The following is a 57,671-nucleotide window of genomic DNA, read 5'->3' on the forward strand; positions in this document are numbered from 1 at the left end:
TTTCATGCAGCTATTTGATCACAACCACATAATTTTTGAAATGTTTTTTTATATGACTGTATCCGAGATACACCGCAGGAGATCCCTCACCCTCGAGGCGCTCGGGTTCGGGATGACGCGGGGAGTTACAGAAAATGTCTTTATGATGTTTTGATTATCTAAAAGAGGAATGCGTAAAATATATTTTAGACTAGATAAGCGGTTATCTAATATTCATTTTTTAATGTATCTCTACAGGCAATTACATCCTCCCATAAATCACGAATAAAGTCTGAATCTTGTAACTCATGTATTGTCACAGCAGGGGGTAATAGGGAGTTCACCTCTGCAAAATGATTTTTTACAACCTCTCCTTTTTGAAAATCCTTTAAATCTGTTATGTAAGCAATAATACGTTCCTCAGGCAAACGCTCGATAATTGCTTCTTGTCTTTTTACAATACTAGAAACTTTCTTTGGTGATATAGCTGGATTTAAATCTATAAAATGATCTACTAGAGGCTCGTATAGAGAAGATAACTCTATTACTCTCTCTGCTACTCCGACGATGAGTCCACTCATGCCATTTTCAATTTCTTTATCTTTTAAAAAGCCTGTGAATAAAACATCGAGAGCAACAGTTCCGCCATAGGTAATAAGTGGTTTCTTTCCTGAAATGTAATTGGCTAGTGCCTCAATAGTTACTCTGTCGAAATTACCTCTTATTGGTAAACCATTATCAGGAAAAGTACCATGAATTCTATAGTAGGGTACATCATGGTCTATTGTTGATGCTAATTTACTAATAACCGGTGGTTTTGTTTTAAAAAAACCGAGGAACTGTTTCCCAATACTCATACCTACACTCCGGATAAATAAAAAATACTTCAAACAGCACAATTGATTAAAATAGAGTGTGTATTTTTTATGTCACCATGTACTAAGTATAGACATTATTTGGATTTGACAAAATAAATAGAAACAGAAGGATTATTTGCCAATAAAGAAATAACCCGCTTATTCCATTTGATCTCTAGACTGTAATAAATCCTGTAACGGTTTGGGTAATATCGAGCGAATTTTATGTGTTATTTGTGCTTCATTCTTTTGCCAAATGATGCCTAAATAAATAATAGTAAAGCCAATAGCCGTCAAAGCGACAGGGAATAAGTAACTGAGGTTAAATACACGGAATGCTAAATATCCCAAGTAACAACAAGAACCTAAAGCACCAAATAGAACAAATACTTTTCTATTTAAAATGACTCCAATCAAGATCATTAATAAATTGATGCATAAGTATATAAATTTAGAAAGCTCACTATCTGAATGTTGTGTGCTCAATCCCCCCCAAAAAGCAATAACTCCGAATATATAGAGCCAGAAGCTATAGTCTGCAGAATGACTTGATCGAATATCTACCCAAAAAGCAATTAATACGGTAATTATTCCAAAATACATAGAAACCATAGCACTTAGTTCATACGTATATGTATCAGGAGCAATCATAGAGGTAAGATCCATAGACATGTACCAAAGAGTAACTGCAATGGGCATAATCATAAACGGATAGCGATAGATCCAGGCCATTATTATTCCCACGATAAGCGTCCCTAGTTCCATGAAGATCCAGTTCCATTTAACATAGACATGATAGTCATGATACACCGTATTATCAGGTGGCCACCAACCCATTCCTTGTTGAAGTCCGTAGATAGCCAGCGGAGTAAGACAGATTACAAATGTGGCACATATTCCAGCGGGTATTTTATAACCCATATCATGTAGCTTGTGAGTAAGTGCAATACCGAGAATCGAATAGGACACCGAGAGAAACAAGATCCCCCAGCCTCCATACAGTTCCCATCCTAAATTCATGAATAATGTCATTGCACCTATAGCTATGAGCCCACCAAAATAATAAAGAACATTCGTTAGATTAAACCCTGGGCTTTGTTCGGGTAGGTTTTTTATGAATTCAATTAAATCATTGGCTTGTTTTTCTGTGATAATTTTAGCCTCAATGGCCTTATTCATCATATTCCTGGAAATTTTCATCATATCTCCATTAGATGAGAAATGCTTCTCCAATATTAAATTATAGTTAGACGAATGGAAACAGAGAGGTTTTATTCTAATTTATTTGTTGTAACGTGGTTAATTTTTTGGGCTCTTTTTTTTCTAACGTGCATCAGTAGTGAGTTATGTTCTAGCATGAACAACCTAGGCAATTCTTTCTCAGATCTGAGAAAATGGCTGTTGAAGAAATAGCCATTTTACTGAAGGAAGGTAACTCCCCACGTCATCCCGAACCCGAGCGCAGCGAGGGTGAGGGATCTCCTGCGGTGTAACTCGGATACAGTCATGTAAAAAAACATTTGAAAAATTATGTGGTTGTGATCAAATAGCTGCATGAAATACTACGAACAAATCATCAGCACACTATTGGCTAGGATTGCGGAACTAGAAAAGAGAGTGACGCAACAGGCGGCCAGGATAGCAGAGCTGGAAAAACGTTTAAACAAGAACAGCAGCAACAGCTCAAAACCACCATCCAGTGAAACCACCACGCACTACTTCATTGCGTGAAAATGGCAAGCATAAAAGCGGCGGTCATAAGGGTCATAAAGGCATGGATTGTGTGCTATCAAAACCAGCACTTGATACCAGAGGATCGGATTCAGCAGATGTTTAGGGATATGTATAACCTGCCGATAACGACGGCTTCCATTGCTCCATTTAACAAAATGGCCTATGAGCAATTGGAACTTTTTGAAACGAAGGTCCTGGCATTTGCTCAAAAAGCACCCGTGAAGAATCTGGATGAAACAGGTTTTCGTGTGGGTGGGAAAACACAATGGATGCATACGCTATCAACACCTGATTGCACTTATTACCATGTGTCACCAAAGCGAAAATCCTTGATTGATGGTGTCAAAGGTATTGCTGTTCATGATTTGATTAATGCATTGAACCCAGAGTGGGATGATTTGTATCAATCGATTCTTTAAAAATTGTTCCACCTGACAGGAGATCCCTCACCCTCGCTGCGCTCGGGTTCGGGATGACGTGGGGAGTTACGAAGGAAGAATAAATCGTTAAATAGTGTTTTCAATTTTATTTTCTGATGAAAGCTTTGCTGTATTTTTAGGATGCTCAGCAGGCGAAGAATAAGAAGAACAGTGACGGTCTTTTCCTCTTGGTAACCATACTCGATATAACAAAGTTAAATCTAGAGCTTCTGTATTTTTAGTCCTCTCGTTTTTAGGTTTAAGAGAGCTCCTTTTTCGATTAGAAGTTTCGCAACACCATAAACTTCCTCTCTGCCGTGTTCCTCTATATATAAACTAGTGGGTGAGGAGGATTAGAGGTATTCCAAAACCGTTTGGCTATAAGCAAAATTAAGTCTATGACTTCTTAGTGGAAGACATAATCGATTTATCAAACCTTAATAAGGCAGGAATAATTTGACTGCTATTTTCACATTGGAGTTTATTTCTAATATGTTCAAAATTCTTGTCAACCGTACGTTTTGAAATTTCCAATATGCTTGCTATGCGAGGCAAGCTAAATCCATAATAATATAGATAAATGATTTCTTTCTCCTTATTAGTAAGATTCTTACATGCTAAAAAACTAAATGGTAACTGAGTGAAATCAAAGGTCTTATCAAAAAATTCAGATATCGTTTGCGATTTATTCGCATAATTTAAGATTTTATTGTGTAAATTTAGCGGCGAGACCTTTCTATTAGCAAACGTTTCATTCGCTTTTATCGTGAAGTCCTTGGGCAAGATTAATAAATTTTCTCTAGTTAAGAGTTTACGACATTTATTCGCTATGTCTTCACAAACCTTATCTAAAATCCCTAAATTATTTAATATAAAATTATTAGATTTAATCGGATCAGAAGTAGAGGCAAGAGTAATTATTTCTGTGGAAAATTGATTAGGGGTATGATTTCTTTTTATAAAATCATAAAAAAAAGTATAACCTCGAGCAGTAACAATTCCCTTCAGTTTATCATCGAGTAAATTATCGCTAACAATGCTTGAGACATAATATTCATGATCTAATATTTCAATATCTCTTAGTATTTGTGCTGCGTAGAGCTCATTATGAAAAAAATCTGTTAATAAATGTTGCTCAGACATGATTTGGAAATAGTTTCCATTTAAATCATAATACATGTAACCCCAATTATAAATTGGAGATTCATCAAAAAAAGGATGATAAGCATTAGCAAACCAACCTGTATACATTTTCATTTTAGAAAACTGAGTCATGGCAAGTCTCTACTATTTGATCAAATTATAGCCCATGCAATTTTGTTTTTATTTGGAATAACTGGAATACTCCTGAACAATTGTACTCAAATTAAACGAGCAATTAATAGGTTTTGATTTCAAAATTTAAATTAAAACGATGAATGATAAGAGCGCAGAAGAATCCACCGTTCTTTCTCAAAATTTAGGTGAGTTAAAATTGGTCTAAAATGAACAGTAAATGGATAAGGAAATCTTATGCGCCTAAATTTATTTATAGCTTGCCTCTTATGCTCTTTTCATTTGTTTGCGCATCCAGTTCTCATTGGCACATCAGACTCTAGTCCGCCTTTTAAAATCCCATTAAAAGATAAAACCCAATTCTATGGTTTTGAAATCGATCTCATGAAGGAAATATGTCAACGTGCGCAACTCGACTGTCATTTCACAAATATTACTTTCAAGGACTTATTTAAAGAAGTAGAAAATGGCCAAATAGACTTAGCCATAGGAGCAATTGCGATTACTCCGGATAGAGAGAAAAATTATCTTTTCAGTTTGCCTTATCTTATCGGTGGTGGACAATATGTAACCAAAATATCGAGTTCAGTTAAAGCAATTAATGATATTCAGGGAAAGACAGTTGGAATAGAAAAGGGAACTATTTTCAAGGCATGGGTCGCATCGCAATTTGGCGATACAACTCAAGTGCAGGAATATAATACGATAGATGAGGTGTTACAGGCACTTAATAACGATGACGTCGATGTAGCCTTGTTCGATAGTGACATAGTTGAATATTGGGTTGCTAATAGCAGCGATCAACTTAGACCAGTTGGTGCTCCAATGGGAACAGGATATGGGATTATGGCCAATACGAATCATCAGGCTCTCATTGGTACAATTAACAAATATCTTCTTGAATTAGAAAATGATGGGACTTACTTAAAGTTGTATCGGCGCTATTTTTAATTAATTTTTTTAAGCGACTGAATGGAAGATTACCAAGTGACCCAGTTAAATGGACAATCTCTGAATAGGGATTTTAAACCCTCGTTCCATGTCGTTGTGGATGGGTGCATACGAAATTTGTAGAAAACTGGTGAGTTTCTCCCAATGCTTCAGCATGTATTTTATGGCTTTACCTAAGGAATCATTAGGCTCGACTTGTTTGGGCAATAAAAAGACACTCCATGTATTCTTTAGCCTCACTCATCGCGGATAAACTGTGTTTATGGTGGTAAACCAGGCGCTGTTGTTCATCATGTCCCCGTTGTTTTGATTGCTCATCCATCTTAAATGGAATTGAACGCGCTGTTTTTTTGATTATTCACGCGTATTATTTTAATCAAATGAGCAAATACTGATCATATAGATATATACTTGTTATATATCCAGTGACTCACGCCAGTAGGGGCTAGACAGATGTATACTCAAGTACAGTTAACAACACCACAATTTAATTTTGATATCTTTGATGAAATGACTCATGAAGAGGCTCAAGCTTTGCTTTCCGTATATTTTGAGCACCTGGAGAAAGATGAGCAGTATAGAATAATGTCTAATAGTAATGATTTATGGCTAATACGCAAGAGTAGAGAAGTAGGCGTCTTAACTGTTGAATCCCGTGCTTACGATTGGAATAAAAAAGATTTTATAGAAAAAGACGCTGTCCGTTTGCGGTTAACTACAGGTGGCTGGAAGTCTTATGATGATACCGATTATAAACCAGAAGACGTACTTGAAATAACAAAAGGTAATATGAACGCTGACCGCATTCGTGATTTACAAAAGGCGTTAGAAACTAAATATCCCCCGCAAAACATGATTTATCCGGAATTGGCACATGACGCATCGCAAAGGAAGATGAGAGAGTTACCTGTTAATCATCCGCACAGATGCATTATTCCCTGTCGGGAAGTAGATAAAGGTATACTAAGTAGGTCTGACACCAATGATTTTCCATCAAGACATCTTGACGTAGCACGGCGTGCCATACAACAGAAGAAAGAGTCACAGGGATATATACCAAGTATGACATGGAGTCCTCCCAGTCCTCCCAGTCCTACCACAGAAAGTTTAAAAGAAAGATTACGTAAGCAAAAAATTGAGTGTACGGACCCAAAAGGGTTTGAGCAAGACTTTCATCGAGAACATCAGAATCTTCGTCAGAACGAGTGGTTCAAAGGTAGAAGAAAGAGCTCTATTATAGGTACGGAACAATTATCTGAAATTCTGGAACATGCGTCACAAAAAAATAATAGAAGTAGAGCTGTTTGTGTCAAATTGGGGTGGTTGAAGAAAGATGGTACTTTAGCCGATAAAGCACCAGATATCATTAAACAATCTTATCACCAAGGTAAAGCTGACCTAGCTGAAGCTGGATCAACTAAGGCTGAACCAACTAAGGCTGAATATAAATGATAAATGTTACTTTAGGTTGTCGAACCTCTTTAAATAATAAGTTATGGGTTCTGTTAATTTAGAGTTTATTAAGCCAGGTAAACCAATGCAAAATTGATTTATTGAGATGTTCTATAGAACGTATCGCGCGGAGATACTGGATATGTATGATTAAGGATTTGCATTATTACGAATACTTGGCTCTGTAACGGTATGCTCCTTTTCCGCTTCCGGGGCAGGGGATGACGATCTAAGCTCTTGCAATTTATCTCTGAAACCTTGTTGAATTTGGCTGGTTTTATCCGCATCGTTTAATTCATCAGATAATTTACCTAAGGCTTTAACTGCATGTTTTAATGTCTTTTTTGTTTTGCTAAAATATGCAATCTCATGATTTTTTTTCATTTCATCAATTACACTAATTATTTGTTGCTGCAACTGATCTATACTTTCTTTATCCCTTGTATCAACAATCTCAAGATTCTTCAAAACAATATCTAGGTGTTCCAGCTTTTCTTTTAATTTTGCTACTTCACGATGCTGAGCCCCATATTTTGCAGGGGCTTTTTCCAGATCATAAGCAACTATCGACCTTCGTATCGCAATTTCTTTTTTTGCTATGGCTAAATCGATCTCTGCTGAAGTTTTTATTAGGGAGCCAAACTTAAACTTTTCAATAAAATCTTTTAATGGCACGGCTTTTGGATCCCCTGGATTAAAAATTTCGTGTCCTTTTTTCCATGAGTCGAAGACACGCTTTGACACTAAAACGGCCCCCTTATCATTGGGATTTGCATCAATCCAGTTATGAGAATCTTCATGTTCTTTTTTAAGCACTAGATCATTAGTAATCAGCATGGTTAAGCTTTCTCGACTATGTTTTTTAAACCATTTCTCCGCTGCTTTTGATCCAAATTGTCCGAAACCAAATCCCTTTTTACCATAGGCTTTCGATTCAGGAATGTTCGTATTATTTAAATCAAGAGGTAGAGGCTGCTCTGGATCGTCATTTTTGGGAAAGTCTGATGTTTTCAACGCTCTTCTTGTTCCCATATAAGTAACAACTTTTGGAAATAAAGTGGAATCTTCACCATCTACACGACAAAATATTGGCTTTGTATTGGGTAATTTTTCAATGTCTTTAAGTAATTTTGGACCTCTTACTGGATTAAGATTAGATGAGAACGTTTCAGGAATGACAACACCAAGTAATGGCAAACCACTATCAGGTGGTGCTGTTACGAAAACAGCTTCCCGCATTCTATCTTTTACATCTTCCAGGATGCTGCTTTTTGAGTGTAAATTAGAAATACCCGTATATCCTTTATTATTTGCAGCCTGAATTACTAATTTTCTCATTTGAGAGACTTCGCGAATGACACCACCGTCAACAGATACTACATCATTTCCAGATTGGTCACCTGCATATTTTGGAAGAAGTTCTGTTGATTTCTCTACAGCTGCTTTAGCAGCAAATGACTTTCCACTACCAGAAGGACCTGCAACAATAACAACTGGGCGTTGCTTCCATCTCTCTCCTTCAAAATGGGTGGTAGAGGCTCGGAAAACTGCATTCATGTATTCATTGCTGTTCATCTCCTCTTCTAAGGCCAGTTTATACAACTCAGAACCTTCTTTACCGAGAAAACTCTCCATTGAAATAGTTGCCTTTTCAGGATTTGTCTCCCGAACTGCAGGGTCTCCGCTAAATTGGCCATCTTTGGATGCATTTTTCTCTGCAACCAATTTTATAAATTGTTTTCTAAAGAACGTACGATCATTGGCTTTTTCTTTATCCTCATCACTTGTAATTCCGTGGTCTCTCTTATATTTCTCAACTTCTTGTGCATACTTGAGTTTATATTTAATAATTCCTTCATAAAGCTTTGCTGCACTTTCTCCTGAGAGACGATCGGCTACAAAATGACTATCTATTTCCCTTTGATTCATATCAGAATCGCTTGAGGATAAAGGTTTATAATCGCCAATCTGAGCGATTAACTGCTCAGACTGTGTGGCTACTTTAATATCTTTTTCATAACCCATAATTTTTCCTATATCAATTTTTACCTTTTTTTACCTCGGATGAAGTTATTAATATCTTTTGAGTAATTATAGTGTACGAACAGTGTATGGTCTAATTTTGACCACGTTGGGTTGCTAGATTAGAGTCTTATTATTCTTTTACAAGGAAATATTATTGATTGATAATTAATCAAAGTGTTCTGTAATCACGGTAATTACATTTAAAATGATTGAGTATGATGCATTATAAATTTTTTAGGATGAAAGATTCCATGACATCTCGAGAAAGTGCATTAAAACATTTTTTTAGTCGTTTTCCTGAAAATGAATTAAATGTTACCAAAGGATTTTGCCTGGTTGTAAAAAATTTATTATCTGATTAAACCTTTACACTGGAGTTCATTAAAGGGTTACATAAAATTTGTACTTTTGGGGTGAGGAACATGCTGGCTCAAACTCCAGGTGAATTTCGCAGTACGGGTGCTTCATGGAAAATGAATACTTAATTTGATTCATTCGAGGGATTAATCCAGACGATCGATTACCTAAAATCAGCAGAGAAAAAAATGGGGCGTCTGGCGTGGATTTATCGATACAAACTAAGGACAGTAATAAATACATTTCAAGTTTTCTTGCTGAGGATACTTATTTGTTAGCTGATCTAATATGGAACAACTTAAAGGATGGCTCTATTATTAATATACTTCTCGAGAAAAATGAAAGTGACTCAGTCAATTTTTAGATGCAGTTTGTAAAGAACATATTGAGCAATTAGAAGAAGCATTAGAACATGCAGAATCAAAACAAGATAAGTTGACTGCAATATTTACTTATTTAAAGCATACTGTACTACATCATCCATTTCAGGATGGGAGAGGCCGTACCTAGTCCGTGCTTTTATCCCAATTTTTATTAATGCGTGAAAATCTTTTACCTCTTTTAATTCTTAATTCAAACATAATTCCAGGTTACTCCATAAGAGAACTTGTAGATGAGTATTTACGAGTAGAAAAGTAAATGGATAAAATCTTGGAATTTACACACAATATTTCAAGTGATGAAATGGTAACACCCAATATTGATACAGAAGAATTTCTATCACGTGAGTGTCGAGGAGGCAGCCATTCAATTTCAGCAAGTAAAAGGGAACTATTTAGAATGGAGTAAAGCACAAGAATATGAGCGTTCCGGGCTTGAGTGAGAGCATTCTTAGATAGGCAAACAATTTTATTGTTTCTCCTCTTTTTCCAACTTGTGACCATCCAGATGGCGTTCATTACGTTCATTTTCCAGCTTTTCTATCTGCTTTTCCTTTTTTGTTCTTCCGAATTTAATACGATTTTCAGAAGCTTTCTTTTCTTTTTCCAAACGAATTTTAGCCTTTCTCTTTTTATTAAGATTAATAATCTCTACCATAGCACTCTCTGCAATTATGTATTGTTTATACTATAGCGCATAAAATACACACAAATCATCTAAATAGAGAGAGACATCAACAGAATTAGCTCGAAATAATCATAAAAAAATGATTAATGGAATAAGTTTTTGCTGCAAATCCGGATAAAATACTGTACAATATGTGACAAATTTTTATCCATTAACTTAATAAGAGCGCTATGACTGATTTAAACCTTTATAGAAATATTGGTATCTTCGCCCACGTAGATGCCGGAAAAACCACCACTACCGAGCGTATTCTTAAGCTCACTGGTAAAATCCACAAAATAGGTGAGGTTCATGATGGTGAATCAACAACCGATTTCATGGAACAGGAAGCCGAGCGCGGTATTACCATCCAATCCGCAGCAGTAAGTTGCTTCTGGAAAGGTCATCGTTTCAACGTAATCGACACCCCAGGACACGTTGACTTCACTGTAGAAGTATATCGTTCACTGAAGGTACTCGACGGCGGTATCGGGGTATTCTGTGGCTCTGGCGGCGTTGAACCTCAGTCAGAAACCAACTGGCGCTATGCGAACAACTCAAAAGTATCTCGTTTGATTTTCGTTAATAAACTTGACCGTATTGGTGCGAACTTCCTGAGAGTAACTGAGCAAATTAAAAAAGTATTGGGTGCCCATCCTTTAATCATGACTTTGCCGATTGGCTTTGAAGATAGCTTCGTAGGCGTGGTCGATTTATTAACACGTCAGGCATATGTTTGGGACGAATCTGGGCAGCCAGAAAATTTCAAAGTTACTGATGTACCAGCCGATATGAAAGACGATGTTGAAGCGTATCGTGCGCAATTAATTGAATCGGCACTTGAAATGGATGATGAGCTGTTGATGGCTTATTTAGAAGGTGAGGAACCTTCAATTGAAGAAATTAAACGTTGTATCCGTAAAGGAACACTTGAATTAGCCTTCTTCCCAACTTATTGCGGTTCTGCTTTTAAAAACAAAGGGATGCAGCTATTATTGGATGCAGTGGTTGACTATTTGCCTGCTCCCCATGAAGTTAATCCACAACCTTTGACTAATGCTGAAGGTGAACCAAATGGCCAATACGCTATCGTTTCTCCTGATGAACCATTCCGCGCTTTGGCATTTAAAATTATGGATGACCGTTTTGGTGCTCTAACATTCGTACGTATTTATTCAGGAAGACTAAATAAAGGGGATACAATTCTCAACTCCTTTACCGGTAAAACTGAGCGGGTTGGACGTATGGTTGAGATGCAAGCGAATGAGCGTCATGAATTACAAAGTGCTGAAGCAGGTGACATTATAGCGATTGTAGGTATGAAAAACGTTCGAACCGGCCATACTCTTTGCGATCCTAATCATGAATGTACACTTGAAGCGATGGTTTTCCCTGAGCCAGTTATCTCTATCGCGGTTACTCCAAAAGATAAAGGCGCTACTGAGAAAATGGCGATTGCTATTGGTAAGATGGTAGCAGAGGATCCAACGTTTAGAGTGGAAACTGATCAAGATTCAGGTGAAACTATTCTTCGTGGTATGGGTGAATTACATCTTGATATTAAAGTGGATATTCTGAAGCGTACCTATGACGTTGAATTGATTGTAGGCCAACCTCAGGTTGCTTACCGTGAAACCATAACCAAATCGATTCAAGACAGCTATACTCACAAGAAGCAATCAGGTGGTGCTGGTCAATACGGTAAAATTGATTACACCATTCAGCCTGGAGAACCAAATACTGGGTTCACTTTCATCACATCTGTTGTCGGTGGAAACGTTCCTAAGGAATTCTTCCCTGCAATCGAGAAAGGGTTCCGTTCAATGATGGACTCTGGTACTTTAGCAGGCTTCCCGGTGTTAGATGTTGTTGTGAACCTGACCGATGGTGCTTACCATGCCGTTGACTCATCAGCAATCGCATTTGAAATCGCGGCGAAGGGTGCTTTTCGTCAATCAATACCAAAAGCTGGTCCACAATTGCTTGAACCCATCATGAAGGTTGACGTTTACAGTACTGAAGAAGATGTTGGTAATGTGATTGGTGACTTGAACCGTCGTCGTGGAATGATCTCAGGCCAAGAACCCAGTGCAGCTGGCGTCCGCATTAAGGCTGATGTTCCTCTTTCAGAGATGTTTGGTTATATCAGCACATTGCGTACTCTTACCTCTGGTCGTGGTCAATTCTCAATGGAATTCTCTCACTATGCTCCTTGTCCAAACAATGTAGCTGAAGCAGTGATTGCCAAAGAGAAAGAAAAGAAAGCTGCAGCAATGGCTTAAGACTGCTAGTAACTTTTAGAAAGCTCTGTCAGTTCGTTCTGATGGAGCTTTTAAAACCTTCAAATTAAGCACCCTTTTTTTGAAGTGACTTTCAATGAAATACACTGATCTAGCTGATCCTAAGTACTTAATTTTTCCTGAATCTGAACTTCATATTAATTTCCGATCTAAGTGTAAACGCACTCTATTGATTCATATTTTACTCCTCTGAGACTTTAAATCACCATTATTTACGATGGTTAATTATCCAATTCGATTTATAATAAACCGACTAATATACTATTTAAAACAAATAAATCGGGTATTATTTATGCAAGAGAAATACTTGAGTTATCCCCCATGTTACTATGATATTGATCGAATGGAAGCTGAAAAACGACTCAGCAACATGCCTTTTAGAACTTTTATATTGCGTCCCAGTAGTCAAAAAGATGCAATTGCTGCATTGAGTATCGTGGTTAGAGGGAGAGATAATCAAATCAAAGTCGCTCATTTTTTAGTGACCCAAAATCCAGCTGATGACAGGACTCTTATATTGCAAAATCACCAGGGCATCTATAAAGATTTGAAGACTATGGTAAATAGTCTTTCAATGCGCTATTGGATTCCTTTTAATCAAATTGAGGCAGTAAAAGGAAAAGACAAACTACCAGGATGTTCTTTATTATCGTTGACATGGAAACAATTGAAGCTTAATGAAGAGCAAATCAAAAATGCTTTGAAAGGTAAAGAGGTTGGCACGTTTATTTTTTCACTTGGCAAAGAAAATGGCCAATATCCTTGGATTATGAGTGTGAAAATCACTAAGTCAACGAATCTTGATTTTGGTATTTATATTAAAAAAAATGGTTTTTGTGAAAAGCCACTTCCACATTTATTGAGCAGCAGACCAGTAATTGAAATTCCAAAATCACTTGGCGAAATTATTGCTTTAAATGCTGGTGAATATTTTGCAGATGAAGTTACTTATAATTATTCTAAAGGTGAACTTATAAGTCTACCCATATTTATTGAACCTTTTAGACTAAAGAGAACAACCGTTGAAGGCTATATTGAATCGATTGAAACCGGTGGTTTAGATCATATTAAGCAACTTTTTGAAACCCTTTCTAAGATACAAAAGAGGGCACTATTAAAATTTCCGTTTTACATTCACTTGAATTCAGTTGAAAGAAATTTTGTTCAAGGTTATACCGCGAAACCGATTGATTTAGCATCAAGTCAGGAAATAAAAGATTTTCTAATTAAAGAAGAAGAAAAAGTAAATAATTTAACCCCAAATGCTCTTATGGGATTGTTTAAGCAATATGCGCTACCCAAAGACTTGGCCCAACACATTGCAGGCTATTTGGATTTTACCGATGGATTGCATTTATCTCAAACAAATAGAGAAGCACATGAGGCTACAAATCCTGAGGCAGAAGAGAATAAACCCAAGCATTAATCAAATTGGCCCGGTAATTTAGAAACAAGTGTCGATTCAGTTAGGGCACGACTTACACTGGTGAGGATTCATTCCAGTTTTTCTAATAAAACAATATCCGAACCACGGATATGAGATATTATTTTTGCTGTTGCTGATGTATCCTTTAGGATTTTTTGTATATCAGAAAATAAATCAAGACCATGATGTTTTAACGAGCGTAATAAAAAATAAGCTTTACCATTGTTCGCAAGTGAATTTTCTAGCGCGCGAATATAACTCTCAAATGAACTATCCAAATAAAATCTACAACGATTTTTAAATTGGGAAGGAGAAAGCACTCCATGGCCTGGTTGGAAATAGGGCGGATTACTGATAGTTAAATCAAATTTTCCTTCCCATTTCCTTTCATGTAATGCATCATAATTTAAAAGATGCCATCGAAGTTGTAATTCAGGTCGATTGACGGTAGCGATGTTTTGATGAAAATATTCAGTATAAATATCCTGGACTTCAATAAAATCAATCTGTCGGATTGCTTGAAGGTGCCATGATAGTTCGATTCCAATGACTCCACAGCCTGCACAGAGATCTAATATTCTCAGTGAGCCAAGATCAGTGTCGGATTTAAACTGTGTTGCAACAAATTTCGCAAGGTGGATTGAATCGAGGCTGAAATGGTATTCTTCAGGTTGTTTATAATTATATGTAAAATGTACGTTTAATTCGCTCTGCATTGTATCAATCATTTTGCAATTATTTTTTGTCAATTATAACCACAAATCATCAAGTGAAATAAGTTAGATCTAGTGTCAAATAATATGTAATACGGTTTTTTTATAAGTATGTGTTCATAGGATAAATTTATAGACAAGAAATTGTCATTAAGTAAATTGTGGCTTGCTGTATTCAACACAGTATTCATATGCTGTATAAGCACCCGCTATACCTATTTTTTTTGAGAATGGACGCTCTTTAGGTTGAGAAAGGATAAAAATAAAGTTCTGCAATTCATTAATAGTTAACTCTTTTCCTTTACCGTATTGTTCACGTAATAAAAGTTGTTCTTCAGAAGCCCTATGAAGTGCTTTATCATTACCTAACCACCAAGCTAAAGTAAATGTACTATACCAAGATTGGTAAATGATAAATTTTACTTCTTCTCCATTGTATATTTTTTCTATAACAAACGTATGGTAGTCTTTTCCTATTTGTAACAGAAATATATTATTATCACATTGAGTGTCTAGTAGTCTCTCTTGCATTACATCTTGAATAAAATATGTGATAGAGAATTGTTCTGGATGTTTTTCGAATTGTTTTTGTTTTCCACATAAACAATTTATCAACTCACGCGCTAAATCTTTACAGTAATGTGTCTTGAGTTTTCCTTCCCTTATTCTTTCTTGTATTCGATCTAATGTGCTTTGTGCACTGAATTGTTTATTGGTATTATCTAAAAAAAACTTATACTGCATATTAGAATTATTAAATTTTGAATCCAAACTCGTATTATTTTATATTAAATTTTAGATTATAGTGATAAAGGGTAGGTAAATTGGTATAAGTTTGACGACTCGGGAATGCTAAGAGGGATGTATTCCCGGGGTAACGCTTTGCATTGCTCTTTCAAGTTTATCTAATATTGACTCTATACCATATTCTGATGCCTCAATAAGTAATCCAGAATAAATCGCTTTTTGTGCCTGAAATATATTGGGCGCGACTTTATCTCGAATCATTTTGTTCTTCTGTGATTCAAGTTCCCCAAGAGCATGAAAATATTCTTGCATCTCCATATTGGGATTAATATATCTTGCTCCTTCATTAATAAGTTTTGTTATCACGTGTTGAAACATTTCATAATTCATTGCCTGCTGATACAGCGGATCGGCAGAAATTTTCTGACAACTTTGTAACAATGCCAAGAGGTTATTAGCTGTTAACTGAATATCTTTACCTATGGATAAGGAGACTAGTGTATCAACATCCTTACAAAAAACAGTGAGCCCTTCTAATATACTAAAATTTTCTGGATTTTCAAAATTAGCCCATTTACTAAATGATGCTACTTGTTGATGAATCCCATTGAGGACATTTTCTATCCATTTTAATTCATAGGCATCAACTTCCTGTTGCGAACCCGCTCTATCAATGGTCAATAACACCTTACTATGTGGGCGCTTATATTCTCTGCCCACGCCTTTGTTTGACGTTTCCCTATGGGTAAGATACACCATTCTTTCTTCCGTAGGCTTTATAAATTGCTCGTGTAATACATTTTTATTGGCTATTACATCAATATATAACCCGTAGTCGTCAAGTAATTTTATTTGTAATTTTTTGGCAAAACCCAATCCTTCACATACACTCATTACCAGTGTCAATCGAGGTATTACATCAGGATTTTTAAAATCTGGATTTGTCAGGAGCTTTCCAAAATAGATAGCAACATCATCTAAACCGTAAATCTTTGGATCCCTATTTTGTCTATCAAGAACCATATCCTCTAATTCTTCTCTTCCATGAGCCGAAAAATATATTTTGGTTTGGTTTGTAATTGCTCCAGGAAAGAAATCAGGGCCCTGCAAAGTTTTAAGATCACTTCCATCGGGTATTTTTACAAGTATGGCGGGTGTTTCATGAATTATGAGTGTATCAATATTTGCCGTTATTTGATCTTGGGTCAAATTGATGTAAATGAGTTTATCATATTTAGAATACATGACAGAACTCCATTCTTGATTTCAGTACTTTCTTAAAGTATAGAACTGATGATTATTAATTGATCAATAAAATGATTAAATAAAATAATGTAAAAGGTGTTTTATTAATTCTTAAAGTGAATGAATGAGGAAATTTTTAGATAAATTGTCTGTTTTAAAGAATTTCTGGTTCAAGGCAGCCGATTTTATATTTTTTGGGGAAATTCTTGTTTTTAGTATGGCTGCCTTTTGAAATGAGAGGGACTAATGAAACTCATATAAAAGCATAAGTTTTTTAGCTCCCCTCGTTTTATCGATGAGTTATTGACTATTGCATTTAAGGAAGTTGCAATCCGAACCAGTGAACATTTGAAAGTCAGTTTTTTGCTCATTAACTGGATCTTGTACAATGGACTCAGTACCAGGCTGTAATGCTCCTGCTTTAGTTATACCCATAGAAATATCATTTGAAGTTCCCGCTGCAGATTTTTTAATAGGTTCGTCGTTGTATTCAAAAAAGACTGCACCTAAATTATGTGCTTCGGCAGAGCGGTTCAAAATGATTTTCAAAACTGCATTAAACCATGTGGGGCCATACTTATCGTTCAAATGCTTACCCACCTCTCCTATCAAGAAAGGCTTATTGTACTTTTCTGTGGTTAATTTTATTTGATTAAAAAATAGCTCATTGTATCCATGAGAGGCATTTGTTGAAGGGTCACCTCGGTAACCAGCATTTACTGTAATAAAATCTACATTTGGAATTTTTTCTACTAATTCACTGGTTTCGCCTTCCTTAGACACAGCCCATTTGGAAGGATCATCGGCCATAGCATAGGTCACTAAGCTTCCCGGGCAATTTTGGTGTATTAGATTCACTACTTCATTTACCCGAGCCAGGGTTGCTTTATCTTCAAATACAGGCAATTCATTTCCTGCAGTAAATGCTAGAATTGCTTTGTTGCCACAAACTTCTTTAATCGAATTGACAATTTTGGTTTTGTCATAATTTGCTTGCTTTGAAAGGTGATCGGTTAAAATTGGATAAATGACATACATGTTCATTTTTGAAACTTCGTTTAAAAATTTAATATGATCTTTTCCTACCGAATTGATATTATACAATCTTAGAGTATTGACTCCTATATCTTGCATTTGCTTTAGTTCACGGGCCCATTTACTCTCTAATTCTCTGTTATATGTTGCATTCGCAGCGCTCTCAATCTTTAGTGTTCCAAAAAAGTCATCATCATCACAAGGTGATTTCCAATCATTGGGGTCATATTGATTCGCTGGCATACATAGCCACGCTCCATTTTTATATTCCCATCCATGCTCCGTTTTTCCAGAAATTTTATTACCAGGAAAGCCCTTGGGTTCAGGTGCATAGGCCATTCCTTTGATTATAAAAGGCTGTCCATTCACTAATAATTTATAATCTTCAATTTTAGGTTTGGCGTTATTCGTTTGAGTATTATTCGGTTCAGAATTGACTGAGCATACAATACAGGACAAGGATAGGGCTAAAGCAGGGGCGATTAATTTCATGATTTCACCAACAATTCAACCTAATAGACTTAGTTTAAATATAATACAAGTTAAAGCGATTTGCACAGATAATCAGTTGAGTACGTCTCTTATTATTCATTGACGATATATTTCATTAAGCAATCGACTCGTTTCAACTTCTTTTAGAAGTTTAACAATTTGTGTTTCGGATTAATACGATTTTTTCATTTTGATCTCATAATGTCCTTTACGAATATATTCGTTCCGTTGGACTATGGGCTATTTAAAGAGTTGTAATGCGTTTTGCTCCATTAAGCCAGTAATGAAATTCCCTATTTGCATTACTGAGCTTAATGTTCCGAACCAGACTCCCTAAAGTTTTTGTCTTTTATTAGCGGGTTCATCTACCTCCGGCTCATCACTCGGTGCAAATGATCTTTTTAAATTTTGCTGATTTGTATCTGTTTCAATAACTATAGCCTCACATATGGATGATCTTCTATGAAACAAAGTACCTGGATATCGATTAACTTGAGGGGTAAATGCACCTCTGGTTGTTAATAAAGAAGGTTGGTTTTGCAGAGAAACTAGATTATCAGGAGTTTCACGCGCAAGATCATAAAGATTTTTTATATGCATTGATATCCTTATGTATTTTCTCAGTCGTTCCTGCGTTTTATAAGAGCTTTTATCCTCTGGCAAGGTTCTAATAATCGCTTCGAAATCATCTACGCTCTTGATGATTGTCCTTAAAAATACTTCATCGCTAGGCCTGGTCGAGGTATTTCGACTCCTCTGAATATCAGGATGATTAAACAGCGCGTAAATAAATGGCAGGCGCACTATTTTGGGATAGAGTTGATTAATAAGCCTAATCAGGCACTCAGTATCAGTAATCGCGGATTTTAACTCTCTAATTGTTAGATTTGAATCTTTAGCAAAGAGAAAATTAATTATCTGAAATTGATTTTTTTTAAAACTGGAACGCTGTAAATTGACTAAAGCTAAGCGCTCCTCAAATTTCTTGATTATCTTATTTTGCTCTTCAATGTGCCCAACTGATGTTGCTGGGATTTCAGTTGGAACAGCTTGAGAAACAGGATGCGCTGCAAAAAATTGATGTTGATTAGCTGCGGCATTCTCTAAAGTAGTTTTAATTAATTGCATAAAATATTTTGCAAGTTGTTTATATGATTCAGGCGATTTTCCATCTACTACTTGCTGAAAACAGAAATTTGCATAAGCGTATGGGCTGAGTCGAATATTACTTTTTTCGAAGATATTTATGAAGTTTGGCAAATCCGAACAAAGGGCATTCTTTTGGATAAATAACTGTCCTAAAGTTAACCAGGCAGTGGTGTTATTCTGCTCTATACGTAAAGCATGGCCAATACAGTATATCGCTCGTTGTAAATTTGACTTTCTTTCATAATTTGGAATGAGAGATTGCCATTGAGCGGGAAGTTGAATTTGATAATCATTAGGAGCAGACATAATGGCGAAGCTTAAATCTTCAAATAGCAGGTCTAGATGTTTTGCACTATCAGGGTTTATTTCATTAACTAAATTCATAATTTTTTCAATATTATGAATTAAGTTATTTCTATGACTAAGGCTTATTTTGCAGTAGATTAATTCAATTGCAATCCGTAGTTCCGGCGAGACCACATGTACCGCAAGATAAGCAGCAATCTCTTTTTTATTGACCTCAATATCCACGCTATCAATTCTCAGAGAAGTGAATAATTTGTAATGAGTAATATAACTAGGTGCAATTATAAAACTGATTAGATCACTAATTACCTTTGATTGTTCAAATTTTGATTTCATACTTGGTTTCCGATTAAATGTTATTGTGTCTATTTAAGAAACAAATCTTGTTTTTGTATGTAGCTTCAAACGGCGAGTAATTTATTGCAGGAAACTTAAGAAATTATTAAGAAAAATACGCAAATTTTACTTGAATTACATCTCCAAGAAAAAAGTGAACAGGGCCTAATAGATGAAGGCAAAAGTAAATTACAGGTTAAGGGTTAAAGTTTTGTGTTCTTGATTAGTACCCCCGGAAATGGGGAAGAGCCCGAAGAGCCCACTTCCGGGCCAAGTACATCTGTGTATTGGCCTCTATTTCGGAGTGATTGTTTTTTTGTTTTATTTGAAAATGGCGCGCCCGGAAGGATTCGAACCTCCGACCCCCTGGTTCGTAGCCAGATACTCTATCCAACTGAGCTACGGGCGCGTTGACTGGCGGAGAGAGAGGGATTCGAACCCTCGATGGGATTTCTCCCATACTCCCTTAGCAGGGGAGCGCCTTCGACCACTCGGCCATCTCTCCAATCAATGGTTGCGCAGTATATCAGGTATTTTGATGACGTCAATATGTCTTCTTTATAAATTAAATTTTTAAAGAATGGCCAAAGCCTTTATATGTTTCATCATGATTCATTATTAATCAATAAACAGTAAATTACTTGCTCATCTAGATAGTACTCAATTTTTCAAGAAGTTAGTTTAATAATTTTTTATATAATGCTTTATAAAATTTCCATATTTTCATGATTACTGCTACTCTTTATCATTCATAAATCATAGCCAATTTCAGTGAGGAGTAATGGCGTGAAGTTAAAAGATTGTGGTCTTTTTTGCTACTTTCAAGAGTAGATGTAGTTTATTTTCAATGAACTACAGAATTCATTGATTTTTGGAATAATTTTTCTTTTAACAAAGCATCATTGCAGGACTGCGACTCAATTTTTAAATAAGGAGGATCGATGAAACAGAAGTCGAATTTACATGGTCGAGACGTGTATATAGTTGATGGAAATCGAACACCATTTCTTAAAGCCAAAGGAATAGGTCCATTTTCTGGATCTGATTTGGCGGTAGCGGCAGGGACGACATTATTAAATCGACAACCTTTTGCTCCAACTGAGTTGGATGAAGTAATTATTGGCTGCGCCATGCCCAGCCCAGATGAGGCAAATATTGCTCGAGTAGTTTCCTTGCGTTTGGGATGCGGGGATAAAGTGCCCGCATTTACTGTAATGAGAAATTGTGCCTCCGGAATGCAGGCTCTAGATAATGCAGCAATGCAAATTGCAAGTGGTCGAAGTGACTTGGTGCTTGCCGGTGGTACCGATTCTATGAGCCATGCTCCTTTATTATTTAATCAAAAAATGGCCTCCTGGTTGGCTAGTTGGTACGGATCTAAGAGTTTTAGCCAAAAATTAGGCCTAATCACTCAATTTAGACCAGCTTATCTTGCTCCAGTAATTGCTTTGCTGCGTGGACTTACTGATCCTATTGTTGGTATGAATATGGGGCAAACAGCCGAAAAGGTCGCTTATCGTTTTAACTTAACTCGCGAGCAAATGGATGAGTTTGCTAACCAAAGTCATTTAAAGCTGGCAAAAGCTTACAGCGAAAATAGAATGACAGAAGTATCACCAATTATTGATTATAAAGGACGAGTTTATTCTCAAGATGATGGACTACGAGCCGATACAACAGTCGAAAAATTAGCAAAATTAAAGCCTTTTTTTGATAAAAAATACGGAATGGTAACGGCTGGTAATAGCTCGCAAATAACGGATGGTGCTTGTTTGTTATTACTAGCTAGTGCAGATGCGGTTAAGAAATATGGTTTAAAGGTCCTAGCTAGAATAGTTGACTCACAATGGTCAGCTCTTGATCCATCACAAATGGGACTTGGCCCGGTGCATGCAGTAACCCCTATTTTACAAAGACAGAAATTAAAATCTGAAGATATCGATTGTTGGGAAATTAACGAAGCATTTGCTGCACAAGTTTTGGGTTGTGTCGCTGCCTGGAATGATGAAAATTATTGCCGCACTCACTTAGGTTTGGAAAAAGCATTAGGTGGCCCTTCATTAGAAAAGCTTAATCGTGATGGGGGAGCAATTGCAGCAGGACATCCTATAGGTGCAAGCGGAGCACGTATTGTATTACACGTTTTAAAATCATTAGAACAAAGAAATGAGTCACGAGGTATGGCTTCTATCTGTATTGGTGGAGGACAGGGCGGGGCTATGTATCTTGAACGAGTGACTGAGGTGAAAGGACATGAATAATTACAAACATTGGGACTTGAAACGCGATAGCGACAATATTCTGTGGTTGGGACTGGATAGAAAAGATACGTCTGTAAATAGCATCAATGAAGAAGTATTAGACGAACTTAATAGTCTATTGCATGAAATATCACAAGATAAAAATGCTTTAGGCTTAATTATTTATTCAGCTAAGGAAAAAGGGTTTATCGCGGGCGCTGATGTGAATGCATTCTCAAAATTTGAAACCCCGGCTCAAGCGGTCGATTTTTTACGAAAAGGGCAAGCGGTATTTGCTCGCTTACAGGATCTAAAAATTCCCAGCGTTGCGATGATAGATGGCTTCTGCATGGGGGGCGGTTATGAATTGGCTCTGGCCTGTACCTATCGAGTCGCCAGTGATGAAAAAGATACTCGTATCGGTTTGCCTGAAGTGATGTTGGGCATACATCCTGGTTGGGGCGGCTCTGTGCGATTACCCCAATTGATTGGCGGTTTTAATGCTTTATCACAAATTATTTTGACTGGAAGTGCAGTTCATGCTGTAAAAGCCAAAAGTATAGGTATGATTGATGATGTGGTACCTATACGCCAGTTAAAGCGTGCTGCGATTTATTTTATAAAAAGCAAGCCACCGAAACATAAACCTTCGTTCATACAAGGATTAACAAATAGCTCTTGGATGAGAAAACCTATTGCCGCTTTAATGCGTCATAATGTTGCTAAACGAGTACGACGGGAACATTACCCTGCGCCTTATGCCATTATTGATCTGTGGGAGAAAGAAGGTGGTATGGGCGATAGGGCTTACTTGAAAGAAATAGACTCAGTGGAGCATTTGGTATCTACTGGAATTACTTCAAAAAATTTGATCCGCGCTTTTTCCTTACGTGAACGTTTGAAAGGTTTTGCAAAAGGTAGTGACTTTAACGCAACCCACGTGCACGTTATAGGCGCAGGCGTAATGGGGGGCGATATTGCTGCTTGGTGTGCTCTACGTGGTTTGCGTGTAACTTTGCAAGATCAAACTTATGCTCAAATTGCTCCAGCAATTGGTCGTGCTCATACTTTGTATAAGAAAAAATTACGTAAGCCACGACTAATACAAGCTGCAATGGATAATTTAATCCCTGATCCAGAAGGCCATGGTATTGCACGTGCCGATGTAATTATTGAAGCCGTTTTTGAAAATCTCGTGGTCAAGCAAGAAATTATGAAAAAAGTTGAAAAACTTGCTAAAAAGGATGCCATCATTGCAACGAATACATCCAGTATTCCATTGGATGAAATGAGTAGTGTTATGAATAATCCGAATCGTCTGGTTGGTATTCATTTCTTTAATCCAGTCGCTAAGATGGATTTGGTTGAAGTAGTCAGTAGCGCAAAAACCTCCAAAACTGTTGAGCTTGATTCCTGTGCTTTTGTCAATCAAATTGGCAAACTACCATTACCTGTTAAATCCAGCCCAGGATTCTTAGTAAATCGAGTGTTAATGCCTTACCTCATGGAGTGTGTCCAGTTACTTGATGAAGGATATAGTGCTGAAACAATTGATGAAGCAGCCTTATCTTTTGGAATGTTTATGGGGCCTGTCGAACTTGCAGATACAGTAGGATTAGATGTTGGTCTTGCTGTTGCTGAAAATTTAACGGGGCATTTTGGTGGAGCTGTGCCACAAAAACTTCGCGATATGGTTAAAGAAGGGAAACTTGGTCGTAAAACAGGTCAAGGATTTTACCAGTATAAAAATGGTAAACCAGTTAAAAAACAAGCCAGTACACCAATTAACCCGCATATTGCTGATCGATTAATTCTGAGAATGGTAAATGAATCGGCTGCCTGTTTGCGTGAGGGCGTTGTAGCGGACGCTGATTTGCTCGATGCAGGAATGATTTTTGCTACAGGGTTTGCTCCATTTCGTGGTGGTCCAATGAACTATGCAAAGGATTTCGGAACAAATAATTTGGAAAATTTATTTAAGACCCTAGAATCTAAGTATGGTGAGCGTTTTAAGGTAGATGAAAGTTTGTAAATTTGATTCTACATTTTATGACAAGTCTGTCATAGCTCAGTATAGTCCACTATTATTAAGCAAATGTGGTTTTTTTCATTCCCGCTAAGGCGGGAATCTATTCATAAAGTAGCACTGTGCCCCGCTATAAATTGGTTCCCGCCTACGCGGGAGCAACATTTTGCCATAATTTCATTGAAGTGCTGCTTCCCTTCACCTAAGCTAAGAGGTTACGTTCTAACTTATGTTTATGGATATTCATTACAAATGATCTTAAACAAGAAAAATTTATTTTTTTTGATGTTCGTACAATTACTTTGTACGTGGATTTCGCATGCGACTACTTTAGTTTTACCAGCGGCAGGTAATGTTGTTGGAGAAATTCAATATGGGCTAGCTGAAGCAAATGAAACAATTGATGAGATAGGAAGACGTTTTGATGTAGGTTATTATGAGCTCGTCAGGGCAAACCCGCGAATCGATGCAAGACAATCTTTAATTGCTAATTCTCGGCTTGTAATTCCTACACAGTATATTTTGCCTAATGTTCCTCGAAAAGGAATTGTAATCAATTTAGCAGAATACAGACTGTATTATTTTCCTGAAAATGAGAATGTAGTAATTTCTTTTCCCGTTGGTATAGGCCGCAAGGGATGGAGTACGCCTTTGGGGGTAACCAAAATTGTAGCCAAAGAAGCAAATCCTAAGTGGCGACCAACAGAACGACTCCGCCTCGAAGCAGAGAAAAATGGTGATTTTCTTCCCGATGAATTTCCTTCAGGGCCATATAATCCCTTAGGTCAGCACGCTTTACGCTTGGGATGGCCAACATTTCTTATACATGGTACCAATAGAATCAATGGAATTGGCTCGCGTGTTAGTGCGGGATGTCTTCGTATGTTTCCAGATGATATTGAATATTTATTTCGAATGGTTCCAATAGGAACTCCGGTAAGGGTAATTAATGAACCAGTAAAAATTGGAAAACAGGATGGTGCATGGATGGTTCAAGTACATCCACTATTAAGTGAGCAACTGGGCGTTTCACTGAAATCAGAAGTAGAAAGGCAATTAAAAGGCCATGATATTCCCAACTTAATCCACAGTAAAGTAATTCAAAATGAGCTTAAATATCCAACTGGTATAGTACGAAAAATTTAAATTAATGATATAGCCCGGTAACTTGAGTACAGCCAAGAGAAGTCCGAATTTTAAACAATTTCTCATTCTATACCAGGGCATCGTTTTGCTGCACCAATGCTACAATATTTCAAAAGACAGTAGCTTAAAAGTAAAACAATAAAACCACCGATGATATCGACTAAATAATGCCATCCTAATAAAACGCAAGATGCAATAAGAAAAAGATTAATTATAAATAATAGAATGCAAGCAATTGGCCATTCTCTAAGAAGATTCACACATAATATTGCCCAAATCGCGTGAAAAGAGGGAAATGCGATTAAGCCCCCTTCATTTGTAGTTGGATTAATATAATGATGAATTTGTCTAAACTTAAGGCCTGTATCGATTTGCTCAGGAGAAAAAAAAGGGCTATTGATAATACTCGCAGGAGCAGTTGTAGGGAAAAAGTAATAAAATGTAAAACCAATTAAGACAGTACTTAACATATAAAAATAATATTCTCTGATTAAATGAAAGCGACAGGTGATTATGATCAGCAAGGGCAAAATACTCATTTGATATGTGAGACTATCATAAATTACGCCAAGTAAGTATTTAAACTTTGGATGATTGTGAGTCCAGGCTAATATCGCTTCCATACGGATATCCATACATTCTTCAAGCGTGTTAATTATGGGATCAATAATTGGAAATGGAGTGAGTTGCACTGCATTTGTAGCGATGGCAATAATACACATCAGTGAAAAGAAATAAATCAGCTCTCGTCCAACTTGCCTGATTTTATTGTCTTTAGGGAAATAGAGGACAAGCCCAAGATTTAAAAGAATTAATACTAGAGCCAGGAAGGGGATACCCTCAGGAAAATAGTTATTACCAGGATATTTATAAAAAAAATGATTTATTGAAAAAACTATAGACGATAAAATCAGGACTAAACTAGAAAGAATCACAATTGAACGTGATGATACTTGATACATTTCGGATGAATTATTCAACTGTTTCTAAAAGCTGTTTTTGTTTAATGGCATGAAAAATCTCTTCTCGATGCACATTAACCGATCTGGGAGCATCTACACCAAATTTAATATTTCCATGTTCCTGTGTTTTAAAAGCTAAAATTTTAACAGCAGTATCACCAATATGAATCATTAAAGGTTCTTCAAATTGAAGAGAAATTATATCCATTAAAAACCTCTGTACTTTTAAATAAGTTGATTATAAATCAATGACATTTATTTTTTATGCACGGTAACCTAATTCATAGATATTTGTCACTAAAAATTAATACAAAATTAGAAAAAATAAATTTAATAGATGGTTATATTTGCCTAATATCATAATTTAATTATTTTTAACTGTTTGAGAATTGTATGATGCGATCAAAATGGTTATAATTAGCAGCTTTTTTTAAACCTTGCCTTACTGTTGTTTCAGATAACAGGAGGCTTTTATCCATAAGGAGAAATCATGAGACATTATGAAATTATGTTTCTTGTGCACCCGGATCAAAGCGAACAAGTACCAGCAATGGTAGAGCGCTATGAAGGGATCATAAGCAAGCACAATGGGGTGATCCACCGTAAAGAGGACCTGGGTCGTCGCCAGTTAGCTTATCCAATTTGTGATGTACATAAAGCACATTACATTCTTATGAACATTGAGTGTAGCCTTGAAGCTCTGGAAGAAATTAAAAACGCTTTTAAATTTAATGATGCAATCATCAGAAATTTAATCACTCGTCAAAAACAAGCGATCACGACTGAATCTGTTTTGATGAAGAAAGAAAAAGAAACCAGATCTGCTTAAGAGGAGTTTTAATATGTCAGCTTATTTTCGTAGAAAAAAAATGTGCCGTTTCAGTGCCGAAGGCGGCAATGAAATTGATTATAAAGATATCAATTTACTGAAAAATTATATTTCTGAAACTGGTAAAATTGTACCAAGTCGGATTACTGGTACTCAAACCCGTTTTCAAAGACAACTAGCTAGAGCAATTATGCAAGCCAGATTCCTTGGCCTGTTGCCATATTGTGATAGCCACAGATAAATAGTAATGATGCGAGCAGGCAATTTTATATTAAAGCAATGTAAGGCAATGCTTGAAAGTAAACAGCAGGCAATAATATTTGCTGCAATTTTTTCAGTATTACCTTTTGCATCTTGGCTTTCAGTCGCTTTAGTGTGTCTAGTGACCTTAAGAAAAGGTGCCCGGTCTGGTTTTGATGTTTTATTGCCTGCGCTTGTTATTCATTCTGTTCCATTGATGATGTTAATACCATTGTCCGGAGCGATAATTAATACTCTTATTGCTTATCTTCCATGTTATTTTGCAGCATTGAGCTTGCGAAATACTGAAAAATGGCAGATGGCATCAGGGGTGTTTTTTGTACTGGCCTTTTTGGGGTGTTTACTTATTCAACTTTTAGCTCCTGGCTTTATTGTCGAACAATTTAGGCTGTTTAAAATAATTTTGACACAATACCAGGAATTAGTTGATCCCGCTCTCAATGGCATAAACTCAGTAATTTTGGCGCAGTTATTCTTCGGAATCCAGATATTAAGTGTTATTGTTTCTGCAACAATTTCCTTGATGTTCGCGCGAGCAATTCAAGCAAAATTATTTTTACCTGGTGGTTTCAGGAATGAGTTAATGTTATTTCGTAGCGGTAAAATTTCATTTTTAGTCTTCACCGGAGCTTCATTGGCAACATTTTATGAGATTCCTTTGGCTATGAATGTGCTTCCAATAGTGCTTTGTTATTTCTTGGCTTCTGGATTTGGATTGGTTTATTTTATCTTTTCTCAAAAAAGACAAGTGAAGATATTTGTTTTATTGATGTTATTAATATTAGTGAAACCAACTTTTGTATTATGTACCTACATCATCCTTGGTTTATTAGATAGTTTAGTTAATTTTAGATCGTATTTCCCTTCAAGGGTCGGCGAATCAATTTAAGGGGTTATTAAGATGGAAGTTATCTTATTAGAAAAAGTGAGAAATTTAGGTAACCTGGGTGATAAAGTAAATGTAAAATCAGGTTATGGCCGTAATTTCTTGATACCACAAAATAAAGCGGTTTTTGCTACACCAAAGAATATTGAGTTATTTGAACAGCGCCGCGTTGAACTTGAGAAAAAAGCCCAACAGTCTTTTGCTGTTGCTGAGCAGCGTGCTGCTAAGTTAAATGATACTACTATAGTTATTAATGCTATGGCGAGTGATGAAGGTAAATTGTACGGTTCTGTTGGTGTTAATGAAATTAAAGATGCTTTAGTAGATAAAGGTATCGAAATAGTTAAACGTGAAATTGTAATGCCAGAAGGTCCTCTTCACTCAATTGGTAATTTCGTTGTTGAAGTACATGTTCACAGTGATGTTATTGCCAAATTGCACGTTGAGATTGTACCTGCCAAGTAAGTTAGTTCTCATGTGACCTGGGTAAAACGTATCGCGTAACCCAGGTTTCTCCTAAAGTTACACCACACGCAATTAGTTTATACGAAAAGTATCCGGTAGATAGCAAGCAATGCAATTGCTGTATTCAAAACAGCCCAAATATAAGAGGGATATAGTCCATTATACGCGTTATAGTAAGCATATATGGCAATAAATGAGCTCCCTGAAAAGAATATCCATTTATCATTGTAGGCAAAACCCATAGAAAGCAAAGCGATACCAAAAACGCCCAATATCAAAAATACACTATTTTCCTTGCCAAACATTAAATAAAACGTGAGGAGCTGACAGCACATTAATATAGGCAAGAAGAACTGAGTATAAGGACCGCTACCTAATAGAATTGCTGCATGTCCAGCAATAAGTATTAATTGTAGGGCTATAAAAAAAACAACCTAAAATGGATGGCGGTTATAAGCAATGCAATACCGCCAACGAAATAATAAAGTTGAGACTGAAGATGGGGTGGAGAGGTTCCAAAAAACATCAAAAGTCCACTCAATATAATAAGTGAGCCAATGCATCCCAACAAAATATATGTATTTTTAGCCACGTATCACCATTTTAAGTAAATCCCTTTTGCAACGGATTCTTGAATAATTTCACCTTGGGATTTGTTAAATGAAATCCAATAATTTCCCATGTTACTTAGAGCGAACTTAACTCTTGGATATTGACATACTTCTAATACATTACGACAGTCTACAAGAGTAGAATTTTCGTCAACGCGTTTATAACATTTAAAATTCAAGTTTCTAACATCAGAAGCAAATGCTCCCCAACTCATTGGTTCAAATGTAGCATGTAAGGGCGGGCTCATAAATGCTTCTTCAGTATTTACACGTTCCATTTCAATTTTAGAATCAGAATGATTTTGTATTAAATAATAAGACTGATTTCCTGTTTCATTTAGAATCAGATAATTTTGGCTATAGCCGAACCCTGTAACCTCACATCCTCTTGGGAATGTACTTGCAACTTGAGCTTGTGCCGCGCCAACTAGAACAGCAGAGAAAAGAATAGATTTGTTAATTTTGTGAAACACAGACATAAATACCTCAATAAGTAAACTTTGTGGGTTATTTTAATCATAAAAAAAACAAAGTCTATCCCACAGCAAAAAAATAGAATCTATTCCTTTTGCGCAGCAATTTTAGCTTTAAACATAGGATAATAAGTTCTGTAAAAACTTAAAAATATGTACATTCCAACATAAGCTAAGGAAAGTGTAAGGCAAATGATGTTTGTATTAGGATAACTAACGAGCAAACAAACTGAACTAACTGCATAGATAATAGAACAAACATGCATAAGTACTTTTAATACCCTGGATTCTGTTAAATAGTCGAGTCTTGATGGGTATACGTATTTTACAGGGACAAAAATAAGTATAGAAAGGATTGTTAATATAATTGCATTTGTTGTGGCAGAAGTATTAAAAATAAACATGTATAAAATAGTAATGTTCCAATAACATGGAAATCCTTTAAAAAAATGATCCGGTGTTTTTGCATCAGACTGACAAAATTGATAAGCAGAAGTTATTGAAACCGCTGCGATTAGGAAAACTGAATAGGTTGGTGGAAGCATACCGGGCTTAACGAGCAAGAAAAAACATGGGGTAATAACGTAATTTAAGTAATCAACAATATTATCAAGTAAGGCACCATCTATTTTGGGCAAAATTTCCTTAATATTCACCAAGCGAGCAAGACTTCCATCAACTGCATCGATCACAACAGTAATAAGCATGAGCCACAAAGCAAAAATGTATTCTTGTTGATACATTTTTACTAATGAAAAAACACCAATACAGGCAGCGCTTGCGGTAAAGAGATGCACTAACCAAGCCGCTACGTACTGTAATGGGTGGAATTGCCGTTTACTTAAATTCATTAATAATCCTAGTGTTAATAGAATCAATCATTAAAAGCTGTACTCTTAAAGATGGATTTCTGAAATATTTATTAATTGTACTAACATATTGGTTTAAACTAAGTTGCTTTTTATGAAAAGCTAAAAATATAAAAATAGTATCAATAATCAAAAGTAGTACGCAAGGAGAGTTGATAACTTTAATTAAATATACTTAATTCTGTATGGAGACATCATGATAATTCAAACTGTAAATCCCGCAACAGAACAGATCCTGCAAACCTATAATTGCTTAAGCGAGCAAGAAGTTACTGAAAAACTGAATAAAGCACATGAAGCATATCTGGAATGGAAAAAAACATCTTTTAGCAAAAGAAAAGCCTTCATGTTACGACTCGCCCAACTTTTAAAATCAAAAACAGATGAATTGGCTCATTTAATGTCAATTGAAATGGGCAAGCCAATCACTGCTGGTATCGCCGAAATTAATAAGTGCGCCTGGTTATGTGAGCATTATGCAGAACATGCTGAAGAGTACCTTGCTCCCAAAATTGTGCAAACGGATATGAAAAAATCTAAAGTATGTCATTTGCCACTTGGAGTGGTTTTCGCCATCATGCCTTGGAATTTTCCATTTTGGCAGGTATTTCGTTTTGCTGTTCCTACACTCATGGCTGGTAATGTCGCTGTCTTGAAACATGCCCCCATCTCTTCTGGAACTGGCAATAAAATACAAGAGTTGTTTCTGGAAGCAGGATTTCCTGAATATGTCTTTCAGCACTTGATTGTCGATAATGATGGAGCGGCTAAAATTATAGAGCATCCTTCAGTGATTGCCGTTACTTTGACAGGAAGCGGACGTGCAGGAAGTGCTGTTGCAAGTCATGCAGGAAAATTTTTAAAGAAAGCAGTATTAGAACTTGGTGGAAGTGATCCTTATCTTGTTCTTGAAGATGCTGATCTAGATCTGGCCGCACGCAGTATTGTTAATTCACGACTCAATAATTCAGGTCAGGTTTGTATTGCTGCCAAGCGCATCATTGTTTTAAAATCTATTGTAGAAGAGTTGATACAAAAAATAATTGAGCAAGTTTCTACATTTAAAATGGGGGATCCTCTTAATCCCGAAACCCAGCTTGGCCCCTTAGCACGTTCAGACTTACGCGAAAACTTGCATATTCAAGTAGAAAAATCACTAAAACAAGGTGCTAAATTATTGCTAGGTGGTATAATTCCGGATGGAAAAGGTTTTTATTATCCACCAACTTTGTTAACTCATGTGACACCTGGCATGCCAGCTTTTGATGAAGAGTTATTTGGACCTGTTATTGCTATTATTACAGTCAATAATGAAAAAGAAGGCATTGCTTATGCCAATCAAAGCCAATATGGTTTAGGTGCCGCGGTGTTTACTCGCGATTTGGAGAGGGGAGAGCATATAGCTACTTATGAAATAGAGGCTGGTGCATGTTTCGTTAATGCTTTTGTGGCTTCAGATCCCAGGTTACCATTTGGTGGAATAAAAGAATCAGGCTTTGGCCGTGAGTTATCAAAAGAAGGTATATTAGAGTTTGTTAACACTAAAACCATAGCCATTGCTGATTCTTAACATGAAAGTTTGCAGTCATTTACTTAAAGCGTAAATGGCTACAGCATGATTTTTTGGCCACTCTCATTGAACCAGTTTATTTATTGGCTTGGTGTGAGTGGCTGGTTATTTTTATTTAAACAATAATTCTCGCTGTAGGGCTGAGGCAAAATCGACGAGGTAAAACAACAATGTCTTATAAATTTGAAGAGGGTAAAGATGTATTAATTGAAGCCATTGTAGATAAAATTAGAAGCTCTATGGTTGGTGATCAAACTGAGTTTTGCGCCGAATTTGCCAAGCAGTTGTATGGCACTGTAGCAATGGAAGACCTGAGTTCATGGACTATTGATGATCTTTATGGCGCTGTAGTAAATTTTTGGTCTTTAATTAGTGAACGTGCCCCTCATGAGACAAAAATTAGAATCTATAATCCTGATTATGAACGTCATGGATGGCAGACTACCCATACTGTAATTGAAGTCATTTGTGATGACATGCCTTTTTTGGTTGACTCAATTCGTTTGGTAATTCATAGAATGGGACTCTCTTCTCATCTAACCATTCATATGGGTGGTATTCGCGTTAAAAGAGATAAAGAGAACCGAGTCTGTGAAATTTTACCTCGTACTCAAATGTTAGATGAGAACGACGTCATCCATGAAGCGCCAATATTTCTAGAAATTGATCGACAAACTGACCCTAAAGTACTTGAAGAATTGCATAAGGGATGCGAACGCGCTCTCGAAGACAACCGAGTAGTTTTTGAAGACTGGGAAAAAATGCGCGCTGCAGTTCGAGAAGCAATTTCAGAGATTGATCAAGTATCTTCTGTACTCGATTTGGATGAAGTAGAAGAAACCAAAGCATTTTTACATTGGATCGAAGATCATCATTTTACCTTTTTAGGAATGAGAGATTATGAGTTAACTGAAAAAGGTAAAGAAACAATTTTACAAGCGGTTCCAAATACTGGATTGGGACTTTTGCGTGAAAGTGTTACTAAATCAATGACACGCAGTATTTCTGCAATGACACCAGAGGCGCGCGAATTTACTTTATCTCCACGCATATTAGTTACTTCAAAAACAAATACACTAGCAAGTGTTCACCGTGATGCGTATACCGATTATATAGGAATTAAACGATTTAATGCCCAAGGAAAAGTGATTGGCGAAAGAAGAATTATCGGGCTTTATACTTCTGCGGCCTATCATACTAACCCCAAACAAATTCCATTTTTGAGACGCAAGGTAGCGCTCATTATGGAAAATTCCAAATTAAATCCACGCAGTCATGCAGGTAAGATTTTGTTGAATATTCTAGAAACTCTACCACGCGATGATTTGATTCAAGGAACAGAAGAAGAGCTTCTGGAAATTGCAATGGGTATATTTTACATGCAAGACAGGAAACGAATTCGACTCTTCGCGCGAGTTGACGTTTATCGCCGTTTTGTTTCTTGCTTGGTATATGTTCCTAAAGATAGGATTAATACTGAATTAAGAATGGCGATGAAGAAAATTCTTGATGAAAGTTTTAATTCTATTGAGACTACATATTCGACTCAATTTACCGAGTCTGTTTTAGCACGGGTGCATTTTATTATTAAAATTAATCCGAATATACCACTCGAATATGATCTAAAAGACATTGAACGAAAACTAATCGAAGCAGGACGCTCATGGACAGATGATTTGCAAGCTCATTTATATGAAACATATGGAGAGGAACAGGCGAATAGTCTTTTTGCACGTTATAAGAATGCATTTCCAATTGCTTATTGTGATATGTTTTCTGCAAGAACAGCAGTTTATGATATTAAACATATTGAGTTACTCACATCCGAGCATCCGTTGGGTATTAACTTTTATAAACCATTGGATGAGTCTGAAAATAGTTTTAGATTAAAAGTGTATCAGCATGATAATACGATACCTTTATCTGATGTTTTACCAATATTAGAAAAACTAGGTTTACGTGCCATAAGCGAGCGTCCTTACTCTTTAAAATTTGAAGATGGTAAAGTTGCTTGGATTAATGATTTTGCCATGCAATATAATAAACCGATTGAGTTTGATCTGGATGAGATAAAAGAATTATTCCAGAATGCCTTTGCCAAAGTCTGGTTTGGGCAAGCTGAAAATGATGGCTTTAATCAGTTGGTTTTAGCGGCTGGACTTAATTGGCGTGAAGTAGCTGTATTGCGCACTTACGCTAAATATTTCAAGCAAATTGGTATTACTTTTAGCCAAGACTATATGGAAATGGCATTAAATAATAATGTCACTATTGCTAAAAAGTTAGTGAAATTATTTGAAATTCGCTTTAATCCTGCTGAGGATCCCAATAGAGAAGATCGTTTCACTGATTTGTCTATTGAAATATTAAATGATCTAGATACTGTATCGAATCTTGATGAAGATAAAATAATCAGACAGTATATCCATGCGATTAGTGCTACATTACGAACTAATTTTTATCAAGTAAATCAAGATGGGCACCATAAACCTTATATTTCGTTAAAATTAAACAGCAAGATTATTCCTGGTGTGCCAAAACCACATCCTATGTTTGAAATTTTTGTATATTCTCCACGCTTTGAAGGGGTTCATTTACGTTGTGGCAAGGTTGCTCGAGGAGGCTTACGTTGGTCCGATCGAAGAGAGGATTTCCGTACAGAAATTCTTGGTTTGATGAAGGCGCAGCAAGTTAAGAACTCAGTGATTGTACCCAGTGGCGCCAAGGGTGGTTTTGTACCCAAATTGTTGCCGGTGAACGGTACACGTGAAGAAATAATGGCTGAAGGGATCGGTTGTTATCAATTATTTATTCGTGGTCTTCTCGATATTACAGATAATTATGTTGAGGGTAAGGTAGCTAAACCCGAGAATGTTGTTTGCTTTGATGAGGATGATCCTTACCTTGTTGTTGCGGCAGATAAGGGTACCGCAACGTTCTCTGATATTGCTAATGCCATTTCTTTAGAGTATGGCTTTTGGTTGGGAGATGCTTTTGCATCAGGTGGCTCAATAGGTTATGACCATAAGAAAATGGGGATTACGGCCAAAGGTGCATGGGAGTCAGTGAAACGTCATTTTTATGAATTGAATATTGACATTGAAAATAATGATTTTACTGTTGTTGGCATTGGCGACATGGCTGGAGATGTTTTTGGCAATGGTATGTTGTTATCAAAACACATCAAGTTGGTTGGAGCCTTTAACCATATTCATATTTTTGTCGATCCTGATCCTGACGCAGAAGCCAGTTTCAAAGAACGTGAACGTTTATTCCATTTACCTCGTTCAAATTGGACTGATTACGATAAAAAACTAATTTCCAAGGGAGGTGGTGTATTCAATCGTAATGCCAAATCCATCCCTGTCAGTAAGGAGATGCAAGTTGTTTTCGGAATTAAACAGAATGAAATTGAGCCCAATGAGTTAATTAAAGCGATATTGAAAGCTAAAGTTGATTTACTCTGGAGTGCTGGAATTGGTACTTATGTTAAGGCAAGTACTGAATCAAACTCTAATGTTGGTGACCGAACCAATGATATGACCAGAGTCAATGCCAAACAATTGCGTTGTAAAGTTGTTGGTGAGGGCGGTAACTTGGGATTAACCCAATTGGCACGTGTTGAGTATTCATTAAATGGCGGAATGGTTTATACCGACTTTATTGATAACTCTGGTGGTGTTAATTGTTCTGATAAAGAAGTAAATATTAAGATCCTACTTAACAGTATTGTTGCAGTTGGTGATTTAACTCCAAAACAGCGTAATGAATTGTTAATTGACATGACTGATGAAGTAAGTAAATTGGTACTTCGTGACAATTTCTTGCAAACACGAGCAATTAGTTTATCTGCATCACAACCTCTTCAGGCATTGGATCTGCAAAGTCGCTATATCAGTGAATTGGAACGAACCGGAAAAATTGATCGTAATCTGGAATACTTGCCAGACGACAAGATCATTATGGAACGCAAATTAATGGGCAAAGGCCTGATGCGCCCTAGTATTGCCGTATTAATGTGTTACAGCAAAACAATTCTTAAGGAGCAAATTCTGGCCTCGGGTGTTCCTGAAGAAGGGTATATGACTCAATTTTTAATTAGTTCATTTCCCAAGCCTTTGCAAGAGCGATTTAGCAAGCAAATGCAGTCTCATCCACTAAGAAGAGAAATTATAGCAACCAAGTTAAGCAATATTATAGTAAATGAGATGGGCTTTACTTACATTTACAGATTACAAGATGAAACTGGAGCTCCTGTTTCAGCAATCGTAAGAGCATATGTCATTACTCGCTCTGTGCTTAATTTAGAATCTGTTTGGAAGCAAATTGAGGAATTGGGTACGAAGATCAGCGCTAAAAAGCAAGTAGAAATGATGATGCTTTATTCTAGATTAGCCCGACGTATTACACGTTGGTTCTTGCGTAGTCAGCGTAGAGCCGTTGATATTTCTGAGGTTGTAAAACTGTACGCCCAAGGAATTGTTGAATTGAAGATGTCCATACCAGCAATCTTAAATGAAGAGCGACGGGTAAAATATAATGAGGAGTATCAGGGGCTTATTGAGGAAGGTATTCCACCAACCTTTGCGCATGATTTAACTGTAACGCGTGGCTTATTTGCTGCAACCGACATTATAGAAATTGCTGATAAGAGAAATATGAAAGTTGCTCAGGTTGCAGAAATTTATTTTGGAGTAGGTGAGTTCTTGGATCTTGCCTGGATTAGAAAACAAATTATTATGCATCCGAGTGAAAATCATTGGGAATCCTTGTCCAGAGAAGCATTACGAGATGATTTGGATTGGCAACAGCGCCAACTCACTGCTGGACTGATTAACTATGATGGTGAGAACCCGGATTTGCAGGCGCGTCTTGCTTCTTGGGGAGAGTCTCATCGTGCATTGATACAGCGTTGGCGCTTTATTTTAGCAGATCTGAAAGCAAGCTCGGTTCTAAACTATACGATGTTCTTTGTTGCAATCAGGGAGTTGCTCGATCTGACGCAAACTACTTTGCAGTCGTATGCATTAGTTGAGCAAGAAGCATAATGTTAGTCAGATCATGTTGGTTGGGACTTGGCTCAACCAACATGAAATTTGTAAATGCACGAATACTTTATTATGCAAGTGGATTTGATAACGATGGATTGGTCAATTGTATTGACTGATTCTGCCCCTCAAGAAATACCGTATGCTCAGTTCCTTTCAATATACTTACTGCAATTAAATAGCGCCCAGGCTCCAGAATCGAAAAGTCAACTAACTCACCAAGTTCTGTTTCCTCTGGTTTTTCGAATAATTTTTGTCCAGAATGAATTTTATGATCGGTCATAATTTCAAAAATTTTCATTTGGTGTTTTAAGTTGGCTTTATAGTGCATCCGCGCAATAATTTCCTGCCCTTTATAACAACCTTTATTGAAATTAAGGTATGGAGTTTTTTGCAAATCGAGCCTATGTGGTAAAAACAAACCTCGAGATTCGGGATAAATTTCTATTTGATGTTGATATAGCCTTAAAGTATGCCAGGTTAAAGAGCCAAGAAATTGTTCTTTTCCCATAAAGCATTCTTGGATCTTATATGCATGTTCAGCCAGCACTAGAAAAATGTAAAATCCATTACCTAAATGATAAAAGCAAGAGCGGGCATTGTATGTCTGTGCATAAAGAGCATTAGGAAAAAACTCTGTATCGGGAATAATATCTTCTTTGTTTTGCAGGTAAAATCCAAAAATTTTAAATTGGGTGTTTGGCTTGAGGCTAACACGGGATAAAAGCGAATATTTACTTAAAGAATGAATCGTCGATTCTTGTAGATCTTTAGGCAGTACTAACTTGACTCCTTGCCAGTTAATAATATCCATCAAAGCGAGGATCCGGCCTTTAAGATTGCACTGTGCTCCTTGAATCATTTGTATATCAGATAAGCCTCCTAAGTCACAGGTTAGTTGGCCTTGAAGAAAGTCAATGGCTTTGTTTCCCTCAACATCAATTACAGATAGATATGACAAATCAAATAAATAATTTTTTTGAGGCAAGAGCTTTAACTCACTCTCTAAGGCTTTAAAGCTAGTTAAGGCTCTGTTATTAATTAAATGTGTAAAAGTCGTGCTCATAGTTCTAACCTAAAAAACAGTTATTTTTCTATTATCGATAACTGTGAATTAAAATTTTGCAGAGTTTTTCTAATTCTTTAAACTCACCATCGAAATGATTTTTAAATGAGAATTTAATGATTTCCGTTTATAAAGACAGTAGTGTATCATTTGTCCGTAATAAGATCACAAAGAGATTTACCATGTTGGATATCAAGGAAAAAGCAAAACTTGCATGGCACTGTCGTCGAGGAATGCTGGAATTGGACCTTATTTTAAAACGGTTTCTTGAGCATCAAGTTGATCATCTATCAACACAGGAACTTGCTGCTTTTAATTCATTATTAAATTGTACTGATCCAGAACTGTTTGCCTGGTTAATGGGCCATGACGATCCTCAAGATAAAGAGTTAAAAGAAATTGTCACTATTATCCGAAATAATAATTGAGCCAGGAACGTCAAAAGTTTATTTACGATTGATTTTAGTGGTTTATCTCATTACAGCTACTTTAATTCTTTATTCATCTATATATCTATCGATCAAACTAATTTTGCTTGGACTTATTTTCATTTTGTTGAACTTTGATTGGGTTAATCAACGCCCATGTTCATCAATTAAAAAAATTCAATTTATTGGTAATAAATGGATTGTGGAAATGCGAGACGGTAAAGAGGAATCATATACACAAGCCATAATTCTAATTCATAATCCCCTTTTTCAACTTATTGAATTTGTAAATCCCAGACAAAAAAAACAAATCGTTCTATTTCTTGATCAAATTACAAATCATCAATTACGCCAACTACATCTCAAAATAAGTCAAAGTAGTATATAATTGTACATATGGCTTAAATAAAGGTCAATCATTTGAATAATGGAATTATGAGGAAGTGATGAGTAAAGAAACTTCTTATAGTGATGAGGACTTGATTAATTTAGCGAGACAGGGAGAAATGGAGGCTTATAATCTGTTGTTGTCGCGGTATAACAATAAAATACAACAAATTATTCACTTACATATCCAAGACAGAGCAAATGTTAGTGATCTGGCACAAGAAGTATTAATTAAAGTTTATCGTTACCTACATTATTTTAAAGAAAAAAGCCAGTTTTCAACGTGGTTGTATCGAATTACTCAAAATACAATTAAAAATCATTATCGAGCTGCTAATCTACGTATGGATCTGGAAGCAGAATATGCTGATAACTATTATCCATCAGTGCAGCTATCCCCAGAATATTTATTAATTAATATCGAGTTTGGTGAGCAATTGGAGCTGATTCTTTCTACTTTATCAGAAGAGTTACGTCTTTGTTATGCTATGTATATCCTTGATGGGCAATCATACGAAGACATTGCAAAAAAAATGGATTGTCCGATCGGAACAGTACGATCTCGCATTTTTAGAGCACGAAAATTAATCATGGAATCAATAGGACAATTTGTTTAATAGACATTTCTTCTTTCCACAATTATGATATGAGCGCATTTTATTATTATTCAATAGCCTGTTGCTTTTCTAAAATATCATAAAGAGTTAAATTCATGACTAATCCTCTGGAAAGACGTTTAGCAAGTTGTCGTGATAAACTGTTACAGCTTTATATAGAAAACGAGCATGAAACAAGGATTCTGCAACAACTAAAAGAGGTTGATGCGTATTATAGGGTTTCATTCGATAAATCAACTTTTCATCAGCAAGCAATTTTAGAAAGTTATGAATTGTTTGTTGATCGTCTTGTCAACGTCAAAAATGGTGAGTTTTCTGCAGAACAAGCATTACAAAAAATTCAAGAAACTACCTTTGATAGAAAGTTAGGTATTGTCTTCTATAATATTGCTAAGGCACTGGAAGTGGCTTTTTGGGGTATTGCAATCCCCTTTTTTTTACTATGTACTACCACGGTAACAACACCAAATCCAATTTGTGGCCTAAGTTTAGCAATCATTTTCACTGCACTAATGATAAAATCAATAAATAATTTTGTGGACTGTATTGATGATTTCAAATCGTGTAATCGATTGCTTGAAGAAGATGAACGTGAACGATGCTTGGTATCATTTTTTAAATCAGCCGTTTCCCCCATACAGGAATTAAGAGTTGCAAGCTCAGACCAACAATTGCCTGCAGATTTGACTCAAATATTTAGTTAATTTGGAGGAGGAAATTTATATCATCTTTAATTGTTTTTTCAATTGGTTATATCATCTTTAATAGTCTATTTAATTATGATATAAAACGCCCTGATTATTTACTAATCAATGTCGATGTTATTTTTTCTTCGTTAAATTAAGGGATGAATTATGACTAGTTCATTGGAAAAACGTTTAAATGAATGCGATAAAAAAATTGATGCGCTTTTTAAAGGGGTGAAGTTGAATGAAGAAATTGAAAAGCAATTAAAATCAATTCAAGCTTATTATCATAAACTATATATCGAATCCATTGATAAACAAGCAGAAAAAGAATGTATAAAAATATATGAACTCCTTGTCACTGGCCTTGAAGGAATAAAAAAGGGTGATCTAAAATCTGAGGAGGTGTTAAAAGAACTTGATGAAATAACATCAATAAGAAAATCAAACATCCTTTTAGAAAATATTCTCACTGCATTAGAATTATTATGTTGGGCTGCACTCTCAGGTGTATTCTTCTCCTATTGTGTTTTAATGGCGCCTCCACTGGTAGCAGTTAATCCTTTTTTTGCTCTTGCTATACTATCAATTGCTTGCATGGCAGCAATCTATTCAACAGTCAACTTTTTTAATTGTATTGATGAATTTAAATCTTCGACACCTGTAGAGGAGGAGTTTAAACGAGAAAAGAATTTAATATCATTTTTTAAGTTTACGCCGCCTTCTGAGTCACCCTCTAAAGTATTTGAGCCTAATGAATATCCGCAAAAAGAGCAACTATATCCTGTAATAATTTAACAAGCACAATTTACGCTACAAATATTTGACAAAATAGATCCCGGATAAAGATAGATGTTATCCGGGACTCAGATGAGATATCCTTTGAATAAGAATAATCGGTGAATTTTTTTTATTTTCTCTGCATATATTCAACAAATAAGCTGCTATTAAACAAACATATGATAAAATGCTAACATTAAATTGAACTCGAAAAGAACTTATATGCTGGAAAGTGACCGCTTAATCAGTACTCAAAGTACTGTCTCGGAAGAGGCTATTGATCGTGCGATTAGACCCCTTAGCCTTCGTGAGTATATAGGGCAGGATGCCGTAAGTTCGCAGATGCAGATTTTTATTGATGCAGCCAAAAAGCGAAAGGATGCATTGGACCATGTTTTAATCTTCGGTCCTCCCGGTCTTGGTAAAACTACTTTAGCTAACATTATTGCTCATGAAATGGGTGTAAATTTGCGCCAAACATCGGGGCCAGTGATTGAACGAGCAGGTGACATTGCTGCAATACTTACCAACCTGCAAGCAAATGATGTGCTCTTTATTGATGAAATTCATAGACTCAGTCCTGTAATTGAAGAAATACTCTATCCTGCAATGGAAGATTATAAACTGGATATCATGATTGGCGAGGGGCCTGCCGCACGCTCAATTAAACTCGAATTGCCGCCTTTTACCTTGATTGGAGCAACAACACGAGCCGGGTTACTTACTTCTCCCCTCAGAGATCGATTTGGAATTGTACAGCGTCTGGAATATTATTCTGTTGATTCATTAACACAAATTGTTGCACGCTCGGCTCAATTACTCAATGTAAAAACTAAACCTGAAGGGGCAAAAGAAATTGCATTGAGGTCAAGAGGAACGCCACGTATTGCAAATCGTTTGTTACGACGTGTTAGAGATTATGCAGAAGTTAAAGGTGGCGGTATCATTGATGTTGATATTGCGCAAAAAGCTCTAGAAATGTTAGATGTTGACAAACATGGTTTCGATCTCATGGATAGGAAATTGCTGTTAGCTGTAATTGAGCAATTTAATGGAGGTCCGGTAGGGGTTGATAGTATAGCCGCAGCAATTGGTGAGGAAAAAGGCACAATTGAAGACGTTTTGGAGCCATTTTTAATACAAAAAGGATTCCTTATGCGCACACCAAGAGGTAGAATAGCCACATCACGCGCCTACCAGCATTTTGGTTTGAACACAGTGGAACAGGATTGAACAATGGATGCTACAACTGTGCATCAACATTCCTTTCGTGTTTACGCTGAAGACGTAGACTACATGGGAATTGTTTATCATGCGAACTATCTTTGTTATTTTGAGCGAGCTCGAACAGAAATGTTAAGGCAAAATAATTTAATTCTCTCTGATTTAATGAAACAGGATACTCTTTTTGCCATATATGATGCACATGTTCGCTATAAATCACCAGCTCGATTAGATGATTTACTCACTGTTAAAACTCAAATCCAACAATTAGGAGCTTGTAGTTTTTTATTTGATCAGAACATGGAAAATCAACAAGGCAAAATAATTTGTGAAGCTAAAATTCAAGTGGTATGTGTGGATAGCAATTTGAAACCAAAGCGATTTTCACTTGAGTAAAGAGTTGTTATCGTTAGCAGGTTGTAGGTAAAAATTATAATCTGATGAAGATTAATAAAATAAGATCTTGGTACTGGAGATAATATAAATGGGTAATCAAGCAAATGTATTAATGTACTTTATGCAAGCAGGTCTAGTTGTTAAATCAGTCATGATGTTACTCGCTGCTGCTTCCATTACTTCATGGACATTAATATTTCAACGCGCCTGGTTTTTTAATCGTAAAAAACAGCTCACAGATTCTTTTAATCAAAGATTTTGGGATAGTGGTGATTTAAGTAGACTTTATGCCGATATCGATAGTAACTCAGAAGAGCGAGATGGAATGGCAGCTATTTTTCATGCAGGCTTTAAAGAATTTGTACGGGCTAGAAAACTAGGCAATGTAATTATTGAGCCCATCCAACGAGTTATGCAAATTACCCATGCAAAAGAAGCAGAAAAGCTGGAAAAACATTTACCTTTTTTTGCTTCCGTCGGCTCTATTGCACCTTATGTAGGATTATTTGGTACTGTCTGGGGTATAATGACCTCATTTCAGGCATTAGGCCATGCTCAACAGGCAACCATTGCTATGGTTGCTCCAGGTATTTCTGAAGCTTTAGTAGCCACAGCTTTGGGCTTATTTACAGCAATACCAGCAGTTATTGCATATAACCGATATACAACGCGCGCTAATGATTTATTAAATCGATTTGACTTGTTTCAGGAAGAATTAATATCGCTTATAGAACAACAAAACAGTGAAACTGTAAGAGGGTAGAATTTGAAATGATCAGAGCAAAAACCAAACGTGAGCGCCCCATATCAGAAATTAATGTCGTACCTTATATCGATGTAATGTTGGTTTTACTTGTTATCTTTATGATCACAGCACCAATGCTGAGTCAAGGAGTCACTGTAGATTTGCCTAAAGCCGCGAGCCAGAATCTGGCACCTACAGATAGAGAACCTATTATTGTTTCTGTGAATCAACAAGGTACTTATTTTCTTAATATCAGCAGTACACCCGCGGAGCCTATCGAGTCACAAGCTTTAGTTGTTCGTGTTGCTGCAGAGTTGGAATTAGCAAAGCAATCGGGCCAAAAACTTAACGTTTTAGTGAAGGGAGATCAGGGAGTTGCATATGGCAAGGTTGTTCAGGCAATGGCCTTACTTAAGCAAGCAGGGGCAGAACAAGTAGGATTATTGACTGATTCAGAGCAAGAAAAAACAGAGGGGCAAGCATGATAAGCGATCCAAGTTATCGTAAACCTTTTTTTGCCGCAATTGGCTTGCATCTCTTTTTAGTGGTGATGCTGTTGACTGAAAGCTCAAGCCAACGACCTGTTTTGACTGCAGAAACAAAGAACTCGCCTGGAGTGGAGCAGCCAATTGCCGTGACACCACAAACTGAAATTGTGAAGGCAGTTAGTGTCGATAACAAACAGGTTATGGAAACTGTCAATCGCTTGAAGCAGGAGCGTGAGCAACAAAAAAGGGCCGAAATTAATCGACAAAATGAACTCAAGCGACAGGCTGAAGCGGCAAGGCAGCAAAGAATAAAAGAACAACAACAACTTGCTCGACTTAAAGAAGAAGCTAATAGAATTGCTATTGCGCGTAAAAAACAAGCAGAAGAAGAAAAAAAGCGTTTAAAAAAACTTGAAGAGCAAAAGGCGTTGGAAGCCAAGCGAATTGAGGATTTAAAAAAGCAAAAAGAAGAGTTGGTTAAGCAACAGAAACTTGAAGCGAAAAAGCTTGCTGATTTGAATAAGAAAAAAATGGCAGAGAAGGAGCAAGCTGAAAAATTAAAAGAGGAACAGGCCCAAAAAGAAAAGGCTGAGCTTGCAAAAGCAGAAATGGAACGAAAAAAACAAGCTGAAGCTGCAGCTGCAGCCAAACAAGCGCAAGCAGCAGAAAATGCCGCGAAGCAGGCACGTATTGCTGGTGAAGTTGATAAATATAAGGCGCTCATTGTTAATGCCATAGGAAGGAATTGGATATTACCTGAAAATGTTGACAGTAGCTTATCAAGTCAATTCAGAATACGTCTTGCTCCCGATGGAATGGTATTAGAAGTTACTTTAACCCGTAGTAGCGGTGATCCATTGCTTGATCGTTCAGCTCAAACTGCTATTTATAAAGCGTCACCACTACCTGTGCCCGCAGATCAAGAAACATTTAGTTTGTTTCGCGATATAAGTTTAACCGTTCGACCAGAACAAGTGAGGGGGTAAAACTCGTGATTAACCGAATTATTACACTGTTTTTAGTACTTTTTATGCAGCAAATTTTTGCTCTTGATTTGGAATTAACCCAAGGGATTAATTCAGCGTTACCAATTGCAATCAATTCTTTTGGCTCAAATAGTACATCTCAGGAAATCGGACAAATTATTGAAAATGACTTAAATTTATCAGGTCAGTTTCGAATTGTTTCTGGCCCACAAGGTGCTAACGCACAATCATCAATAAGTACTTTAAAACAACTCGGTGCTGACAGTGTTGTTACAGGACGTGTTAATCAGGTAGGAAGTCATTATGAGATCAGTTTTACTTTAACTGATGCTGTAGCTAATGGAGCGACTTTATTAACAAAAACATATCAAATCAGCGCCAACCAAATCAGGCCATTAGCTCATCATATTAGTGATGAAATATATCAAAAATTAACAGGTGAAAAAGGTATTTTCTCTACCCGAATCGCTTATATTTCTGTCCAAAGAACTAGGAACAGTACCCGTTATTCGCTTGAAGTGGCTGATGCGGATGGACATAACCCACAAAGCTTATTGGTTTCATCCGAACCCATTATGTCTCCAGCGTGGGCTCCTGACGGAAAAACTATTTCTTATGTTTCTTTCGAGAAAAAAAGAGCTCAAATATTTACTGTTTCAGTGGAAACAGGCCAAAGACGTTTAATTACCAGTTTCCCTGGAATTAACGGGGCACCTGCATGGTCACCTGATGGCAGGGAATTGGCTGTAGTGCTGTCCAAAAGTGGGACCCCCAAAATTTACAGTATAGATATCAATACCGGCAATATGAAACAATTAACCTTCGGTGACGCTATTGATACTGAACCACGTTATGCTCCAGATGGAAAAAGCCTGTTATTCACTTCAGGTAGAGGGGGTTCACCCCAGATATATCGCTTATCTTTAGCTAATGGCCAAGTGAGTCGAGTAACGTTTGAGGGCAACTATAATGCGCGAGCTTCTTATACTCCAGATATGAAAAATATCATTATGTTGCATCGTGACGACAAGCAATTTAACATAGGTATGCAAAGTGCAAGTGGTGGGCCAATTGCCAGCCTCACATTCTCTGGTCGCGATGAGTCCCCATCTATTGCACCTAATGGTCGTTTAATACTGTATGCGACTCATAACCAAGATAAAGGTGTATTGGGTATCGTTTCACTGGACGGTAGAATAAGAATGAGACTTCCCGCACGAGAAGGAGATGTACAAGAGCCTGCGTGGTCTCCCTATTTGGGTTAATTATGTCACGAATTATTTATGTACTTGTTTTGTGCTTAGGGTTTTTAAATAGCTATGCTTGGAATGCGGCAGGCCACAAGGTAGTGGCACAAATTGCCTACGATAATTTATCACCAAAAGCGAAAGGCATGTGCTATAAATATCTTCGTTCGCATAGGTATAACACACCTAACTCAAGCTTTGTTAGTGCCTCGACTTGGATGGATGATATTAGGTGGAGGGAAGTATATTGGTATGATGTAATGCATTATATCGATATTCCTTTCTCAAGTGATGGGACTCGGTTACCTCCAGTAGAAAGTACCAATGCAATAAAGGCAATTAAGCAAGCAAGAGCTGTTCTTACTTCTAAAAAAACGACTCCATCAGATAAAAAACTTGCATTACGGATGTTAATACATATCGCAGGTGATATTCATCAACCTTTACATGCCGTAACCCACGTCAGTGCTCAACACCCAAAAGGAGATCTAGGTGGTAATTTATTCTTTTTAGGGAAAAACCCTGTGGGGGCTAATTTACATCAATACTGGGACAATGGAGCCGGTTTTTTTCTCGGGCAATATGATGAGACGCGAATTAAAAGTACAGCGCAGCAATTAGAACAAAAATTACCTTGTTCGGATATTGATGCCCAGATTAAACCTGCTAAATGGGCAAAAATGTCACATAAGCTGGCCTTAAAAAATGTTTATCAAATTAATCCTAATGAAACGCCTAGTGATAAATATCAAGAAAATGCTCAGCTATTAGTTCAAAAACAGGCTACATATGCAGGATGCCGGTTAGCTGCATTGCTGAATAAGATTGCTCAAACATAGTTTTTTTGTACTCTTCAAAAAGAAAGTTCAGTTAACTGTTGCGATAGCTGAAAATGACTCAGTGAATGTGCGATGTGTAGAAAACTCAAGGCTCGTCCGCGGCATGTAGGCGGCGAGCTGAATTGTCAGCAGCCGCTAATTATTTAATCGTATTTTCAATATATTCAAGATTTTTTTTGTGCAAAATTATCTTCTGGGACATCGTCAAGATTTTCTTGTAATGCTAATTGGTCGTAGAGCTCAATTAGCTTACCGATTAATTTAGGAAATTTATTCTCGAGCTGTTCCTTTTTTTTCACATTCTTATTATGCTGCCATAGCGTGAATTTATCAGGGCTATTAAGTGTCGAATACGCTTTTTTGTGTGTTATTTCAAAATTTTTTTCTGCTTTTTCAAGGTCTGCTATATTTTTATTGAAATCCTTGACCAGCTTATTGAATGGAAGCGAAAATTCAACGCTTTTGCCCTCATGTAATTTGATTTTTAGACTGATTAACTCAACAAAAATATTAAACAGCCATTGATAATGCAATAAATCGAATAAATCTAGTTTGTAACAAAGACACGGAGCTAAATTGTTTTGCAAAAGTTTGATTGCTTGTTCTGATGAGCTGGGGGCTTCAAATAAAGGTAGCTGTCTTCGAGTATTTTTTGTAAAGAAGGGAATAATTGAATATTTTGTTGTGTCTGTTATTGCTGGTTTAGCACATAATTCTTCACTAACCCAGGGTATCGTTTCCTTACAAAGATATAGATGGAGTTTATATTGCTTTTTTGCATGTTTCTTCAGGTAAAAAGCAAGTTTTTCTTCTTCTGTACTCGCTATCCCTGTGTTTATAACCTCGATTTTAAGTTGATTACTTTGAGATTGATAATGCTCTATAACAGTTTGAGCTTCAGTATCATCAAATACCACAAATTTAGTTTGGTGCGCTTTCTTAAACTCATCATCATTAAGTAAAATAATCACATTTGAAATACCTACTTTATCAAGTTGGTATAAGTGTCCAAAAGGGATATTGCTATATTCTACGTTTGACCAAATTACTGCAGTTTTCATATATATTTACAATCAAGTTAGCATGCATATTTATTAAATATAGCTCAGGAAATTGAACGAGGTTTTGAAAAGGTTTTTCCATTTAATTCGCATTTAATAAATGAAGAAAAGCAGAATATAAATACTGTGCTATATTTTAGAGGCAATTGTTTAAAAATAGGATTTTATCCTCAACAAAAAGGAATTATAAAAATGAATAAATTATTTGCAAAGATTGGTATATTTAGCTTATTAATGAGTGTTTCATTATTTGGTTGGACAGGACCCTGTAAAGCCATTGCAATTACTTGTATGCAAAATGGTTACTATAAGGGCGGGGAGAATGCGGGGAAAGAGTTAATCAAAGACTGTGTTTTACCTGTAGCAATGGGTAATAAAAGATTACCAAATACCAATTTTAGTCCAGAACAATTGCAACAATGCAAAATGAAGTTAGCTGAAAAAATAAAAAGTAAAGTGCAACAAAAAATGCAACAGTAACATCTAAAATCCTCTCCGTCCAGGGAGAGGATTTTCTACCTTAATCTTTTTGTAATGATTCCATCACCGCCCCTAAGAAACGAGTTGCTTCGCCTCCAGTGACTGCTCTGTGATCAAAACTTAGCGATAGGGGCAGTATATTATGTGCTTCTACAGTTCCTTGGGGCGTGACAACAGCTCCTTGATAGAGTCTACCCACAGCTAAAATGGCAACCATTGGTGGAACAATAATCGGACTTGCAAAGCGTCCGGCAAATTTGCCAAAATTAGAAAGGGTTATGGTTGCTCCCTTCAATTTATCTGCCGTAATTTCTCGATTACTTACAGATTTTTTAAAATCATTGATCATTTTACGCAGATCGGTATCGGAAAGTTTTGCTGCATCATGAATAACAGGTACAAACAAACCTTCGTCATTATCCATGGCTAAACCGAGGTGTACCTGATCAAAACATTGACGTGCACTATGTTTGGTATCAAACCATGCATTTAAAGCGGGTTCTTTGTTTGCAGCATGGATTATTGCGCGAACAAGGCGAACTGTAATATCAGTACCTGGCTTCCATGCACTAATATCCGCTTCATCAAAAATACTTACAGGAACAATTTCGGCGTGAGATTGAACCATACTGTTGAGCATTGCACGTCTTACTCCACGCAGAGGTTCAAAGCCGGCAGGAACTTCAGAGTTTTTATCTGCTTGTGCCTGAACATCATTACGAGTAATGACACCAAATTCTCCAGTCCCTTTAACTGTAGATAAATCAACACCAAGTTTTTTAGCAAGCATTTTAACTGCTGGTGTTGTCTTGATACGATTTCTACTGCTTTGTTGAGCGCCAATAGTGAAGTTATCTTCAAAAGTTTCACTACTTTCTTCTAAGTTACCAACAACTGTTCCTTTATCTGCAGCCTTGGCACTTGTTGATTCAAACGCTACCAAAGGTTCACCCGTTTTGATGACATCTCCAGGCTTGCCATATAATTTGCTAATAGTTCCAGACTGAGGACAAGGTACATCAACCACTGCTTTTGCAGTTTCCATAGAAACCAAAGGTTGATCTGCTACTACTGTATCACCTTCCTTGACAAACCATTCATGAATCTCAGCATCCGGTAGGCCTTCACCCAAATCAGGTAGATTGAATATATTCATTATTACTCCATTATGCTCATAACGCTGTTTTTAATACGTGTAACACTGGGTATGTATTGTTTTTCCAATTGGAAATATGGCATCACAGTATCATATCCAGTTACCCGTTGAACCGGAGCCATTAAATCAGTCATAGAATTTTCCATAATCTGGGCTGAAATTTCGGCACCAACCCCACAAGTTTTTGCTCCCTCGTGAACGATAACACAACGCCCCGTTTTCTCTACTGAGGTTAGAATTGTTTCTATATCTAGTGGTTTAATTGTTGCTACATCAATTACCTCACAAGAAATTCCTTCGTCACCCAATTGTTTGGCTGCTTGTTGCGTTTCGTGAATACTAGCCCCCCAACTTACTAATGTGACGTCATCACCTTGTTGCAATGTAAAACATTTTCCTAGAGGCAGAGCCTCACCATTATCTTCAACAGGTTGTTTGACCAAACGATAAATTCGCTTTGGTTCAAGAAAAATCACTGGATCTGGATTACGCATAGCGGCCAGGAGCAAGCCATAAGCGCGCCTAGGGGAGGAGGGAATCACTACCTGCAAACCCGGAATATGAGCAAATAATGCTTCGGTGCTTTCTGAATGATGCTCTGGAGCTCTGATACCGCCACCAAAAGGAGCTCGGAACACAAGCGGGCAGTGCAGTCGTCCTCGCGTCCTATTACGCATACGAGCAGCATGAGAAATAATTTGGTTCATGGCTGGGTAGATAAATCCCATAAATTGGAATTCAGCAACAGGCTTCAGCCCCTGTATTGACATACCAATTGCTAAACCAGCAATCATTGACTCTGCCAAAGGAGTATCAAAAACTCTTTTTTCTCCGAATCGTTCTTGTAATCCTACTGTAGCACGGAAGACACCACCATTTTTACCGACATCCTCTCCAAAAACCACTACATTTTCATCATGAGCTAACTCATAAGCCAAAGCCTGAGTTACCGCCTCAATTAAAGTAATATCAGGCATGAGTTGCTTCCTCCATAGCTATTGCACGTTGTTCCACTAAATATTCAGGTAGTTCCGCATAATGATAATCAAAAATACTACTAATCGGTTGTGTCTCCATACTTAAATATTCATTAACGGCTTCTTCTACCTCTTTAGAACACTGGATTACCAAACTCTCTTCATCTTGTGCATCCCAGATTTTTTGTTCTATCAGAAACTCTTTAAATCGTGATATGGGTTCTTTCGGTTTTGCCTTTTCAACTTCCTGACATGGTTGATATCGAGTTGCATCATCGGCTGTTGTATGATCCGATAAACGGTAAGAAAGGGCTTCAATTAAAGTCGGACCTTCACCACGGCGTGCTTTTTCAATCGCATCACCAATAACCTGTCTTGTTGCCAGAATATCATTACCGTCAATTTGCATACCTGTAAAACCAGCGGCTATAGCTTTCTGTGCAATAGTTTGTGAACCAGTCTGTTGATCTCTGGGGACTGAAATAGCCCATTGGTTGTTATTAACTATAAAAACAACAGGTAACTTCCAAGTACCTGCAACATTTATGGCCTCGTAGAAATCACCTTCTGAAGTACCACCTTCACCCAGGCATACTACAGCTACACGTGGCTGATTTCTGTATTGGAAGGCAAATGCAACGCCTGCTGCATGCAAGCATTGAGAAGCGATAGGCACACATATTGGTAAGTCTTTTGAATTACATGAAAACTGGCTGCCACGCTCATCTCCACCCCAAAAAGCCAAGATTTCAGACATTTTTACGCCGCGTTGAAATTGAGCAGCGTAATCTCGGTAATAAGGTACAAACACGTCTTCAGGGCGCATTGCATGGCCTATAGCTGCTGAAATTGCTTCTTGTCCATTAATCGGGGCATAAGTTCCCATTTTACCTGTTCTTTGTAAAGCAATAGCTTTTTTATCAAAGGTACGTGTAAGAACCATGATTTTATAAAGTTCTTTGAGTGCAGAATGATTATGGGCAAAAGGGGGTAGTTGACCGACCAGTTTTCCATGTTCATTTAAAAACTGAGTATATGTAATATCAAATTGAGCAACTGTTGCCATATAAGGCTCCTTGTCAATAAAGCGTTTGCATAGCATACTCAGAAATTAATTCAAAAACCAGAGAATAAGTAAGAAACTTGTAGCCTTACTGAGACATAAAGGAACCCGCGAAATGTCTAAAATACTAATCCCCAGGTTTCGCTTTGCCTCACCAAGTATCTATATTAAAGTAAGTTATTGTAATAATTAGCTAAGAGGAATATTTTGAGTCAAATTGTTTTATATTCATTGGCCTATAACGATTCGTTACATGAGTATTACCAAAAATTGCACCATTTACCTGGTTTTGTTCTACTAGAAAGCACAGACCGATTTCATGGCCGCTATGATATTCTCAGTGCTTATCCTTATGATTTTATTGAAATTGATCAAAATACACATGATTTGCCGCGTTTATTAAAAAGAATAAGTCAAATCTTATCGCCAGTAGCCTCCGTGGCGGATCTTCCTTTTCAAGGTGGTGCACTTGGCTATGTTTCTTATGATCTTGGTGCAAAGTTATTAGGCATAAACTCCCGCATCCAACCAACATTAGAGTATATGCCTTTGTTGGACTTTGGATTATATGATTGGGCAATTATCGTCGATCATCATCAAAAAAAAATAACATTATTTGCAGCAAATATGCATCAATCAACTCTCAAAGTAGTTGATGAAGTTTTGGAACTTTGGAATTCCATTCCCAATCAGTCCTGCGATGCCGGCATTAAAAGTGATTTTACTCCTTTGATGGATAAACAGAATTACATGAATGCCTTTTCTTCCGTATATCAATTTTTAAAAGAAGGAAGAAGTTATCAGGTTAATCTTACTCAACCATTTCATGCTGCTTATGAGGGGGATAGCTGGGCTTTTTATAAAAAAATCTGTATGAAAAACCCAGTACCTTTTGCTGCCTTTTTAAGGACTGCCGATGCTGATATCTTAAGTTTCTCGCCGGAACGTTTTCTTTTATATGACGAAGGTAAATTAGTTACATCACCTATTAAAGGAACTATCGGGCGCTCTACTAATGAGGTTGAGGATCAACGATTAAAAAACCAATTGTCATCTTGTGAAAAAAATCGAGCCGAGAATGTGATGATCGTTGATTTGCTGAGAAATGATCTAGGTAAAATTGCAGAATCTAGCTCGGTGAATGTGACTAATTTATGCGAAGTACAAAGTTATAATTCAGTTCATCATTTAGTAAGTACAATTGAAGCTCAATGTTTGCCAACCATACTACCTTTTGAAGCGTTTTTGTCTTGTTTTCCAGGTGGCTCTATTACAGGAGCTCCCAAAATTGAGTCTATGCGAATTATTGATGAACAAGAGTCTTATGCACGCGGGGTTTATTGTGGGTCTATAGGCTATTTTTCACGGCATGGGCGATTTGATACGAACATTGCTATTCGCACGATTACAGCTAGAAAGAATATTTTACATTTAGCGGCTGGCGGTGGAATAGTTATTGACTCAAACTGTGAAGATGAATATCGTGAATGTTTTATCAAAATAGCAGCGGTTATTAATGGACTTAAATGAATTTAAAGGGAAAAAACTTGTGCATTCGGCAGTAGTTGTCTTGTATGAACAATTATCTGATTCATTAATTCTGACACAACGCAGCGAGCAATTGCGCACTCATCCAGGAGAGATTTGCTTTCCTGGTGGTATATGGGAAGAGGGGGATGATAATTATTGTGTTACTGCGCTTAGAGAGTTGCAAGAAGAGTTAGGTATTACCCCTGAACGCATAACTCTAATCAAAGAATTAAACACTCAGAAAACACTGTTAGGAAGTATTATACATCCCTGGTTTGCGAGCATTGAGTCGGTAAAACCCTATCAATTAAATTATCATGAAGTCGTTCGTTTAATCTCGATACCGATGGTACTGGTACAAGATGCTAAGAATTATAAAGATTTTATCATTGAACGTGCTGGTCGTCGTTATGTCACTTGTGAATTTACTGCGAATAAAGATTGGGTATGGGGAGCAACAGCCCGCATAATGAAACAATTGGCAAAATAAAACACTGAATGCGATGCTCTGATAATGCTTTACATCTGAACATCGAAATTTCAGGAACAAAAAATTATTTCTATTTTATTAGAGATCCCGGGTTCGCTGTGCTTCACCCGGGCTAAATTATATTGCAACAGCTGGTTTTTTTTCGGGGTGGCTGGGAGATGTAGCATGAGAATCTTTAAGTGCTCGACGAAGAATTTTTCCTACATTTGTTTTGGGGAGTTCATCATAGAACTCAACAATTTTGGGAACTTTATAAGCAGTTAGATGCTCACGGCAATAAGCAATAACTTGTTCTTCAGTTAAATTTGGATCTTTTTTAACAATACATGCTTTGACGCGCTCACCAGACTCTTTGTCAAAAACCCCCACTACACCAACTTCTAAAACCCCAGTATGCATTGCAATAACTTGTTCCACCTCATTAGGATAAACATTAAAGCCAGATACGAGTAACATGTCCTTTTTTCGATCGACTAAATAAATAAAGCCTTCTTCATCCATTTTGCCAATGTCCCCTGTTTTTAAGTAGCCACTTTTAGTGAACACTAAAGCGGTTTCATCGGGTCGTTTCCAATATCCCGGGGTTACTTGGGGACCTTTAATGCATATTTCTCCGCTTGTACCGATAGGTACTTCATGCTCATCGTCGTCAAGAATAACGACATCTGTAGAAGGGATGGGTACTCCTATACTCCCGCTATATTCGGTCTTATTCATGGGATTCATGATGGCCGCGGGACTGGTTTCAGTTAATCCATAAGCTTCTAGTACCGGTGTTTTGGTGACTTCGCGCCATTTGAGAGCCACGCTCTTTTGTAACGCCATACCTCCGGCAAGTGAAATTTTTAGTTTACTGAAATCAACTTCTTTAAATTTAGGATGGTTTAATAGGCCATTAAAGAGAGTATTAACACCAGTAATTGCTGTAAAACCTACTTTTTTGATTTCTTTTATAAAATGTCCCATATCACGAGGATTCGTAATCAGTACATTTCTGGCTCCATGTTTTAAAAAGGTCAAACAGTTAGCTGTCAGCGAGAAAACGTGGTAAAGAGGAATCGCTGTAATAATGATGTCATCGCCATTAATACCTATCACAGGTCTAATCCATGCATCAGCTTGCAAGACATTGCAGACCATATTGCCATGAGTCAAAATGGCACCTTTAGCAACACCTGTTGTGCCTCCGGTATATTGTAAAAATGCGATATCATCATGATCTAACTCTACATGATGTAAAGGAGCTTGTTTTCCCTCAAGTAACACATAGTTAAAAGCAACTGCATGAGGAATGTTGTAAGCAGGTATCATTTTTTTTACATATTTAATTATTGAATTGATAAGCAGTCGTTTCGGCGTTGGGAAAAGATCCGCTATTTCAGTCACAATGACATGCTTTAATGTCGGAATGGAATTTAATCCTTTTTCAACTGTTTTTGCAAAATTGGCGAGCACGACGATCACTTCGGCTCCAGCATCATTCAACTGATGAACAAGCTCGTCTGTAGTGTAGAGTGGATTTGTATTAACAACGACATATCCTGCGCGTAAGATGCCAAACAGAGCCACTGGGTATTGAAGAACATTAGGAAGCATGATTGCAACTCGAGTTCCCTTATTAAGTTTAAGCTGCTGAAGATAAGCAGCAAAAGCTCGACTTAAATCATCCAGTTCACTAAAAGTGATACTACTTCCCATATTGCTATATGAGATTTTTTTAGCATAACGTGTGCAGGATTCTTTAAACAAATCTACGAGGGAAGCATATTGACTTGAGTCAATTTCATGGGGAACTCCTTTCTGATATTGTTCAAACCACCGTTTATCCACCTTAATATCCTTCTGTTATTGGTTTTCACATGTTAGTATAAACAAAAATATTGGTTATGGATATCATACTCATGAGTGAAAATACAACACAAACTCAAGCATTTAGATTAAAAGGTCGCCTTTATACATTTACCGTATTACAAGTATTAAATACGGATCCTGAAGCTTTTAAGCATCAACTGGATGATACTATTGCCAAAGCTCCTAAGTTATTTGAGCATACCCCGGTTGTTTTTGATTTATCTGCAGTACACCAATTAGAATTTGATTTACAGGCTTTACTGCAATTAGCTCGTTCCCATGGCATGATTCCTGTTGCCATTCAGGGAGGAAGTATAATACATGATACGTTGGCCCAATGTAATGGATTGGCCGTACTGCATGCTTCTTCAACGCAGGATAAACCTATTATCGAGCGGCCAATTGAAAATAATCATCATGAATCATCAAAATCTAAGTTAATTACTACACCTGTTCGTTCGGGCCAACAAGTTGTAGCAAAAGGTGCTGATCTTGTGGTGGCTTCTTCTGTAAGTCATGGTGCTGAATTATTAGCTGATGGCTGTATTCATGTATACGGAGCTTTAAGAGGAAGGGCTCTGGCTGGAATTTCTGGTGATAAAGAGGCACGAATTTTTTGCCAATCACTTGATGCGGAATTGGTGTCAATAGCTGGATTTTATCGCTTAAGCGACGCGATCGAACCTTATAATGGACCCTGTCAGATTTATTTATTGGATGAGCATATTCATATAGAGCCCCTATGATAGAAGCTGTTTTTATTTCTGATCTTCATTTACATCCGGAGGATCAAGCCATTCAAGAACGTTTTAATCAATTTATTGAATGGGCTAGCGTTTCTGTCAAAAATATTTATATTCTGGGCGATTTTTTCCATGCATGGGCAGGAGATGATACTGTTGATGAGTGGAGCAGCGGGATTGCTCGTCAATTATTTTCTTTGAAAAAACAAGGAATTAACTTGTTTTATATGCACGGAAACCGAGACTTTTTACTGGGAAAAACATTTGCTCACATGACAGGATGGACCATTTTACCTGAGCCATCTATAATTCAGTTAGGACAGGAAAAGATACTGTTGGTACATGGTGATCGATATTGCACTAAAGATAGAGCACACCAACGTTTTCGCTTTTTAACCAGAAACAAAATCTTTTCCACCTTATTTTTAAGTTTACCATTAAACTATCGCAAACGATTAGTAACTCAAGTGCGCTATCGTAGCCAGATGAATCAGAGCAAATCTATTGAGGAAATGGATGTAGTTGCTGAAGTGGTCATTGACCATATGCTATACTATCAAGTGAATCAATTAATTCATGGTCATACCCATAAATTTGGCATAACAACCCATCAAAAAAATTCGCAAAAATTAAAGCGTTATGTTCTCAGTGACTGGGATGACAAACCCCAGTTATTGTGTTATGATAATACAAAAGGGCTCTATTTTGCCCATTTGTGATATTTGTGGAGAAGCAGGTTATGGCGGCTAAAAGTAAAGACCAGATGGAAACAGAATTAAAGGAGCTGAACGAACTTTCTGCAAAGGGAATGGCTCAACTCCGAGAGGAAAAAAATAAGAAAGATCTCGATGAATATATTGCTGAAAAGCGTAAAGAAGAGCAGATGAAATATTCCAAATGGTTGGATGAACTGCGAAATAAGCATAAGCTGACCAAGAGAAGAGATGGCGGACCAGAAACCTATGAAGAGGAATTAAAGGAATTAGCTGATTCAGTGATTAATTCAGAGCAAAATGCTTATAATGACTGGCGATCTAATATGATGTCCTTGTTGAATTTATTTGGAAAAATGAATAAAACCGTAAATATCTCAGCAGATCAAGTCGCTGGTGAGGCATGGAATAGACTTAAGAATCCAGATGAAGAGAATAGCTGGTTAGCTACAAAGTTGATTGGAAATTATCTAATTAAAGGGGCAGA

56 protein-coding genes and 2 tRNA genes (1 of these 58 running past the window's edge) are annotated in these 57,671 nt (G+C 36.9%); 34 read left to right on the forward strand and 24 right to left on the reverse strand.

Annotated features, from left to right (window positions below; genetic code table 11):
* Nucleotides 1-206 precede the first annotated feature (206 nt).
* The gene (locus BW930_RS03630; RefSeq protein WP_058468070.1) at nucleotides 207-836 is read right to left on the reverse strand and encodes a hypothetical protein; all 630 of its coding nucleotides are present in this window, start codon (nucleotides 834-836) and stop codon (nucleotides 207-209) included.
* A gap of 159 nt (nucleotides 837-995) precedes the next feature.
* Nucleotides 996-2,036 carry a hypothetical protein gene (locus BW930_RS03635; protein ID WP_058468069.1) on the reverse strand — a complete coding sequence of 347 codons (1,041 nt, stop codon included), beginning with the start codon at nucleotides 2,034-2,036 and terminating at the stop codon, nucleotides 996-998.
* 354 nt (nucleotides 2,037-2,390) lie between these two features.
* Between BW930_RS03635 and BW930_RS17095 the strand changes: the two genes are divergently transcribed.
* Together BW930_RS17095 and BW930_RS03640 are read left to right on the forward strand one after the other, a co-directional pair.
* Nucleotides 2,391-2,567 carry a DUF6444 domain-containing protein gene (locus tag BW930_RS17095; RefSeq protein ID WP_172461581.1) on the forward strand — a complete coding sequence of 59 codons (177 nt, stop codon included), beginning with the start codon at nucleotides 2,391-2,393 and terminating at the stop codon, nucleotides 2,565-2,567.
* A gap of 2 nt (nucleotides 2,568-2,569) precedes the next feature.
* On the forward strand, nucleotides 2,570-2,989 hold the full coding sequence (locus BW930_RS03640; protein WP_076547476.1) for an IS66 family transposase: 420 nt from the start codon (nucleotides 2,570-2,572) through the stop codon (nucleotides 2,987-2,989).
* Between the two features lie 396 nt (nucleotides 2,990-3,385).
* Here the strand turns inward: BW930_RS03640 and BW930_RS03645 are convergent, their stop codons facing one another.
* On the reverse strand, nucleotides 3,386-4,264 hold the full coding sequence (locus BW930_RS03645) for a helix-turn-helix transcriptional regulator (protein ID WP_058469439.1): 879 nt from the start codon (nucleotides 4,262-4,264) through the stop codon (nucleotides 3,386-3,388).
* Between the two features lie 336 nt (nucleotides 4,265-4,600).
* Between BW930_RS03645 and BW930_RS03650 the strand changes: the two genes are divergently transcribed.
* Nucleotides 4,601-5,215, forward strand: coding sequence for a transporter substrate-binding domain-containing protein (locus BW930_RS03650; protein ID WP_432416329.1), 615 nt, complete (start codon nucleotides 4,601-4,603; stop codon nucleotides 5,213-5,215).
* A 45-nt stretch (nucleotides 5,216-5,260) separates the two neighbouring features.
* Here BW930_RS03650 and BW930_RS17485 read toward each other — a convergent pair whose 3' ends face one another.
* Together BW930_RS17485 and BW930_RS17100 are read right to left on the reverse strand one after the other, a co-directional pair.
* On the reverse strand, nucleotides 5,261-5,371 hold the full coding sequence (locus BW930_RS17485; RefSeq protein WP_349267172.1) for a hypothetical protein: 111 nt from the start codon (nucleotides 5,369-5,371) through the stop codon (nucleotides 5,261-5,263).
* 28 nt (nucleotides 5,372-5,399) lie between these two features.
* A complete protein-coding gene (locus tag BW930_RS17100) occupies nucleotides 5,400-5,537 on the reverse strand; it encodes a hypothetical protein (protein WP_162263009.1) in 138 nt (45 codons plus the stop codon).
* A 131-nt stretch (nucleotides 5,538-5,668) separates the two neighbouring features.
* On the opposite strand from BW930_RS17100, the gene BW930_RS03655 reads away from it, so the two are divergent.
* Nucleotides 5,669-6,667 (forward strand): hypothetical protein, encoded by a 999-nt coding sequence (locus tag BW930_RS03655; RefSeq protein WP_058469441.1) that lies wholly within the window; start codon nucleotides 5,669-5,671, stop codon nucleotides 6,665-6,667.
* A 150-nt stretch (nucleotides 6,668-6,817) separates the two neighbouring features.
* Here the strand turns inward: BW930_RS03655 and BW930_RS03660 are convergent, their stop codons facing one another.
* Nucleotides 6,818-8,692: a hypothetical protein gene (locus BW930_RS03660; RefSeq protein ID WP_058469442.1), complete on the reverse strand. Its 1,875-nt coding sequence runs from the start codon at nucleotides 8,690-8,692 to the stop codon at nucleotides 6,818-6,820.
* Between the two features lie 996 nt (nucleotides 8,693-9,688).
* On the opposite strand from BW930_RS03660, the gene BW930_RS17105 reads away from it, so the two are divergent.
* Nucleotides 9,689-9,838 (forward strand): hypothetical protein, encoded by a 150-nt coding sequence (locus tag BW930_RS17105; RefSeq protein ID WP_154668507.1) that lies wholly within the window; start codon nucleotides 9,689-9,691, stop codon nucleotides 9,836-9,838.
* Nucleotides 9,839-9,898: 60 nt separating this feature from the next.
* Here BW930_RS17105 and BW930_RS03665 read toward each other — a convergent pair whose 3' ends face one another.
* Nucleotides 9,899-10,087 (reverse strand): DUF4169 family protein, encoded by a 189-nt coding sequence (locus BW930_RS03665; RefSeq protein ID WP_058469443.1) that lies wholly within the window; start codon nucleotides 10,085-10,087, stop codon nucleotides 9,899-9,901.
* Between the two features lie 200 nt (nucleotides 10,088-10,287).
* On the opposite strand from BW930_RS03665, the gene fusA reads away from it, so the two are divergent.
* Entirely contained in the window at nucleotides 10,288-12,378 is a 2,091-nt protein-coding gene (fusA, locus tag BW930_RS03670) for an elongation factor G (RefSeq protein ID WP_058469444.1), read from the forward strand.
* A gap of 310 nt (nucleotides 12,379-12,688) precedes the next feature.
* Nucleotides 12,689-13,822: an SH2 domain-containing protein gene (locus BW930_RS03675; RefSeq protein WP_058469445.1), complete on the forward strand. Its 1,134-nt coding sequence runs from the start codon at nucleotides 12,689-12,691 to the stop codon at nucleotides 13,820-13,822.
* A gap of 68 nt (nucleotides 13,823-13,890) precedes the next feature.
* Here BW930_RS03675 and BW930_RS03680 read toward each other — a convergent pair whose 3' ends face one another.
* The 7 genes from BW930_RS03680 to BW930_RS03710 form a co-directional block, all read right to left on the reverse strand.
* Nucleotides 13,891-14,550: a methyltransferase gene (locus tag BW930_RS03680; RefSeq protein WP_058469446.1), complete on the reverse strand. Its 660-nt coding sequence runs from the start codon at nucleotides 14,548-14,550 to the stop codon at nucleotides 13,891-13,893.
* 135 nt (nucleotides 14,551-14,685) lie between these two features.
* Complete coding sequence (locus BW930_RS03685; protein WP_058469447.1) at nucleotides 14,686-15,279, reverse strand: hypothetical protein; 594 nt, start codon at nucleotides 15,277-15,279, stop codon at nucleotides 14,686-14,688.
* A gap of 108 nt (nucleotides 15,280-15,387) precedes the next feature.
* Nucleotides 15,388-16,527: a hypothetical protein gene (locus tag BW930_RS03690; RefSeq protein ID WP_058469448.1), complete on the reverse strand. Its 1,140-nt coding sequence runs from the start codon at nucleotides 16,525-16,527 to the stop codon at nucleotides 15,388-15,390.
* A gap of 300 nt (nucleotides 16,528-16,827) precedes the next feature.
* A complete protein-coding gene (locus tag BW930_RS03695; RefSeq protein WP_058469449.1) occupies nucleotides 16,828-18,054 on the reverse strand; it encodes a glycoside hydrolase 5 family protein in 1,227 nt (408 codons plus the stop codon).
* A 333-nt stretch (nucleotides 18,055-18,387) separates the two neighbouring features.
* Nucleotides 18,388-19,845 (reverse strand): tetratricopeptide repeat protein, encoded by a 1,458-nt coding sequence (locus tag BW930_RS03700; RefSeq protein WP_058469450.1) that lies wholly within the window; start codon nucleotides 19,843-19,845, stop codon nucleotides 18,388-18,390.
* Between the two features lie 332 nt (nucleotides 19,846-20,177).
* A tRNA-Arg gene (locus BW930_RS03705) sits at nucleotides 20,178-20,254 on the reverse strand.
* 6 nt (nucleotides 20,255-20,260) lie between these two features.
* Nucleotides 20,261-20,350 (reverse strand) — tRNA-Ser (locus BW930_RS03710).
* Nucleotides 20,351-20,786: 436 nt separating this feature from the next.
* Here BW930_RS03710 and BW930_RS03715 point away from each other — a divergent pair.
* The 3 genes from BW930_RS03715 to BW930_RS03725 all read left to right on the forward strand — a co-directional run bounded on the left by BW930_RS03715 (nucleotide 20,787) and on the right by BW930_RS03725 (nucleotide 25,257).
* Nucleotides 20,787-22,106 carry an acetyl-CoA C-acetyltransferase gene (locus tag BW930_RS03715; protein ID WP_058469451.1) on the forward strand — a complete coding sequence of 440 codons (1,320 nt, stop codon included), beginning with the start codon at nucleotides 20,787-20,789 and terminating at the stop codon, nucleotides 22,104-22,106.
* Nucleotides 22,099-24,117 (forward strand): 3-hydroxyacyl-CoA dehydrogenase NAD-binding domain-containing protein, encoded by a 2,019-nt coding sequence (locus BW930_RS03720; RefSeq protein WP_058469452.1) that lies wholly within the window; start codon nucleotides 22,099-22,101, stop codon nucleotides 24,115-24,117. Before BW930_RS03715 ends, BW930_RS03720 begins: the two co-directional genes overlap by 8 nt.
* Before the next feature lie 246 nt (nucleotides 24,118-24,363).
* Nucleotides 24,364-25,257, forward strand: coding sequence for a L,D-transpeptidase family protein (locus BW930_RS03725; protein WP_058469453.1), 894 nt, complete (start codon nucleotides 24,364-24,366; stop codon nucleotides 25,255-25,257).
* 62 nt (nucleotides 25,258-25,319) lie between these two features.
* On the opposite strand, the gene BW930_RS03730 is transcribed toward BW930_RS03725, so the two are convergent.
* Nucleotides 25,320-26,219 carry a phosphatase PAP2 family protein gene (locus BW930_RS03730; protein WP_058469594.1) on the reverse strand — a complete coding sequence of 300 codons (900 nt, stop codon included), beginning with the start codon at nucleotides 26,217-26,219 and terminating at the stop codon, nucleotides 25,320-25,322.
* 10 nt (nucleotides 26,220-26,229) lie between these two features.
* A complete protein-coding gene (locus BW930_RS03735) occupies nucleotides 26,230-26,427 on the reverse strand; it encodes a carbon storage regulator (RefSeq protein ID WP_058469454.1) in 198 nt (65 codons plus the stop codon).
* Between the two features lie 282 nt (nucleotides 26,428-26,709).
* Between BW930_RS03735 and rpsF the strand changes: the two genes are divergently transcribed.
* Genes rpsF through rplI form a run of 4 tightly spaced genes read left to right on the forward strand, consistent with a single transcriptional unit; the run spans nucleotide 26,710 to nucleotide 28,660 of the window.
* Nucleotides 26,710-27,048 carry a 30S ribosomal protein S6 gene (gene rpsF, locus BW930_RS03740; RefSeq protein WP_058469455.1) on the forward strand — a complete coding sequence of 113 codons (339 nt, stop codon included), beginning with the start codon at nucleotides 26,710-26,712 and terminating at the stop codon, nucleotides 27,046-27,048.
* A 13-nt stretch (nucleotides 27,049-27,061) separates the two neighbouring features.
* A complete protein-coding gene (gene rpsR / locus BW930_RS03745) occupies nucleotides 27,062-27,289 on the forward strand; it encodes a 30S ribosomal protein S18 (protein WP_058469456.1) in 228 nt (75 codons plus the stop codon).
* A 6-nt stretch (nucleotides 27,290-27,295) separates the two neighbouring features.
* Entirely contained in the window at nucleotides 27,296-28,198 is a 903-nt protein-coding gene (locus BW930_RS03750; RefSeq protein ID WP_172461582.1) for a hypothetical protein, read from the forward strand.
* Nucleotides 28,199-28,210: 12 nt separating this feature from the next.
* Nucleotides 28,211-28,660: a 50S ribosomal protein L9 gene (gene rplI / locus BW930_RS03755; RefSeq protein WP_058469457.1), complete on the forward strand. Its 450-nt coding sequence runs from the start codon at nucleotides 28,211-28,213 to the stop codon at nucleotides 28,658-28,660.
* Nucleotides 28,661-29,255: 595 nt separating this feature from the next.
* Here rplI and BW930_RS03765 read toward each other — a convergent pair.
* A complete protein-coding gene (locus BW930_RS03765) occupies nucleotides 29,256-29,750 on the reverse strand; it encodes a hypothetical protein (RefSeq protein ID WP_058469459.1) in 495 nt (164 codons plus the stop codon).
* 80 nt (nucleotides 29,751-29,830) lie between these two features.
* Nucleotides 29,831-30,595, reverse strand: coding sequence for a phosphatidylcholine synthase (pcsA, locus tag BW930_RS03770; protein WP_058469460.1), 765 nt, complete (start codon nucleotides 30,593-30,595; stop codon nucleotides 29,831-29,833).
* A gap of 214 nt (nucleotides 30,596-30,809) precedes the next feature.
* Between pcsA and BW930_RS03775 the strand changes: the two genes are divergently transcribed.
* On the forward strand, nucleotides 30,810-32,183 hold the full coding sequence (locus tag BW930_RS03775) for an NAD-dependent succinate-semialdehyde dehydrogenase (protein WP_058469461.1): 1,374 nt from the start codon (nucleotides 30,810-30,812) through the stop codon (nucleotides 32,181-32,183).
* Between the two features lie 170 nt (nucleotides 32,184-32,353).
* Nucleotides 32,354-37,231: an NAD-glutamate dehydrogenase gene (locus BW930_RS03780; protein WP_058469462.1), complete on the forward strand. Its 4,878-nt coding sequence runs from the start codon at nucleotides 32,354-32,356 to the stop codon at nucleotides 37,229-37,231.
* 70 nt (nucleotides 37,232-37,301) lie between these two features.
* Here the strand turns inward: BW930_RS03780 and ygfZ are convergent, their stop codons facing one another.
* Complete coding sequence (gene ygfZ, locus BW930_RS03785; protein ID WP_058469463.1) at nucleotides 37,302-38,297, reverse strand: CAF17-like 4Fe-4S cluster assembly/insertion protein YgfZ; 996 nt, start codon at nucleotides 38,295-38,297, stop codon at nucleotides 37,302-37,304.
* A gap of 182 nt (nucleotides 38,298-38,479) precedes the next feature.
* Here ygfZ and BW930_RS03790 point away from each other — a divergent pair, with 182 nt between their 5' ends.
* The 12 genes from BW930_RS03790 (at nucleotide 38,480) to BW930_RS03845 (ending at nucleotide 47,120) form a co-directional block, all read left to right on the forward strand.
* Nucleotides 38,480-38,725 (forward strand): FAD assembly factor SdhE, encoded by a 246-nt coding sequence (locus BW930_RS03790; RefSeq protein WP_058469464.1) that lies wholly within the window; start codon nucleotides 38,480-38,482, stop codon nucleotides 38,723-38,725.
* A 208-nt stretch (nucleotides 38,726-38,933) separates the two neighbouring features.
* On the forward strand, nucleotides 38,934-39,113 hold the full coding sequence (locus BW930_RS17290; RefSeq protein ID WP_238587916.1) for a hypothetical protein: 180 nt from the start codon (nucleotides 38,934-38,936) through the stop codon (nucleotides 39,111-39,113).
* Between the two features lie 58 nt (nucleotides 39,114-39,171).
* A complete protein-coding gene (locus BW930_RS03800) occupies nucleotides 39,172-39,729 on the forward strand; it encodes a sigma-70 family RNA polymerase sigma factor (RefSeq protein WP_058469466.1) in 558 nt (185 codons plus the stop codon).
* Nucleotides 39,730-39,824: 95 nt separating this feature from the next.
* The gene (locus BW930_RS03805; protein ID WP_058469467.1) at nucleotides 39,825-40,433 is read left to right on the forward strand and encodes a DUF5638 domain-containing protein; all 609 of its coding nucleotides are present in this window, start codon (nucleotides 39,825-39,827) and stop codon (nucleotides 40,431-40,433) included.
* A 162-nt stretch (nucleotides 40,434-40,595) separates the two neighbouring features.
* Nucleotides 40,596-41,213, forward strand: a complete 618-nt coding sequence (locus tag BW930_RS03810; protein ID WP_238587917.1) for a DUF5638 domain-containing protein — start codon at nucleotides 40,596-40,598, stop codon at nucleotides 41,211-41,213.
* A 204-nt stretch (nucleotides 41,214-41,417) separates the two neighbouring features.
* Nucleotides 41,418-42,428: a Holliday junction branch migration DNA helicase RuvB gene (gene ruvB, locus BW930_RS03815; protein ID WP_058469469.1), complete on the forward strand. Its 1,011-nt coding sequence runs from the start codon at nucleotides 41,418-41,420 to the stop codon at nucleotides 42,426-42,428.
* Nucleotides 42,429-42,431: 3 nt separating this feature from the next.
* Entirely contained in the window at nucleotides 42,432-42,815 is a 384-nt protein-coding gene (locus BW930_RS03820) for a YbgC/FadM family acyl-CoA thioesterase (RefSeq protein WP_058469470.1), read from the forward strand.
* An 88-nt stretch (nucleotides 42,816-42,903) separates the two neighbouring features.
* Nucleotides 42,904-43,578, forward strand: coding sequence for a protein TolQ (gene tolQ / locus BW930_RS03825; protein WP_058469471.1), 675 nt, complete (start codon nucleotides 42,904-42,906; stop codon nucleotides 43,576-43,578).
* A gap of 8 nt (nucleotides 43,579-43,586) precedes the next feature.
* Nucleotides 43,587-44,045, forward strand: a complete 459-nt coding sequence (tolR, locus tag BW930_RS03830; RefSeq protein WP_058469472.1) for a protein TolR — start codon at nucleotides 43,587-43,589, stop codon at nucleotides 44,043-44,045.
* On the forward strand, nucleotides 44,042-45,034 hold the full coding sequence (tolA, locus tag BW930_RS03835) for a cell envelope integrity protein TolA (RefSeq protein WP_058469473.1): 993 nt from the start codon (nucleotides 44,042-44,044) through the stop codon (nucleotides 45,032-45,034). The genes tolR and tolA overlap by 4 nt, the downstream gene beginning before the upstream one ends.
* Before the next feature lie 5 nt (nucleotides 45,035-45,039).
* Nucleotides 45,040-46,299: a Tol-Pal system beta propeller repeat protein TolB gene (gene tolB / locus BW930_RS03840; RefSeq protein ID WP_058469474.1), complete on the forward strand. Its 1,260-nt coding sequence runs from the start codon at nucleotides 45,040-45,042 to the stop codon at nucleotides 46,297-46,299.
* Between the two features lie 2 nt (nucleotides 46,300-46,301).
* Nucleotides 46,302-47,120, forward strand: a complete 819-nt coding sequence (locus BW930_RS03845) for a S1/P1 nuclease (protein WP_058469475.1) — start codon at nucleotides 46,302-46,304, stop codon at nucleotides 47,118-47,120.
* 164 nt (nucleotides 47,121-47,284) lie between these two features.
* Here the strand turns inward: BW930_RS03845 and BW930_RS03850 are convergent, their stop codons facing one another.
* Nucleotides 47,285-48,181, reverse strand: a complete 897-nt coding sequence (locus tag BW930_RS03850; RefSeq protein ID WP_058469476.1) for a hypothetical protein — start codon at nucleotides 48,179-48,181, stop codon at nucleotides 47,285-47,287.
* A 192-nt stretch (nucleotides 48,182-48,373) separates the two neighbouring features.
* Between BW930_RS03850 and BW930_RS03855 the strand changes: the two genes are divergently transcribed.
* A complete protein-coding gene (locus BW930_RS03855) occupies nucleotides 48,374-48,661 on the forward strand; it encodes a hypothetical protein (protein WP_058469477.1) in 288 nt (95 codons plus the stop codon).
* 40 nt (nucleotides 48,662-48,701) lie between these two features.
* Here the strand turns inward: BW930_RS03855 and BW930_RS03860 are convergent, their stop codons facing one another.
* The 3 genes from BW930_RS03860 to pdhA are packed head-to-tail and all read right to left on the reverse strand — an operon-like array spanning nucleotide 48,702 to nucleotide 51,860.
* Entirely contained in the window at nucleotides 48,702-49,817 is a 1,116-nt protein-coding gene (locus BW930_RS03860) for a dihydrolipoamide acetyltransferase family protein (RefSeq protein WP_058469478.1), read from the reverse strand.
* A gap of 2 nt (nucleotides 49,818-49,819) precedes the next feature.
* Nucleotides 49,820-50,794 (reverse strand): alpha-ketoacid dehydrogenase subunit beta, encoded by a 975-nt coding sequence (locus BW930_RS03865; protein WP_058469479.1) that lies wholly within the window; start codon nucleotides 50,792-50,794, stop codon nucleotides 49,820-49,822.
* On the reverse strand, nucleotides 50,787-51,860 hold the full coding sequence (gene pdhA / locus BW930_RS03870; protein ID WP_058469480.1) for a pyruvate dehydrogenase (acetyl-transferring) E1 component subunit alpha: 1,074 nt from the start codon (nucleotides 51,858-51,860) through the stop codon (nucleotides 50,787-50,789). Before pdhA ends, BW930_RS03865 begins: the two co-directional genes overlap by 8 nt.
* Nucleotides 51,861-52,064: 204 nt before the next feature.
* Between pdhA and pabB the strand changes: the two genes are divergently transcribed.
* Nucleotides 52,065-53,387 carry an aminodeoxychorismate synthase component I gene (gene pabB, locus BW930_RS03875; protein ID WP_058469481.1) on the forward strand — a complete coding sequence of 441 codons (1,323 nt, stop codon included), beginning with the start codon at nucleotides 52,065-52,067 and terminating at the stop codon, nucleotides 53,385-53,387.
* A complete protein-coding gene (locus BW930_RS03880; RefSeq protein WP_058469482.1) occupies nucleotides 53,374-53,877 on the forward strand; it encodes an NUDIX hydrolase in 504 nt (167 codons plus the stop codon). Before pabB ends, BW930_RS03880 begins: the two co-directional genes overlap by 14 nt.
* A 117-nt stretch (nucleotides 53,878-53,994) precedes the next feature.
* On the opposite strand, the gene BW930_RS03885 is transcribed toward BW930_RS03880, so the two are convergent.
* Nucleotides 53,995-55,707 (reverse strand): AMP-binding protein, encoded by a 1,713-nt coding sequence (locus BW930_RS03885; protein WP_058469483.1) that lies wholly within the window; start codon nucleotides 55,705-55,707, stop codon nucleotides 53,995-53,997.
* Between the two features lie 71 nt (nucleotides 55,708-55,778).
* On the opposite strand from BW930_RS03885, the gene minC reads away from it, so the two are divergent.
* The 3 genes in view from minC to BW930_RS03900 are tightly spaced (at most 20 nt apart) and all read left to right on the forward strand, a layout consistent with a single transcriptional unit that may run on beyond the window.
* Nucleotides 55,779-56,474, forward strand: coding sequence for a septum site-determining protein MinC (minC, locus tag BW930_RS03890; RefSeq protein ID WP_058469484.1), 696 nt, complete (start codon nucleotides 55,779-55,781; stop codon nucleotides 56,472-56,474).
* The gene (locus tag BW930_RS03895) at nucleotides 56,471-57,190 is read left to right on the forward strand and encodes a UDP-2,3-diacylglucosamine diphosphatase (RefSeq protein ID WP_058469485.1); all 720 of its coding nucleotides are present in this window, start codon (nucleotides 56,471-56,473) and stop codon (nucleotides 57,188-57,190) included. The genes minC and BW930_RS03895 overlap by 4 nt, the downstream gene beginning before the upstream one ends.
* A 20-nt stretch (nucleotides 57,191-57,210) precedes the next feature.
* Nucleotides 57,211-57,671, forward strand: partial view of a hypothetical protein gene (locus BW930_RS03900; protein ID WP_058469486.1) — the 5' portion only. Its footprint extends 430 nt past the window's final position; only the first 461 of its 891 coding nucleotides appear in the window; it begins with the start codon at nucleotides 57,211-57,213; the stop codon falls past the right edge of the window.

The organism is Fluoribacter gormanii (assembly GCF_900156395.1).
Classification (GTDB): domain Bacteria; phylum Pseudomonadota; class Gammaproteobacteria; order Legionellales; family Legionellaceae; genus Legionella; species Legionella gormanii.

Coding starts and splice junctions, on each gene's coding strand:
- BW930_RS17105 (WP_154668507.1), top strand. CDS start 9,689: ATGGATAAAATCTTGGAATTTACACACAATATTTCAAGTGATGAAATG.
- BW930_RS03790 (WP_058469464.1), top strand. CDS start 38,480: ATGTTGGATATCAAGGAAAAAGCAAAACTTGCATGGCACTGTCGTCGA.
- BW930_RS03725 (WP_058469453.1), top strand. CDS start 24,364: ATGATCTTAAACAAGAAAAATTTATTTTTTTTGATGTTCGTACAATTA.
- minC (WP_058469484.1), top strand. CDS start 55,779: ATGAGTGAAAATACAACACAAACTCAAGCATTTAGATTAAAAGGTCGC.
- tolQ (WP_058469471.1), top strand. CDS start 42,904: ATGGGTAATCAAGCAAATGTATTAATGTACTTTATGCAAGCAGGTCTA.
- BW930_RS03845 (WP_058469475.1), top strand. CDS start 46,302: ATGTCACGAATTATTTATGTACTTGTTTTGTGCTTAGGGTTTTTAAAT.
- BW930_RS03645 (WP_058469439.1), bottom strand. CDS start 4,264: ATGACTCAGTTTTCTAAAATGAAAATGTATACAGGTTGGTTTGCTAAT.
- BW930_RS03635 (WP_058468069.1), bottom strand. CDS start 2,036: ATGAAAATTTCCAGGAATATGATGAATAAGGCCATTGAGGCTAAAATT.
- BW930_RS03680 (WP_058469446.1), bottom strand. CDS start 14,550: ATGATTGATACAATGCAGAGCGAATTAAACGTACATTTTACATATAAT.
- ygfZ (WP_058469463.1), bottom strand. CDS start 38,297: ATGAGCACGACTTTTACACATTTAATTAATAACAGAGCCTTAACTAGC.
- tolR (WP_058469472.1), top strand. CDS start 43,587: ATGATCAGAGCAAAAACCAAACGTGAGCGCCCCATATCAGAAATTAAT.
- pdhA (WP_058469480.1), bottom strand. CDS start 51,860: ATGGCAACAGTTGCTCAATTTGATATTACATATACTCAGTTTTTAAAT.
- pcsA (WP_058469460.1), bottom strand. CDS start 30,595: ATGAATTTAAGTAAACGGCAATTCCACCCATTACAGTACGTAGCGGCT.
- BW930_RS03750 (WP_172461582.1), top strand. CDS start 27,296: ATGATGCGAGCAGGCAATTTTATATTAAAGCAATGTAAGGCAATGCTT.
- BW930_RS03880 (WP_058469482.1), top strand. CDS start 53,374: ATGGACTTAAATGAATTTAAAGGGAAAAAACTTGTGCATTCGGCAGTA.
- BW930_RS03700 (WP_058469450.1), bottom strand. CDS start 19,845: ATGAAATCAAAATTTGAACAATCAAAGGTAATTAGTGATCTAATCAGT.
- fusA (WP_058469444.1), top strand. CDS start 10,288: ATGACTGATTTAAACCTTTATAGAAATATTGGTATCTTCGCCCACGTA.
- BW930_RS03715 (WP_058469451.1), top strand. CDS start 20,787: ATGAAACAGAAGTCGAATTTACATGGTCGAGACGTGTATATAGTTGAT.
- BW930_RS03780 (WP_058469462.1), top strand. CDS start 32,354: ATGTCTTATAAATTTGAAGAGGGTAAAGATGTATTAATTGAAGCCATT.
- BW930_RS03690 (WP_058469448.1), bottom strand. CDS start 16,527: ATGTATTCTAAATATGATAAACTCATTTACATCAATTTGACCCAAGAT.
- BW930_RS03735 (WP_058469454.1), bottom strand. CDS start 26,427: ATGGATATAATTTCTCTTCAATTTGAAGAACCTTTAATGATTCATATT.
- rplI (WP_058469457.1), top strand. CDS start 28,211: ATGGAAGTTATCTTATTAGAAAAAGTGAGAAATTTAGGTAACCTGGGT.
- BW930_RS03865 (WP_058469479.1), bottom strand. CDS start 50,794: ATGCCTGATATTACTTTAATTGAGGCGGTAACTCAGGCTTTGGCTTAT.
- ruvB (WP_058469469.1), top strand. CDS start 41,418: ATGCTGGAAAGTGACCGCTTAATCAGTACTCAAAGTACTGTCTCGGAA.
- BW930_RS17485 (WP_349267172.1), bottom strand. CDS start 5,371: ATGCTGAAGCATTGGGAGAAACTCACCAGTTTTCTACAAATTTCGTAT.
- BW930_RS03775 (WP_058469461.1), top strand. CDS start 30,810: ATGATAATTCAAACTGTAAATCCCGCAACAGAACAGATCCTGCAAACC.
- BW930_RS03675 (WP_058469445.1), top strand. CDS start 12,689: ATGCAAGAGAAATACTTGAGTTATCCCCCATGTTACTATGATATTGAT.
- BW930_RS03640 (WP_076547476.1), top strand. CDS start 2,570: ATGGCAAGCATAAAAGCGGCGGTCATAAGGGTCATAAAGGCATGGATT.
- BW930_RS17290 (WP_238587916.1), top strand. CDS start 38,934: ATGCGAGACGGTAAAGAGGAATCATATACACAAGCCATAATTCTAATT.
- BW930_RS03805 (WP_058469467.1), top strand. CDS start 39,825: ATGACTAATCCTCTGGAAAGACGTTTAGCAAGTTGTCGTGATAAACTG.
- BW930_RS03860 (WP_058469478.1), bottom strand. CDS start 49,817: ATGAATATATTCAATCTACCTGATTTGGGTGAAGGCCTACCGGATGCT.
- BW930_RS03730 (WP_058469594.1), bottom strand. CDS start 26,219: ATGTATCAAGTATCATCACGTTCAATTGTGATTCTTTCTAGTTTAGTC.
- BW930_RS03695 (WP_058469449.1), bottom strand. CDS start 18,054: ATGAAATTAATCGCCCCTGCTTTAGCCCTATCCTTGTCCTGTATTGTA.
- BW930_RS03850 (WP_058469476.1), bottom strand. CDS start 48,181: ATGAAAACTGCAGTAATTTGGTCAAACGTAGAATATAGCAATATCCCT.
- BW930_RS03665 (WP_058469443.1), bottom strand. CDS start 10,087: ATGGTAGAGATTATTAATCTTAATAAAAAGAGAAAGGCTAAAATTCGT.
- BW930_RS03685 (WP_058469447.1), bottom strand. CDS start 15,279: ATGCAGTATAAGTTTTTTTTAGATAATACCAATAAACAATTCAGTGCA.
- BW930_RS03630 (WP_058468070.1), bottom strand. CDS start 836: ATGAGTATTGGGAAACAGTTCCTCGGTTTTTTTAAAACAAAACCACCG.
- BW930_RS03765 (WP_058469459.1), bottom strand. CDS start 29,750: ATGTCTGTGTTTCACAAAATTAACAAATCTATTCTTTTCTCTGCTGTT.
- BW930_RS03855 (WP_058469477.1), top strand. CDS start 48,374: ATGAATAAATTATTTGCAAAGATTGGTATATTTAGCTTATTAATGAGT.
- tolA (WP_058469473.1), top strand. CDS start 44,042: ATGATAAGCGATCCAAGTTATCGTAAACCTTTTTTTGCCGCAATTGGC.
- BW930_RS17100 (WP_162263009.1), bottom strand. CDS start 5,537: ATGGATGAGCAATCAAAACAACGGGGACATGATGAACAACAGCGCCTG.
- BW930_RS17095 (WP_172461581.1), top strand. CDS start 2,391: ATGAAATACTACGAACAAATCATCAGCACACTATTGGCTAGGATTGCG.
- BW930_RS03720 (WP_058469452.1), top strand. CDS start 22,099: ATGAATAATTACAAACATTGGGACTTGAAACGCGATAGCGACAATATT.
- rpsF (WP_058469455.1), top strand. CDS start 26,710: ATGAGACATTATGAAATTATGTTTCTTGTGCACCCGGATCAAAGCGAA.
- BW930_RS03820 (WP_058469470.1), top strand. CDS start 42,432: ATGGATGCTACAACTGTGCATCAACATTCCTTTCGTGTTTACGCTGAA.
- BW930_RS03800 (WP_058469466.1), top strand. CDS start 39,172: ATGAGTAAAGAAACTTCTTATAGTGATGAGGACTTGATTAATTTAGCG.
- BW930_RS03895 (WP_058469485.1), top strand. CDS start 56,471: ATGATAGAAGCTGTTTTTATTTCTGATCTTCATTTACATCCGGAGGAT.
- rpsR (WP_058469456.1), top strand. CDS start 27,062: ATGTCAGCTTATTTTCGTAGAAAAAAAATGTGCCGTTTCAGTGCCGAA.
- BW930_RS03660 (WP_058469442.1), bottom strand. CDS start 8,692: ATGGGTTATGAAAAAGATATTAAAGTAGCCACACAGTCTGAGCAGTTA.
- BW930_RS03655 (WP_058469441.1), top strand. CDS start 5,669: ATGTATACTCAAGTACAGTTAACAACACCACAATTTAATTTTGATATC.